The following is a 57017-nucleotide window of genomic DNA, read 5'->3' on the forward strand; positions in this document are numbered from 1 at the left end:
CAGCAGCTTGGCCTCCAGCAAAGTGCCGTCGGAAAGCGTGATCGAAGTAGACTGGGGACCTGAAGAAAAACCCGAAACACTGAGGCCGTGTCGAATCTCGATACCGAGACGCTCACACAGCCCACGCAAGGCACCGACCATCGCGACATTCGGTATCATATGCGCGAAGGGCTTGCCCTCGTCCACCGCCCCATCAAACGTCAGAAAGATCGGGCGCACAGGATCAGCCGTTTTCGAATCGGTCACGATCATCTTGTGGATAGGCTGCGCCTCGGGCTCGATCTCGCTCCAAATGCCGAACACGTCGAGCATCCGCGTCGCCGCAGCGATAACGGCGGAAGCCCGCACATCTTTCTTCCACACATCCTCCGGCGCGGCTTCAACGACCTGCACGCCAAGATGCGGGGCCGCCTGCTTTATGGCAACAGCAGCGGAAAGTCCGACATATCCACCTCCGGCTACAACCACATCAAGCATAGCGCCTCTCCTCAAATCCTTGTGCACACATCATCGGCGCACTATAGACCATGTGACGTCTTCCTACAGCCGGAGCAGGCCGAAAAAATGTCGCATCCCTCGCAAGTGTCAGATCCAATGGAAAACCTGATCGCCACGCTCGACTTGGAGAAGCTGGAAGAAAACCTTTTCCGGGGCGAAAGTCCCCAGATTGGCTGGCAGCGCGTTTTCGGCGGGCAGGTTATCGCGCAGGCGCTCATCGCCGCCCAAAGGACTGTAGAAGAAGACCGCTTCGTGCACTCGCTGCATGCGTATTTCATGCGGCCGGGCGATCCCCGAGTGCCGATCATCTATCAGGTCGAGCGCATCCGCGACGGCTCAAGCTTCTGGACCCGCCGCGTTGTCGCGGTACAGCACGGCAAGGCCATCTTTTCCATGTCGGCATCGTTCCAGATCTTTGAGGGCGGTTTCACACATCAGATAAGGATGCCCGACGTGGCACCACCGGAAAAACTGATGAGCGAGGAGCAGATGCAGACGGCTTTTCTAGCAAAGGCACCTGACTCCATTCGCAAATACTGGGCAAACAAGCGCCCCATCGAGATAAGGCCAGTTTCCCTGACGCATTATATCTCGAAAGAGAAGCTGGAACCGCAGCAGGATATATGGGTCCGCGCCGTCGGCAAGGTGCCGGACAACCCGCATTTCCAGTCGGCCATTCTTGCATATCTGTCTGATATGACCCTGCTCGACACGTCGCTTTATGCCCACGGAACGACGATCTTCGACCCCTCCATCCAGGTCGCCAGCCTCGACCACGCCATGTGGTTCCATCGCCCGTCAAAACTGGACGACTGGCTGCTTTACACACAGGACAGCCCCAGTGCATCCGGAGCACGAGGCCTCACCCGTGGCAGTATTTTCACCCGAACGGGTGAACTGATCGCGTCGGTCGCCCAGGAAGGGCTGATCCGCAAAAGGGCAAATGATTAAATTGTGCGCTTTTTTGAAAAAAAGCACATTTAATAGACGCAAAACGCGGCATCAAATGCCGCTTTTTCAGACGCCCGTCATATAATTTTTATATTTCAATAACTTAACAACACCACTAAAACTGGCACGCCCTTTGAATGTATGTCGTTAGTCGCTGTTACTGATCTGCCAGCGGCAAGGAGAGTCGGCTCCGTGCCGAGGACAAACAAAGGATGGGAAACCAGATGAAAATTGTGATGGCCATTATCAAGCCGTTCAAGCTGGACGAGGTGCGCGAAGCCCTTACCGCTGTCGGCATCCAGGGCCTGACCGTGACCGAAGTAAAGGGTTACGGACGCCAGAAGGGGCATACCGAAATTTATCGCGGCACGGAATATGCGGTGAGCTTTCTACCCAAACTGAAGATCGAGATCGCAGTCGCCTCGGACGTCGTGGACAAGGCTGTCGAAGCCATCGCATCCGCTGCCAAGACCGGCCAGATCGGTGACGGCAAGATTTTTGTCTACTCTATCGAACAGGCCGTGCGCATCCGTACCGGCGAAACCAACACAGAAGCGCTTTAAGCACGGCTGACAGGGGAGTCTTCCAACCATGCAATTCAACAAATTTTCCACGCTCGGCCGTTCGGGCGCCAGTGCGGCAGCCTTTCTGGCGCCAGCCATCGCCTTCGCGCAGGAGACCGCACCAGCGGCAGCAGCAGCAGCCCCGGTCCCTGAAAAGGCCGATACGGCCTTCATGTTCCTCGCGACCATTCTCGTCCTGTTCATGATCCTTCCCGGTCTGGCGCTGTTTTATGGCGGCCTCGTCCGCACCAAAAACATGCTTTCCGTGCTGATGCAGTGCACCGTCGTCACAGCCGTCATGATGCTCGTATGGGTTATCTACGGTTATTCCTTTGCCTTCGGTGGCGGCACGGGCCCTTACTTCGGCGGCTTCGGCAAACTGTTCCTCTCCGGCGTTTCGCTCGACAGCACGTCGGCAACCTTCTCTGAAGGTGTCGTCATCTACGAATACGCCTTCATCGCCTTCCAGATGACCTTCGCGGCGATCACGCCTGCGTTGATCGTCGGTGCCTTCGCGGAACGCATCAAGTTCTCTGCTGTCATCCTTTTCACCGTTCTGTGGGCCACCTTTGTTTACTTCCCGGTCGCACACATGGTCTGGGATGCAAACGGCCTGATCTTCGGCATGGGCGCTCTCGACTTCGCTGGCGGCACGGTCGTTCACATCAACGCCGGTGTTGCTGGCCTCATCGGTGCAATCATGGTCGGTAAGCGTACCGGTTACGGCAAAGACATGATGGCGCCGCACTCCATGACACTGACGCTGGTCGGTGCAGCAATGCTGTGGTTCGGCTGGTTCGGCTTCAACGCCGGTTCCAACCTCGAAGCGTCCGGCGGTGCAGTTCTCGCAACCATGAACACCTTCCTCGCAACGGCCGCAGCTGTCGTTTCCTGGTCCGTGGTTGAAAGCTTCACCCGTGGCAAGGCGTCCATGCTGGGTGCTGCTTCGGGCATGATCGCAGGTCTCGTTGCCGTCACTCCAGCAGCAGGCTCCGTTGGCCCGATGGGCGCGATCGTTCTCGGCCTGATCGTTTCGCCGGTCTGCTACTTCTTCGTCTCCGTCGTGAAGAATAAATTCGGCTATGACGATACCGCGGACGTCTTCGGCGTTCACGGCATTGGCGGCATCATCGGCGCACTCGGTACAGGTATCTTCACCTCGCCGCTGCTCGGCGGCACGGGCAAGGAAGACTTCTCGATCGCTTCGCAGGTCTGGACGCAGTTCGTTGCCGTCGCGATCACCATCGTATGGTGCGCCATCGTCTCCGCCATCCTCTACAAGATCGTTGACGTGATCGTCGGTCTGCGCGTTCCGGTCGAAGCCGAACGCGAAGGCCTCGACCTCGCAACGCATGGCGAAGCCGCATACCACTCCTAAGACTTCGGAAAGGTCCGATCGGACCCCACTCCAACTGGAAAGGCCCGTCTAGACGGGCCTTTTTCTTTTGCTTGGATGGCCCGGCCGTAGCTGCGATTTGTCGAAAACATGCATGGTTAACATCGTATTAACCAGCAAGCGGTTAGTTTTCCCTGTCAATCCGGGATTCGGCGCTCTGTCGAATCTTGCCAAAACCAGAAAAGCAACGGGTTCAGGACATGGGCAGAGCCAATTCTCCGACATTCGATGGTCGTCACAACCGGTTTGTGCTGACGGCCTTTTTCATGCGGCAGATCATGGCCCTTGGCGGTTTCACGCTTCTTGCGCTGATCGCGCTCGGTATCGCAGCGCTCGCCACCTGGAACGTCGCCGATCCAAGCCTCTCATACGCCACGGCAAACCAGCCAACCAATCTTCTGGGTCACGGCGGCGCGATTTTTGCCGACATCATGATGCAGTTCTTCGGGCTGTCGTCGATCCTTTCCATGCTGCCTGTTCTGGCATGGGCCATCATTCTGATCGCCGGACGCAGGTTCAACCGGGTTCCGGCCCGCCTTGTCGCATGGATTGCCGGAACATTCGTCGGCGCGGCCTCGCTTGGCTGTTTTCCTGCCCCCGTGACATGGCCCCTTCCAAACGGAATTGGCGGCGTCATCGGGGATATGATCCTTCGCTTCCCCGCCCTGTTTATCGGCTCATACCCGACGGGTACCGTTGCAACGGTGCTTGGCGCCCTGTTTGCCCTCCCCGCCACGTGGCTTATGTTGTTTGCGGCAGGTGTCGTGGGAACGCCAGACGAAGAAGATTACATTGAGCAGGCTGCCCCCGTCACGCAAAGCAAAGCGCGTTCCGTACAGCAGGTGGACGATGACGAGGAAGATGACGGCGAAGGTTTCCTTGCGCGCCTGTTGCCTCTGGGTGCGCTCGCTCACTACTGGTACATCACCCAGGCGCGGTTCCGCCGACTTTTCGGCCTCAAGTCGAAGTCCCTGCAAGACGAATTCGAGCAGCCATACGACTTCAACGAATATGAATTCGGGACGCTCAACGAACCGTCGCGCCTCAAGACAGCAATAAATCGACTGGATCAGCGCGCAGAACCCTCGTTCGAAGAACGGGCGGCATCGCGCCGTCAGATGTCACCTCCGCCGATCTCGCTCGATCACGGCGACGATTATGGTGACGATCCGCACTTCAATAGGGACGAACGGCGACTTCCGGATGGTATCCTCTCGGCCGGCGACGAGTTCGACGATGCCAATGCGCAGTTCACCAACAGGCAACCGGCTGGACGCGGGCAGCCTCGCATCACGGCTCCCTCCGCTCGCCCGAAACCCAGCGAACGCGTCGTACGCGAAGCGCAGGCATCCTTCATCGCGCCGGATGGTTTTCAGCTGCCCACCGTCCATCTTCTGGCCGAACCGAAGAACGTGGTCCGCGACAATACGCTGAGCGAGGAAGTGCTGGAGCAGAACGCCCGCCTTCTCGAAGGGGTTCTCGAGGATTTCGGCGTCAAGGGTGAGATCATCCATGTACGCCCCGGCCCGGTCGTTACCCTTTATGAACTGGAGCCAGCTCCAGGTATCAAATCATCACGCGTCATTGGCCTTGCAGATGACATTGCGCGCTCCATGAGTGCCATTGCAGCCCGCGTCGCCGTCGTGCCCGGCCGCAACGCAATCGGCATCGAATTGCCCAACCAGACGCGCGAAACCGTTTTCCTGCGTGAACTGATCGGCAGCCGCGATTTTGAAAACAGCAAGGCCAAGCTCGCCATGGCGCTAGGCAAGACGATCGGCGGAGAGCCCGTGATTGCCGACCTCGCCAAGATGCCGCACCTGCTCGTTGCGGGTACAACCGGTTCGGGCAAGTCGGTGGCAATCAACACCATGATCCTGTCGCTCCTCTACCGCATGTCCCCGGAGCAGTGCCGACTTATCATGATCGACCCCAAAATGCTGGAACTGTCGATCTATGACGGCATCCCGCATCTGCTCTCTCCCGTTGTCACGGATCCCAAGAAAGCGGTCGTTGCGCTGAAATGGACCGTGCGCGAGATGGAAGAGCGCTACAAAAAAATGTCGAAGATCGGTGTGCGTAACATCGACGGCTTCAACAGCCGCGTCCAGCAGGCGCTCGACAAGGGTGAAATCCTCACCCGTACCGTGCAGACCGGCTTTGATCGCCAGACCGGCGAAGCGATGTACGAGACTGAAGAATTCGACCTGAAGCCCTTGCCCTACATCGTCGTCATCATCGACGAGATGGCCGACCTGATGATGGTTGCCGGCAAGGATATCGAAGGCGCCGTCCAGCGTCTTGCGCAGATGGCGCGTGCCGCCGGCATCCACGTCATCATGGCGACGCAGCGCCCTTCCGTCGACGTCATCACCGGCACCATCAAGGCGAACTTCCCGACCCGCATTTCCTTCCAGGTCACCTCGAAGATCGACAGCCGCACCATCCTTGGCGAACAGGGCGCGGAACAGCTGCTCGGCATGGGTGATATGCTCTATATGGCTGGCGGCGGGCGCATCCAGCGCGTTCACGGACCCTTCGTTTCCGACAACGAGGTGGAGGAAATCGTCGCCTATCTCAAGACGCAAGGGGCGCCGGAATATCTCGAGGCGATCACCGAGGAAGACGACGATGAAGATGGCGGCGGCCCGGCCGGCACCGGCAATCTATCGGAATCCGACGACCCATACGATCAGGCGGTCGCCGTGGTCCTGCGCGATGGAAAGGCATCCACCTCCTATGTTCAGCGCCGTCTTGGCATCGGATACAATCGCGCTGCCTCGCTGATCGAGCGCATGGAGCAGGAAGGTATCATCGGACCGGCAAATCACGCGGGGAAGCGCGAAATACTCGTTCCGACGGAAGCAGACATCATCGAACGGTAACGCATTGGATTGAAAGTCTCATCGGGTTTTCGGGTCGCCCGGAATTCAACCCAGTCCGGGTAGCGGCAAAAGCGTCTGTAATTTTTCTTTTCGCCGCTCCCAACACCGCAACCAGACGCGGCATGACAGCGTTATTAAACGCTTGTGGCGTCATGAAGCCGCCGCGTTTATGCGGAAAAACGACGCGATGAAGGAGAATAGAATGAACGATCTCACGACCGGCGAAACCGTACCGGCAACATCATCGCGAAATGGCATGTCACGGCGCGGCGTACTGACGGTATTTTCGCTGGCCGCAGCGATGGCTGGTCTGTCTCCGCTCCATGCCTTGGCGCAGTCTGCAGGCGAAAATGCAACCGCGCAGAAAATAGCCAACCACTTCTCATCGGTTAAAACCATGATGGGCGAATTCGTGCAGTTCGGCCCGCGCGGCGAACAGACAGGTGGCAAGTTCTACATCGAACGGCCCGGCAAGCTGCGCTTCAATTATGAAGACCCCTCACCCATGCGTGTCATCGCTGACGGCAAGAACGTCGTGATCGGCAACGCTAAGCTCAAGACATGGGATCTTTACCCGCTTTCGAAGACGCCGCTCAGCCTGCTGCTCTCGAACAAGATCGATCTGAGCAATCAGAAGGTCCGCGATGTGAAGGAAGAATCCGACCTCACCACCATCGTGCTTGGCGACAAGAGCATTTTTGGTGATTCCACCATTACGCTTATGTTCGACCCCAAGACCTTCGATCTGCGCCAGTGGACGACCACCGACGCCCAGAACAAGGATACGACGGTGATGATCTTCAACGTTCAGACAGGCGTGAGCTTCGACGAGCGTGTCTTCAACATCAACTACGAAGAAGTGCGCAAGCGCGGCTGAAGAGACGTCTGCTTGTCATCAAGAACAAATGGAAAAGGCGACCATGGGTCGCCTTTTCCATTTTACCGCGAAAACACGTTCCCGTTTTCGTTGCGATGTTATAAGCCTTCGGCTCTGCGGCAAAGTGGCGGTAATAGCGGAGCATATCTACATGGCATTTTCGATAACCACCTGGAACATCAATTCCGTTCGGCTTCGCATGCCGCTCGTTGAGCAGTTCCTGGTACGCTACAAACCGGATATTCTCTGCCTTCAGGAAACGAAGTGCCCGAATGGCGAATTCCCGATGAAGCCGCTGAGAGCGCTCGGTTATGAGCATGTCGTCATCCATGGACAGAAAGGCTATCACGGCGTCGCAATCGTCTCGAAAGTGCCACTCGCCGAAGATCATCGCCAGGACTACTGCGGGATCGGTGATGCCCGGCATATCTCCGCAATGTTCGAAGTGGGATCGCGACGCATCCGCCTCCATAATTTTTATGTTCCTGCCGGTGGCGACGAACCCGATCGTTCGATCAATCCGAAATTCGGCCACAAGCTCGATTTTATCGAGGAAATGAAGGCACTGCGCGCCAATGGCGTACCCGGAACGTCATCGATACTGGTGGGCGACCTCAATATCGCACCGCTCGAGAACGACGTCTGGTCGCACAAGCAGCTTCTGAAAATCGTCAGCCATACACCGGTTGAGACGGAAGGCCTGCTGGACATCATGAAAAAGGGGGACTGGCTCGATCTGATGCGCCTGAACGTGCCCGACAGCGAGAAGATCTACACCTGGTGGAGCTACCGCGCCAAGGACTGGGAAGCCGCAGACCGGGGACGACGCCTCGACCACATCTGGTCGTCGCAAGATCTTGGCGCATCGTTGGAAAAGATCGACATTCTGCGCGAAGCACGCGGCTGGAACCGACCATCCGATCACGTTCCGGTCACGGCCCACTTCAGCTTTTGAGCCAACGTGTCAGGCGAAACGGTTTTGCAGGCGCGATGCGCCTGCCGCCAGCGAGGCAATATTATCCCGGATACGCGCGGTAACGATATCCGCAACTTCGGGAAACTCTTCCACTAGCCGGTGAAAGAGAATGCGCGTGATACGAATGACTTCGGAATCCTCGGCTGCGACAGCCGTGAACTTGCGTTCGCAAAGTGTAAAAAGTGCCAGTTCAGATAACAGGACGCCCTTGCCGGGTGTGGCCTGAAGAACGGGCTTTCCATCACGACCCGCAGTGAAAAGCTCGAAGCGGCCCGTTGTAACGGCGAAAGCGCATTCGGCCGGCGAGTGTTCGCGAAACAATGTCTGGCCGGACGATACGCGACGACGCTCCGCGCCAAAAGCAATAAGGCGCAACTGATCGTCGCTGAAGCCCGCAAACAACGGAACTTGCCCCAGCAACATGATGTCGTCTGTTAAGGCCATCGTGATCCCAGCTCCAGAAAACCGCCCGTTTCATCATAGAGCGGTTTTCCGCCATCGGCGCGTGGAAAACAAGGCGCGAGATACTGAAACAACGGCTTGTTCAGGGAACGATTTTATAACCGCCATTTTCCGTCACGAGAATTTCCGCATTGGAGGGATCTCGTTCGATCTTCTGACGCAGACGGTAGACGTGTGTTTCCAGTGTATGCGTCGTCACACCAGAATTGTAGCCCCAGACCTCTTCCAGCAGAACGTCACGCGTTACGACCGCACTGCCAGCACGATAGAGATAGCGGATGATGGCCGCTTCCTTCTCCGTCAGGCGTATTTTCTTGCCGTCTTCGGTGGTCAGCAGCTTCTGGCTCGGCTTGAACTGGTACGGGCCGACGGTAAACACCGCATCCTCACTCTGTTCGTATTGCCTGAGCTGCGCACGGATGCGCGCCAGGAGAACCGCAAAACGGAACGGCTTTGTGACGTAGTCGTTGGCACCAGCCTCAAGGCCGAGGATGGTGTCGGAATCCGTATCATGCCCTGTCAACATGATGATCGGAGCCTTGAAACCACCCTTGCGCAAGAGCTTTACGGCCTCTCGGCCATCCATGTCGGGAAGGCCGACATCCATGATGAGAAGATCGACTTGGGACGATTTGGCGATCTGGGTCGCCTGCGCCGCGTTCGCGCCGCTCAGGATCGAGAACTCCTCATAGGGAGAGAGTTGCTCGGTCAGCGTCTCCCGAAGATCGTCATCATCGTCTACGAGGAGTATGGTGCGGGCCGTCATTCGGATTCCCAGCCTTTCTTTAATATTGCTTACATCGCTTTAATCGTAAGCCAATTCAGCGGTTTGCGGGCAAAACGTCAACCCATTGCCATCATATAACGACGTGCTATGACTTCACGTTGAATAACCTTCAAAGCAAAATCTCGTGAAACCTATAGCGACACAGCCTGTTAAACAACGTAAACGCGCATCAACGCTGGTGGTTCGGCAAGCACCGTCGAAAATCAGCCGCGCCATCGTTCAGCTGGGGTATCTGACTTTTCCGGCCGCGATAGGCCGCAACGGGCGAACCGCATTGAAACATGAAGGCGATGGAAAATCACCCATTTCTACAATGCGCGTCCTGCATGGTTTTTATCGCGGTGACCGCGCCGGTAAAACCGCTACCGCTCTACCCATGACACGTATACGCAAATCGATGTTGTGGTGCGATGCGCCAGGTGATCCGAACTACAACAGGCTCGTCAAGGCACCCTTCTCACCAAGCCATGAAGAAATGGCCCGCACCGATGGACTTTACGATGTGTGCCTGGTTCTGGATTGGAACGTGAGGTCGCGCCGCCGCAATCGCGGTTCGGCAATCTTTATGCATCTCATCCGCCCCGGCTTCGAGCCGACCGCAGGCTGTGTTGCCGTGCGCCCGCGCGACATGCGCCGCATCCTCACACACCTGAAGAACGACAGCCGAATTCGCATTCTTTGATAAAAACAAAAAAGCCCGCCTTTCGGCGGGCTTTTTTAAATAGAACAGCCGTGAATTATGCGGCTTCGTCCTGAGAGTCGTCTTCGTCGACAGCCTTGCCGCGCTTGGGACCCTTTGCGAGGTTCGTTTCGACAAGACGGACCGCCTCGGTTTCGGACATCTTGTTGACGGCTGCGATTTCGCGAGCCATGCGATCGAGTGCAGCTTCATAAAGCTGACGCTCGGAATAGGACTGCTCCGGCTGGTTTTCTGCACGATAGAGATCGCGCACCACTTCCGCGATGGCGATCAGGTCGCCGGAATTGATCTTCGCATCGTATTCCTGGGCGCGACGCGACCACATGGTACGCTTCACACGCGCCTTGCCCTGAACGACTTTCAGTGCACGCTCAACGAAATCTCCTTCGGAAAGCTTACGCATGCCGATGCTGACAGCCTTGGCTACAGGAACCTTGAGGCGCATCTTGTCTTTTTCAAAATCGATGACAAAAAGCTCAAGCTTCATGCCAGCAACTTCTTGTTCCTCGATTGCAGAAATGGTACCGACACCATGAGCGGGATACACGATCGCTTCACCGGTCTTGAAACCGTGACGTGCTGGAGATTTCTTCTGCTGGGTCGTCATTCGTTCTAAAAACTCCCTGTTACATACCCGTTGTACCGGGTTGGGTCGGTCAGGCCCTGATGAGACGGGGGAAACCGTCAGGTGACTCCGCACTGGTCCAGCTGTGCGCGCAAAAACGTCCCTTCTCGCAACTCGTGTGTCGAGAGCGTAAACGCTCGATATGTCACGGGAACCGCGTGCAAAAGAAGAGTTGCTTTCGTGGTGTTTTTGGGCACACAAATGCCGCGCTGTGGATCAGTGTTGGTGGTGTATCACAAAAATAGGCGCGAATCAATGATTTGCTTCCATCGCGACATAGCAACACGCAACGGCCCGCGAACCGCATTGGAAATCGGCCCCCAAGATACTGCTGTTTTGCTTTAACTGCTCGACAAAATCGACAAAAGCAATAAATTTTCGCCGTAGAGCCGCATAAGCATAAAAGCCTCTTAAACTCTTCGCATTTACACGCCAATATCCGATTCGACTGAGAAGGCAAAACCGCGAAATTCCGGGTGCCTTTTCACAGTAAAGTGTGATTTTTGGAGGAATCCGCGCAAAATGGGCTACCGAAACAATCCAAAACGCGAAAAACACATCGAGAAAGCTCGACAACTCGCGACTGCCGAAAAAACGCCGTTTCTTGATCCAGGGATCCTCTACGGGCGCGCAAGCCCCGATGACATAGAAAATTATTCCGCAGAAATGCTGGCGACCAGTGCCGCCCATACATTTGAGGCGCTCTCCCGCTGGAAAGGCGACAAACCCCATATCGGCATTTCTGCCGTTGAAGGTGTGACGCCCAAGGATATCCCCGTCACGGTTCTGACGATCATCGGACGGAACATGCCGTTCCTGTACGATTCCGTGATGGGTGAAGTCACCAGCAGCTACCGTGGTCTTTACCTTGCCGTGCATCCCATTCTTGTACGCGATACCAAGGCCGAAGCAGGTTATCGCCTCGCGGATGCGGATGATGATCCGACAGAGAACATCAGCCTTATCCAGCTCCATATCGCCCCTTTGACGCCGCAGGCCGCTGCCACGCTGGAAGAGAGGCTGCGTTTCGTTCTTGCTCAGGTTCATTCGGCCTACAGCGACTGGAAACCCATGCTCGCGAAGCTGGACGAGGCGCTCGGCGAACTAGAGGAGCGCGGATCGGCCCGACGAAAGAGCGAGCGCTCAGAAGCGGTGGAATTCCTGAACTGGCTGCGCAGCGATAATTTCACTTTCCTCGGCATGCGCGACTACACCTATTCCGGCACCGGAAAGAACGCGCGGATCGAGCGCGGCGACGGCGTAGGTCTGGGCATTCTCAGCGATCCCGACGTACGGGTGCTGCGCCTCGGCAAGGATGCAGTCACGACCACGCCGGAAATTCTGGCGTTTCTGGACGGCCCCGATTTCCTGATCGTTACGAAAGCCAACGTGAAATCCATCGTGCACCGACGTGCCTACATGGATTACATCGGCATCAAGCGCTTTGACCAAGACGGCAAAGTCATCGGCGAACTGCGCATTGTCGGCTTGTTCACGGCGACCGCCTACACACGCCCCGTCAGACAGATTCCATTGCTGCGGGCGAAGGTTGCGGAAGTCGAGCGGCATTTCGGCTTCGATCCGAACAGCCATTCCGGCCGCATTCTGCACAACACGCTGGAAGCCTATCCACGCGACGATCTCTTCCAGATCGAAGAAGACCTGCTGATCCGCTTTGTCGAGCAGATCATGGAACTGAGCGATCGCCCACGTGTGCGTGTGCTCGCCCGCATCGACCGTTTTGACCGTTTCGTATCCGTCATCATCTTCGTGCCGCGTGAGGAATACAATTCCTACGTTCGCGAGAAGATCGGCGATTATCTGAGCAAGGTCTATGACGGCCATATTTCGGCCTATTACCCCGCTTTCCCGGAAGGCGCTGTTGCCCGCGTTCACTTCATTGTCGGTCGCACGGACGGAAAAACGCCGCGTATTGCCCAGGACAAGCTGGAGGATGCCGTCAGCGACATCGCCGCCCGCTGGATCGACCACTTCATGACACTTTCCGAACCGGGAGCACCGCTTCTGGATGTGGATCAGGCCTATCAGGAAGCCTTTACGCCGGAAGAAGCTGTCGGCGACATGCGCGATATCATCGCAACGGCAAAAGGCGAAGCGGTGCGTATCGAGTTCTATCGGCAGGACGAACAGGCTGCCGACAGGCTATCTCTGAAGATTTTCCATCGCGATGGCCATCTGCCGCTCTCGCGACGCGTACCGCTGCTGGAAAACCTCGGCTTCAATGTCATCAGCGAGCGCACATTCGATATCGGCGTTGTGTGGGAGGGAAACCGCCAGAATATCGTCCTGCACGACATGGAGCTGGCAATTGCGACAGGCGGCACGCTGGATCTCGGCGTATACGGACCAAGACTGGAAGACGCATTCCTCGCAGCCTTCACCGGCAAGGTGGACAACGACAATTTCAACCGCCTGATCCTTGCTGCAGGACTGACGGTACGGGAAACCTCGGTCTTGCGCGCCTATGCACGCTATCTGCGGCAGACCGGAATTGTCTATTCGCAGGAGCATATCTCCGAAACACTGTTCAAGTATCCGGCGATCACCCGCAAGCTGTTCGATCTTTTCACCACGGACTTCGATCCGGCGATTGCCGAGAAGACCCGCATCAGAAAACTTTCCGAACTCCACAAGGCAATCGAAACTGCGCTTGGCAGCGTTCCCAATCTCGATGAGGACCGCACGCTACGGCGTTACGTCAACGCCATCGACGCCACGTTGCGCACCAACTACTTCCAGAAGAACGAAGACGGCACGCCGCGCGAAATGCTTGCCTTCAAGTTCGACCCGAAACATCTGGACGGCCTGCCTGATCCGCGCCCGTTCCGCGAAATCTTCGTCTACGGCACCGAGGTCGAAGGCGTGCACCTGCGCTTCGGCAAGGTCGCGCGCGGTGGCCTGCGCTGGTCGGACCGCGGTCAGGACTACCGCACCGAAGTGCTTGGCCTGGTCAAGGCACAGCAGGTCAAGAACGCGGTGATCGTGCCGGTCGGCGCCAAGGGCGGCTTTTTCCCCAAGGCTCTACCCGCCGGCGGCACGCGCGACGAAATATTCAATGCCGGCCGCGAGGCCTACAAGACCTATATCCGCACCCTCCTTTCGATCACCGACAACATCATCGGTGATGAGATCGTTGCGCCCCCGGATACCTTGCGGCTGGACGGAGACGACCCCTATTTCGTGGTTGCCGCCGACAAGGGAACGGCAACATTCTCCGATACGGCGAACGAACTTGCCCGCGAGGCGAACTTCTGGCTGGACGATGCCTTCGCGTCCGGTGGTTCGGCAGGGTATGACCACAAAAAAATGGGCATCACCGCCCGCGGCGCATGGGAAACCGTAAAGCGTCACTTCCGTGAAATGGACACGAACATCCAGACCACGCCGTTCACTGTCGCGGGCGTCGGCGATATGTCCGGCGACGTTTTCGGCAATGGCATGCTGCTGTCGGAAAAGATCCGGCTGGTTGCGGCCTTCGATCACCGCGACATCTTCATCGATCCGGATCCTGACACCGACAAATCCTTCGCAGAACGCAAGCGCATCTTCGAACTCCCCCGCTCGAGCTGGCAGGACTATGATCGCTCTGTGCTTTCGAACGGCGCGATGATTATTTCCCGTGCGGAGAAATCCGTAACGCTGACGCCCGAAGCGGCAGCAGTCATCGGTATCGACAAGACCATTGCGACGCCTTTCGAGATCATGACCGCCATCCTGAAATCGCCTGTCGATCTTCTGTGGTTCGGCGGTATCGGCACCTACATCAAGGCAGCGGTGGAAACCAACGCCGAAGTGGGTGACAGGGCCAACGACCCTATCCGTATCAATGCCACGGAAGTCCGGGCGAAGGTGATCGGCGAAGGTGCCAACCTTGGCATCACCCAGAAGGGGCGTATCGCCTACTCACTCGTAGGCGGACGATGCAACTCCGACGCCATCGACAACTCGGCTGGCGTCAACTCATCGGACGTCGAGGTCAACTTCAAGATTGCACTGGCATCTGCGGTGAACGGCGGCCGCCTGACGATGCCGAAGCGCAATCAGTTGCTCGCTTCCATGACGCCGGATGTGGCAAAGCTGGTATTGCGTAACAACTACCTGCAATCGCTGGCAATCTCGCTGACAGAACGTCGAGGCACCGGCAACCGGGAAGAACTTGGCCGGTTGATGGGCGCACTCGAAGCCGCAGGGCAACTGAACCGCAAGGTCGAAACCTTGCCGAACGATGCCGAGTTTGCTGAACGCTACGCCAGCGGAAAGCCACTCACGCGTCCGGAAATCGGCGTTCTGCTGTCCTACGCGAAGCTGACGCTGTTTGACGCATTGGTCGCAAGCACGCTGCCGGACGAACCGTATCTTCAGCACATGCTGATGGATTACTTCCCCGTCAAGATGCAAAAGACCTATGCCGACGACATCAGGAACCATCGCCTGCATCGCGAAATCGTTGCAACGGCTCTCGCCAATACGGTCGTCAACCGGGGTGGACCAGGCTTCGTGCAGAAGCTTGCCGACGCCAGCGGTCTTCTGCCAGCCGATGTCGTCAAGGCGGTCATGATCGTTGAGGACGGCTTCGGCCTCAAGCGCCTCTGGGCCGAGGTCGATGCACTTGACGGGAAGGTCAGCGGCGAAATCCAGAACGGCCTTTATGAGCGGATTACCCGCATCTTCTCCGAGGTGAGCAGGCTGTATCTGCAGGCCCGTGGCGGGGGTGCAGGCGCAAACGCCATGGCGGACGAAATCGACCGTCTTAAGAGCGCCATAAAAACGCTGTCTCCGGTCGCGGCGAAATATCGTCAGGGACAGGGAGTCATTGAACTCGAGGGCGTTCCTTCGGGGCTGATTCAGGAACTCGATACCCTGTCGCTCCTGGTCTACGTTCCGGAGATCATGCTCATCGCGGACAGCGCCTCGACAACGCTGGCGCGTGCAGCCGACAGCTATGCCACGGTTTCGTCAACGTTCCGCGTGGCGAAGCTGCTGGAGGCAAGCCAGCGCATTTCACCCGCCGACCACTATGAGAGCCTCGCACTTCTTCGCAACCAGGATCAGATTTCCTCGGCAAGACGAAAGATCGTCGTATCGGCGCTGACGGAATATGCGAAGGAGAAGGATCCGGTACAGGCCTGGTATGCGGCAGATCGCGTACGCGTCAATCGCATCGTGTCCGAGCTTGCCGCCTTGAGCGACAGCGGTGAAATCAACCTTGCCCGGTTGACCGTCGCTGCAGGACTTCTGGCGGATATCGTACAGGCGCGCTGACCGGCATCAAGAAACCATCCGGGCGGATCTGCCCGGATGGTCAACCGGAAAAGGCGGCTTTTAACGTCAGAGCCCGCCTTCCATCACAGGAAAACGCATGACCGCTTCTTCCCCAGCCAGCGAAATGCCGACCGCAAAACGGGGTATCTGGGGCTGGGTCATGTTCGACTGGGCGGCACAGCCTTTCTTCACCGTCGTTACCACATTCATCTTCGGCCCCTACTTCGTGTCGCGCCTCACGGAAGATCCCGTGTCCGCGCAGACGACATGGAGCAACATGGCGACGATCTCATCCATCGTCATCGCCATTTTCTCACCCATCCTCGGCTCGATTGCCGACCAGTCTGGTTCGCGCAAACCGTGGATTGCCTTTTTTGCCATCATCAAGATCGTCAGCCTGTCGCTTCTGTGGTTCGCAGCCCCCGGCTCCCCCATCATCGTGCCGGTTGTCTGCATGATCCTGGCCTCGATTGCCGCTGAGTTTTCCATCGTCTTCAACGATTCCATGATGCCGCGGCTGACCAATCCCCAAAATGTCGGCCGTATCTCCAATCTTGCATGGGGGTTGGGTTATCTCGGCGGCATGGTGGTACTAATCGCCGTCGTCACCCTGCTTGCCGCCAACCCGCAGACCGGAAAAACCATAGCCGGCATTGCACCGCTCTTTGGTTTGGACCAGGCGACCGGAGAAGATGCCAGAATAACCGGACCGATCGCCGCGATCTGGTATCTTATCTTCATCATGCCGATGTTCCTCTTCACGCCGGATGCGCAGAAGGGTTTGCCGTTCAGGACCGCCATACGCACGGGACTGACGGAACTTACCGCAACCCTGCGCGAGCTTCGCACCCGCCCAGCCCTGCTTCGCTTCCTTATCGCCCGGATGCTCTATCAGGATGGTGTCAATGGTGTTCTCATCCTCGGCGGAGCCTTTGCTGCCGGTATGTTTGGCTGGGCCACCATGGAGATCGGACTTTTCGGCATTCTTCTGAACGTCGTCGCCATTGCCGGCTGTTTTGTCGCTGGCCGCATTGACCAAAAGGTCGGCTCCCGAACGACGATCCTCATCAGCCTTGTCATTCTGCTGATAGCGACCCTCGGCATCGTATCGACAGAGCGCAGCTCTACCCTCTTCGGATGGGTGCAATTATCGACCACGGACAACGGCGGAATCTTCACCACCGGCGCGGAAAAAGCCTATCTTCTTTACGGTGTATTGATCGGTATCGCGTTCGGTCCCGTACAGGCTTCGTCACGTTCCTATTTGGCGCGCAACATCACTGTTGCCGAGGCTGGCCGTTATTTCGGCATTTACGCGCTTTCGGGCCGCGCCACCAGTTTCTTGGCAACGCTGAGTTTCTCTATAGCAACGTCTCTCAGCGGCTCCGCCCATGTTGGCATGGCAACGCTGATCGTGTTTCTGGGAGCCGGATTTCTGCTTCTGCTGCGCGTCCCCGAACGCGCGGCACATTAGGCCAGAAATCGAAAGACAGGCGAACCGGCATCAGCCGGTTGCAGCCGACTTTCAAAGTTGGTCGAGTTTTTGCTGCAATGCGCGCAACTGCTCTTTCAACTCGTCGATTTCGGAAGCATTCGGTTTGCGCGGTTCCTTTGGCGCCTGCGGCATCGCAAAAGGCGCAAACCCCTGCATGGCTTGGCGGAACAGTTCCGTATTGCGACGGATTTGTTCCTCCATCAACTGAAGCGGCGCCTGAAAATTCCGGGCAAGTGAACCGTCCCCGAATGCCTTGGCCATATGCTCCTGCATCTGGCTCTGCTGATCGGAAAACGTCTTCATGGAGTGTTCGAGAAAGGTCGGCACAACCATCTGCATCTGGTCGCCATAATAGGAAATCAGCTGTCTCAGAAATGCCGTTGGCAACAACGTATTACCGGTCTTTGCTTCCTGCTCGACAATGATCTGCGTCAGCACCGCGTGGGTGATGTCTTCCGACGTCTTGGCGTCCTGAACCTTGAAGTCCTCACCGCGCTTGACCATCTGCGCCAGATCGTCAAGCGTGACATAGGTGCTCGTACCCGTATTGTAGAGCCGTCGGTTCGCGTATTTTTTGATGATTGTTTCGCCGTCGTGCTTTGCCATCCTCGCCTCCTCGCGATGCTGGTATTTTTTTGTTTTTTGGTGTTATTGCTCTTCCCGAGGCGAAGTGTAAGCGGAAAACCGGCTCCGTGACAAATGTTTTGTGCAATGCAACAGTTTGTTTTTTGCGCAGCAATTTCCGGCGCGATATCCCATTGCTTTGACACCGTCTTCAAGCGCCCTCCTCACCGTTTGACTTGAACGGAAACCTTTGCCAGTCTCCCGCTCAAAATTGAGGAGGAAACCGATGCCTTTGCCTTCAGTCGTGATTGCCAGTGCCGCCCGTACTGCCGTTGGTTCGTTCAATGGCAGCTTCGCCAATATCCCTGCCCATGAACTTGGAGCGGCAGTCATCCGCGCCGTCCTGGACCGCTCAGGCGTTGAGGCAGGCGAGATCGATGAAGTGCTTCTCGGACAGGTCCTGACTGCAGGCGAAGGCCAGAACCCCGCACGCCAGGCAGCGATGAAGGCTGGCATTCCTCAGGAGGCAACCGCTTTCGGCATCAACCAGCTCTGCGGTTCCGGATTGCGCGCCGTCGCCCTTGGCATGCAACAGATCGCGACCGGCGACGCGGCTATCGTCGTGGCGGGGGGCCAGGAATCCATGTCCATGGCGCCCCATTGCGCGCACCTGCGCGGCGGCGTGAAGATGGGCGACTTCAAGATGGTCGACACCATGCTGAAAGATGGGCTTACGGACGCCTTCTACGGCTATCATATGGGCATAACGGCGGAGAACATCGCCCGTCAGTGGCAGCTAAGTCGTGACGATCAGGACCAGTTCGCCGTCGCTTCGCAGAACAAGGCCGAAGCGGCACAAACTGCAGGACGCTTCGCCGACGAGATCGTGCCCTTCACCGTGAAGGGCCGCAAAGCCGACATTATCGTTGATGCCGACGAGCATATCCGCGCCGGTTCCTCGATTGAAACGATGGCGAAACTCCGCCCTGCCTTCGACAAGGAAGGCACCGTAACCGCCGGTAACGCATCCGGCCTGAACGACGGCGCTGCCGCCACATTGCTGATGACGGAGCAGGAAGCGTCCCGGCGCGGCATAAAGCCCCTGGCACGCATCGCGTCCTGGGCAACTGCCGGCGTCGATCCGCAGATCATGGGAACCGGTCCCATCCCCGCCTCCCGCAAGGCACTGGCCAAGGCAGGCTGGTCCATCGGCGACATCGGCCTGGTGGAGGCAAACGAGGCTTTTGCCGCGCAGTCATGTGCGGTGGTTCGCGATCTCGGTCTTGATCCGGCGATCGTCAACGTCAACGGTGGGGCAATCGCGATCGGCCACCCCATAGGCGCCTCGGGCGCACGCGTGCTCAACACGCTTCTTTTTGAGATGCAGCGCCGCAATGTTTCCAAGGGGCTGGCAACACTCTGCATTGGCGGCGGCATGGGCGTTGCCATGTGTGTTGAGGCGCTCTGAAAAGCATTCCGGTTTCAGATCCGATGCTGTAGAAGCAACCTCCCATTGGCCGTATTTCTGTGGCCGTTGAATACCATCTTTGACAGGTCATGGAGGCCAGTATGAGCCGGGTTGCGTTGATTTCAGGCGGAACGAGCGGGATCGGGGCGGCGATCGCCCGCACCTTGCAGGCTGCTGGCTACAGGGTCGCCGCCAACTACGCCTTCACGACAGACCGTGCGGCCGCCTTTCAGAAAGAAACCGGGATACCGACGTTCCAGTGGGATGTTCGTGACTACGATGCCTGTGCCGCAGGCATCGCCCGGATTGAAGACACCCTCGGCCCCGTCGAGATTCTGGTGAACAACGCCGGAATTACCCGGGATGCCATGTTTCACAAGATGTCGCCCCAGCAATGGCGCGACGTGATCGACACCAATCTCACCGGCGTCTTCAATATGACCCATCCCGTCTGGCCAGGCATGCGCGAACGTGGCTTCGGACGGATCGTCAACATTTCCTCGATCAATGGCCAGAAAGGGCAGGCGGGGCAGGCAAACTATTCCGCCTCCAAGGCTGGCGACATCGGTTTTACCAAAGCGCTGGCGCAGGAAGGTGCAAGCCGTAACATCACCGTCAACGCCATCTGCCCGGGCTACATCGGCACGGAAATGGTCAGGGCCATACCCGAGAACATCCTCTCCGAACGCATCATACCCCAGATACCCGTCGGGCGCCTTGGAGAACCCGAGGAGATCGCCCGTTGCGTCCTGTTCCTCGTCTCAGACGAGGCCGGATTTATCACCGGATCCACGCTGACCGCCAATGGCGGACAATATTTCGCCTGACAAGAGTTTCCCCGCACGCGGCGACCCTCGATTTCTGGTAAACTTTTCGTGATAAGAGCACGCGAACCCACCTCGCCACGAAAACTTGAGAAGAAAAACCCTCAATAGGTAATCTCGCTAACCGAATGAAAACACGATAATTTTCGTATAGTTTAGAAAGACTCTAAATTCTCTGAGCCCGTCGCAAATCATGTTTTTCTTGACATTTACTATCCTGTTTTGGTTTAAGAGTGAAAACAACGTGTTGCGTCATACAGGCAGTTAGTCATGCTGGTTTGCAGCTGCAATTACATTACCGACCACGAAATTCGCGACGTCATAAACGAGTTGCTGGACGAGGACTGTTGGCAGCTGATCGTCCCCGCGAAGGTCTATCATGCCATGGCAAAACGTGGCCGCTGCTGCGGCTGTTTTCCGACCGTAGTCGACCTCATCATCAAAACCACCGAGGAATATCACGCCCGTCACCACTCGACGGAAGCCGAGGTTTTTGATTTTATGTCCCGCCTGAAGCGATTCCACGAAGAAAACAGGAGAGCGGACATTGAAAGGCGACAAAAAAGTCATCGAGCAGCTTAACGAGGCGCTGTTCCTCGAGCTCGGTGCAGTCAACCAGTATTGGCTTCACTACCGGCTGTTGAACGATTGGGGCTTCACCAAGCTTGCCAAGAAAGAGCGTGCGGAATCCATCGAAGAGATGCAGCACGCCGACAAGATCATCGACCGCATCATCTTTCTTGAAGGCCATCCGAACCTTCAGACCGTCGCGCCGCTGCGCATCGGCCAGAACGTCAAGGAAGTCCTCGAGGCCGACCTCGCTGGCGAATATGACGCACGCACGGCCTACAAGAAATCCCGTGACATCTGTCATGAGGCTGGCGACTACGTGTCGATGAAGCTGTTCGAAACGCTGCTCATCGACGAAGAAGGCCACATCGACTTCCTCGAGACTCAGCTCGACCTTCTCAACAAGATCGGCGAAAGCAAGTACGGCCAGCTCAACGCTGACTCTGCCGACGCGGCTGAAGCCGAATAAGCGGATTGCGACTGACATGAAGAAGGCGGCCAGTGGCCGCCTTTTTTGTGCAGTCTATTTTCCGGCCAGATGCCGGAACTCGGCAACCACCTGCTCATAGACGGATCGCTTGAAGGGTACGATCAGGTCGGGAAGACTTTCCATCGGCTTCCAGTCCCATGCGTCGAACTCGGGCTCATGGCCTGTCGGGGGAGGGTTGATCTGAATTTCACTTTCATCGCCATCGAAACGGAAAGCAAACCAGCGCTGCGCCTGCCCGCGATATCTGCCTCTCAGGCCGATACCGATCAGTTCCGGTGGCAGGTCGTAGTGAATCCAGTCACTTGCCTCTGCAAGCAGCGTGACGGTCTTCATACCCGTCTCTTCGAAAAGCTCGCGAACGGCGGCCGCAAGCGGCTGCTCGCCGTCATCGATTCCGCCCTGCGGCATCTGCCAAAGATGCGGAGACCCATCATACTCGGAGTTTCCCTCCTTGATACGCCGCCCGGCCCAGACGAGGCCATTGCTGTTCAGCACCATGATTCCGGCGCAAGGGCGGTAGGGCAAATCTTCTGCTTTGATCGTCATTGAAAACCCGCTGGCTTTTACGCGCCCAAGACGGCGCAAGGAAAGGACCAGCCGATGGTTTACTGTCCCGCCTGCCCGGAAACAAGCGCAGAAACGCCGACGATCTCTATGCCGCGTGCTGCAGCTTCTGGAGACCACCTGGCAATGGCGGCAATGCTTTCATCAAAAGCCGAGGCCACACCGATCGCCTGACCGTTGCGACGCGCGATCCGCTCGAGTTCGTCAAGCTTGCGAAGAATGGCATCTTCATTGACTTCATTATCCAGCTGGATATCCGCAAACGCATGTGGCGCCGATATCGCCTTGGCGATATTGCCGCTCAGGGATTGCGCGGACGAGCCATCATCAAGGAACAGAAGCCCCCGCTTGCCGATATCGCGCATCATCGGCTCCATCACCTTTTGCTCGGCAAGGAAGCGGCCACCGAGATAATTCATGATGCCGGTATAATTGGTTATTTTCGCCATGGAACGGTGCAGCCGGTCCATGTTGACCTTTGTCGGATCACCTGCCAGCAGCGTATCCGGCCCAGGATTGGTTCCCGGATATCCAAACGGCTCCAGCGGTATCTGCAGCAGGATTTCATGGCCTTCGCGGCGGGCCTCCTGCATCCATCGCTGCAGACTGTTGCCGCTTGCCGCGAAACCAAGCGTGATTTCTCCCGGAAGATCACGAATGGCCTTTTGCGAGCCTGTCTGGCTCAAACCAAGACCGCCAACCACGATAGCGACGCGTGTACCGCGTGCACCGGACCACGGCCGCGCATATTGCTCCGCGGGCCGCAGCCCGTCCGATCCGACGATGGGTAGCCGCCCGAATGCCGTCTCTTCCAGCAGCGCGTCATTGGGCCGCGTCGCCATGCGCGGATCCTGACCATAGGTCTGGCCCGTCATCAGAACCGGGCCTTCAGTCTCGCGCGCGCGAGGCGAATAGACGGAGACGACATTGCCGTCCGGCATGGTCGACCGATTGATGTTTGCGCCGGAGCGACCGCTTTCGAGCTGCAGACCGGCAACTTCCGGCGTATTCTCCGGAGACGCAACCGCTTCCGAAGCTTTGGACGGAGGAGGAACGTTCGACCCCGGGCCTGTGGCAGTTTTCTGAAGATTACCAGGAGAAAAGGCAGTATAGACAGACAAACTGCCAATCACGACCACCACGAAAATGGAAAGCGCTATAAGCGCCGAAAAGCGCCGGTTGATACCGACGCTTTTTTTATTGCGGCCCATAAGCGGTTTTCGCAGGTCCGAAGGCAATGGGGGATCCGTTCAACTGATGGAGCACACGGAAAAAGCGCCGCATGAGCGACGCCTTCCATCTTACTGCTTGTTGACCACAGCCTTTTCCGGGTTCGGCGGGAACGCCGGATCGGTCTTGCCGCCGCGAAGAAGATCCAGCGCGTAGTTCAGCTGGATATCGTCCTTGGCTTCCGGCGGAACGTAAGCGGAAGAACCGGAGCCTTCTTCGGTTTCGCTCTGTCCCTTGATGTGGCCGGTCAGACCCGATTCACCTTCCGTGGTGACCTTGCCTTGCAGCTCCGCAGGCAGCGGCTGCTCAACCTTGATGTCAGGCTGGATACCCGTGCCCTGGATCGACTTGCCGGACGGCGTGTAATAGAGCGCCGTCGTCAAGCGCAGGGCCCCAGCTTCACCGAGCGGAATGATCGTCTGAACGGAACCCTTGCCGAAGGACCGTGTGCCGAGAACCGTAGCACGACGCAGGTCCTGAAGAGCGCCAGCAACGATTTCAGAAGCCGATGCAGAGCCACCGTTGACGAGAACGATAACCGGCTTGCCGTCGGTCAGATCGCCTGCGGTTGCATTGAAGCGGCGGGTTTCATCCGGATTGCGGCCACGGGTCGAAACAACTTCACCGCGCTCGAGGAACGCGTCGGAAACATTGATCGCCTGATCGAGCAGACCACCGGGATTGAGGCGCAGGTCGAGCACATAGCCCTTGAGCTTGTCGGCCGGAACGTCCGCCTTGATCTTCTTGATCGCCTTTTCGAGGTCGTCATAGGTCTTTTCGGTGAAAGAAATCACCCGAAGATAACCGACATTATCGCCTTCGACGCGCGACTTCACGGCCCGCACCGCGATGATGTCACGAACAACCGTCACTTCGATCGGCTTGTCGGCGCCCTGGCGGATGATCGTCAGCTTGATCGGCGTCTTGACCGCGCCGCGCATCTTCTCGACCGCCTGCTCAAGCTTCAGCCCGCGAACCGGCGTTCCATCAATTTCCGAAATGAAGTCGCCAGCGAGGATACCAGCCTTGGCAGCCGGGGTATCGTCCATTGGCGAGATGACCTTCACCAGCTCGTTTTCCATGGTCACTTCGATGCCAAGACCGCCAAACTCACCCTTGGTCTGGGTGCGCATGTCATTGGCGTCCTGCGCATTCATGAAGCTCGAATGCGGATCGAGCGAGCTGAGCATGCCATTGATGGCGTTTTCAACCAGCTTCTCATCATCCGGCGGCGTCACATACTGCGCACGCACCCGCTCGAACACGTCGCCAAAGATCGACAGTTCCTTGTAGGTCGAAGGTCCGGCGGCCTGCGCCGGCATGCTCGCCGAATAAATCACGCTCATCGCGGTGGCGCCCATAAGCCCACCAATAAGGAGAAGCGAAACCTTACGAATCATTGTGCGCCCTTCCGGTATTTTTCGCGGTCCACCACGGTTGAGAATCAACCGGCACGCCGTCTTTCCTGAATTCAATGTAAAGCGTTGGCCTGTCGGTTTCCAGCGCCAATGCTGCTGCACTTGCTACTCTTTTTGCGCCCATCGAAGCGATGGGCTCGCCAGAGAATACAAACATCCCCTGCCGTGTCCTCACATTGTCCATGCCTGTCAGAACCACATGATAACCGTCGCCGGTATTGAGAATGATCATGCGGCCGTAACTGCGGAAATCTCCCGCAAACACGACAAATCCATCTGCGGGGGCCGTCACTAACGCTTCAGGCCCCGTCGCAACAACAAGACCTCTGGAAAAGTGACCCGTCCCATCGGCATCGCCGAAACGCCTCAACACGTCACCCGATACCGGCATCTCCAGCTTTCCCTTCAAACTTGCGAAGGGATATGCGGGCGCAATGCGGTTTTTATCAGGCGTTCCAGAGTCGGCGCCGGCTCTCTCTTTTTCACGTTCAGCCTCGGAAAGACGCGCCAGACGCTCTTCTTCCACCCGCGCCTTTTCCATGGCTTCACGCACCGAACTTATCTCGCTTTCAAGAGAACTCACCAGTCCTTCGAGACTGGTCGCCTTGCTCGCAAGCTCTTCGGAACGCTTGCGCTCCGTTTCCAGCTCGGTCGCCGTCTGGGTATTACGGCGATCATTCTCCTTCAGCAGAAGGTCGAGGCGCTTTTCCTCTTCCAGACTGGCTGTCATCATACCCGTAAGATCGCTCTTTTCGCGAGCGATTGCCTGCTGCAGATCGGTCAATTCTTTGAGAGCGACCACAAGCTTGTCAGCTTCAGCTCGGATACCCGGAACGACCGCGCCCAGCAGAATGGCGCTGCGCACCGAAGCAAGCGCGTCTTCCGGTGAAACGAGAAGAGCAGGGGGTGGATTTCGTCCCATGCGCTGAAGTGCTGCGAGAACCTCCGCCAGCACACCGCGCCGTTCTCTTAGCGACGCCTTGACGCCGTCTTCCCGCACACCGAGCTTGGCAAGGCGGTCCTCGCCATCACTGATCTTACTTTCTAAATCCTTGCGCCTTGCGGCGGAATCGATCAGTTCCTGCCGGATACGGCTACTGTCTTGATCGAGCGCGGCAATGCTGTTCTCCAACTGCCGCGTCTTGTCTTCGGAAAGACCGATGCTGTCGACCAGCTCTTCGAGATCCTGCCGGTTCTGGTCACGGCGCTGTTCAAGAGCCTGCAGTTCTTCCGGCGCCGCATTGCCACTGTCTGCCGCCGTGGCTCCGGCATCGTCACGCGCAACTGAAAAGCCAGCCGGAAGAAGACCACAAGCCACGGCAGCGATCATCGCTCCCGCCAAGGCCATTTGCCCCTTTTTCTGCTGCCTTTTGTTCATTGAAACTTTCTTTGATGCCAAAGCGTGGTGAACGACATTACGCTGCTTCGCCGCAATTCACCAAGAGGCAAGCGCCAAAGCCGATCCCTGCTTCATCGTGTTGAGAAGTTTTCGTGTTGAAATTGAGACATCTTCTCAAGGCCGGCGCGGGCTTCAGACGCGGTGATAAGGGTGCCCTGAGAGAATGGTGACTGCACGATAAAGCTGCTCGGCAATCAGAATGCGCACGAGCTGGTGCGGCCAGGTCAACTTGCCGAGATTGAGAACCGCCACCGCCTTGTCGTAAAGGGAAGGATCAAGACCATCGGCGCCACCGATGGCGATTACCACATCGCGCTTGCCGCTATCGCGCAGATTGCCGAAAAACTCCGCAAATGCCGGGCTGTCGAGCGCCTTGCCGCGCTCATCGAGCAGCACCAGGGCAGCGCCATCTGCCAGATGTTTTTCCAACATCGCAGCCTCTTCGCGCTTGCGCGTTTCTGAGTTAGAGGCACGGCTCTCAGCAACCTCGATGATGCGTGCAAATTCGAGACCGATCGCCGGACCGGTTTTTGCCAGACGTTCGATGTAACGGGCCGCAAGATCTTTTTCGGGGCCGGATTTCAGCCGTCCCACCGCAAAAATCGAAATCCGCATTCAAAACCGTCCTGTCGCAACCCAATCGGGTTACGCTCATAACAGCATACTTCGCGGATTCCTATGCAGCCCGCCTTAAAGCCGACTTCAGAACCGCCTCAATGCAGCGTTTCTTCCGGCATGTCCGGTGTCGCCCACATCTTTTCGATGTTATAGAACTCACGGATTTCCGGCCGGAATACGTGAACGATGATATCGCCCGTATCTATCAGCACCCAGTCGCCAGTCTCGAGACCTTCGACGCGTGCACTGCCGAACCCTTCATCCTTCATGTCTTTGAGAAGATGCTCGCAGATCGCTGAAACATGCCTGTTCGATCGCCCGGAGACCACGACCATGTAGTCCGCAAGCGCCGATTTCCCGGCAATGTTGAGAGATACGATATCTTCGGCCTTTGAGTCCTCGAGGCTCGCGAGGACGGTTTCGAGGGCGTGTCCGGCGGCATCGGCGCCACTGTCCTGGCCCTTCGGGATAGCAACATGCGCTCTTCCCTTGGCGTGAACTGTTGTCAGAGGTTTTCCTTTCCAAGAATGACAAAACAGGCACTGCGCGACGCGATTCTCTGCGTCACACAATGAAGGTGGCACCAAAGCGTTAACTTTTCAAGATATGGCCCTCGACGGCCGACATCATACATCATTTGTGACCGTTACGCAGAGCCGTGGAACTGAGCGTCGAGCGCGGACCATGAATGAACACCCATGCCGGAGCGCGCTTCTTCCACAACACACCCGCATCATCCTCATCGACCCGAGCATTGCTGAACGCCTGCGCCATGGTCGAGGAAAGATAGGAGAGTGTGGAACCCGGCCGGTCGATCACCGCAATCGGGAACGTTTCCGCAATCGCCCGCCATTTCTGCCAGCGATGGAAACTTTTCAGATTGTCGGCCCCCATGACCCAGATGAAGCGCACATGCGGGTTTTTCGCCTTCACCCTGGCAAGCGTATTGGCTGTGTAGCTGACACCCAGCGATTTCTCGAAGGCCGTGACCTTGATGCGCGGATCGCTGACCAGCCTCTCGCATGCCGCGATGCGATCTTCGAGCGGCGCAAGCTCCGCCCGGCTTTTCAGCGGATTTCCGGGTGTCACCATCCACCAGAGCTGGTCTAGTCCCAGCCTGCGAAGTGCGATTTCCGCAACCAGTGCATGGCCCGCATGCGGTGGGTTGAAGGATCCGCCGAAAAGGCCGACGACCATGCCGCGCTCCGTATGCGGCATGGTGAGATAACGCCTGTCGATCCTTGCTTCGGCAGCCAAATATCAGGTCCGCGTCTGGCCGGTGCCATGCACCCGGTACTTGAAGGAGGTGAGTTGTTCGACACCAACCGGACCGCGGGCATGCATCTTGCCGGTAGCGATGCCGATCTCGGCGCCCATGCCGAATTCGCCACCATCGGCAAACTGCGTCGAGGCATTGTGCAGCAGAATGGCCGAATCGATCTCGTTGAAGAAACGCTCGACGACCGCCGCATCCTCGGCAATCACAGCCTCGGTATGGTTGGACGAATAGGTACCTATATGATCGATCGCACCGGAAATACCGTCCACGACCGTCACAGAAATGATCGCATCGAGATATTCGGTACGCCAGTCTTCCTCGGTTGCGGGCTGCACGTTGGCAACGATATCACGCACCGCCCGCGAGCCGCGAACCTCGCATCCGGCTTCAACAAGCACATTCACCAGAGGCGCGAGGTGCGTCGAGGCAACAGCGCTGTCGACCAGCAGCGTTTCGGCTGCACCGCAGATGCCGGTACGGCGCATCTTGGCATTCACCACGATTTTCTTCGCCATCTCCAGATTTGCCGAACTGTCGACGTAGATGTGGCAAAGACCCTCCAGATGCGCAAAAACCGGCACGCGCGCTTCCGACTGAACGCGGGCCACAAGGCTCTTGCCGCCACGCGGCACAATAACGTCAACGGTGCCGTTCAACCCGCCGAGCAGTGCGCCGACGGCCGCACGATCCGTGACGGGCACCAGTTGAATAGCATGCTCTGGAAGACCGGCAATCTTCAGACCTTCGACAAGGCACTCATGGATAGCACGCGATGAATACTGCGAATCCGAGCCCCCACGCAGAATGACGGCATTGCCCGCTTTGAGGCACAAAGCGCCCGCATCGGCTGTCACATTGGGGCGGCTTTCATAGATCACGCCGATAACGCCGAGCGGCGTCCGAACGCGCTCGATATGCAATCCGTTCGGCCGATCCCACGCCGCGATGACCTCACCAACCGGATCGGCGAGAGCCGCAATCGAACGGATACCCTCGGCAATGCCATCGATCCGGGCATCGCTCAACGTCAGCCTGTCGATAAACGACGCGGCGATGCCGGAACCTTTGGCGGCAGCCAGATCCTTGGCGTTAGCGACAAGGATCTTCTCTTTCGACGCCTCGATGGCAGACGCCATGGCAAGTAGGGCGCGGTTCTTCTGCTCGGTTGAAGCAATGGACAACGGTCGCGCAGCAGCTTTCGCCTGTGTTCCGATGGCTGTCATCAGCGCATCGATATCATGGCTCTGCTTCACGGCCTGTTCAGGCATCGACTTCATCCTTCTTCGTGGTTTTTACTTTGACGGCAGAGCCGGTCATGACCAGATCGTCGCGGTGGATCATCGCCGCCCGTCCGACATAACCGAGGATCGCCTCGATCTCGTTTGACTTGTGTCCATTGATCTGGCGCGCTTCATCCGCATCATAACCGGCAAGCCCACGCGCAATCTCGCGGCCTTCGGATCCGATGATGGCAACGGCATCACCGCGGCCGAAATTCCCCTTCACCAGTTTCACACCGGCAGGAAGCAGGCTCTTGCCCGCATGCAGTGCCTTCTCGGCACCCGCATCCACATGGACTTCGCCAGCGGGCTGCAACTGCCCGGCAATCCATGTCTTGCGCGCCGTGACAGGCGTACCGGATGGCGCAAACCACGAGGAACGCGCACCGTTTTCGATCGCTTTCAACGGGTTCAACGTCTTGCCCGAAGCGATAATCATGCCGCACCCGGCCGCGGTTGCGATCTTGCCTGCATCGATCTTGGTGCGCATGCCGCCACGCGACAGTTCCGAAGCAGCTCCGCCCGCCATGGCCTCGATATCGGGCGTGATTTCGGCAATCGTCTCGAGAAATTTCGCATCCGGATCGAGATGCGGCGGCGCGGTGTAAAGCCCGTCGATGTCCGAAAGCAGAACCAGAAGATCCGCACCCGTCATCGTTGCGACGCGGGCCGCCAGACGATCGTTGTCGCCATAACGGATTTCGGTGGTCGCCACCGTATCGTTTTCATTGATGATCGGGATCGCACCGATCTTCAGAAGCTGGTTGATCGTTGCACGTGCATTGAGATAACGGCGACGTTCTTCGGTATCGGAAAGCGTCAGGAGAATCTGGCCAGCCACAATGTCGTGGCGGGACAGGCTCTCGGACCATGCCCGCGCCAGCGCGATCTGGCCGACAGCCGCCGCCCCCTGGCTCTCCTCAAGCTTCAGCGCGCCTGAGGGCAGACCCAGCACCGTGCGGCCAAGCGCGATAGCACCGGAGGATACCACCTGAACATCTGCGCCGTTCTTCTTGAGCGCCGCGATATCCTCACAGATGGCGTCGAGCCAGTCATTCTTCAGCCCCGTCTTACGATCGACCAGCAACGCCGAACCGATCTTGATGACGATACGGTGATGGCTACCGAGAGGTTTTCGAGCCAATGTCATAGCCGGTCGTCTCCGTCCTCCAGCTCCTCGTCAACCGGCATTGAGCGATCAGGCATCGCGGTTTCGCCGCCACGGCTGGCATCGACGATAATGTCACGAAGCTCACGAAGCGCTTCGGTCATGCCGATATGGGCGGCAGCGGACAACAGCAGGGGAGGACGCCCGCATGCCTTTTCCAGTTCCTTGGCCTTCTTTTTCAGTTCTTTCTCGTCCAGCACATCGATCTGCGACAGAGCGACGATTTCCGGCTTGTCGGTCAGACCGCCACCATAGGCATCCAGCTCGGCCTTGACGGTTTTATACGCCTTGCCGACCTTTTCTTCCTGCGCGGAAACGAGATGCAGCAGAACGCGGGTCCGCTCCACATGGCCGAGGAACCGGTCCCCGATACCGACGCCTTCATGCGCGCCTTCGATCAGACCGGGAATATCGGCCAGCACGAACTCGCGTCCATCAATGGTGGCAACACCCAGATTGGGGTGCAGCGTGGTGAAGGGATAGTTGGCGATCTTCGGCCGTGCCCGTGTAACGGTCGCCAGGAACGTCGACTTCCCTGCATTCGGAAGACCGACAAGACCAGCATCCGCAATCAGTTTCAACCGCAGCCAGATAGTCTTTTCCTCGCCGGGCAGACCGGGATTGGCATGCGTTGGCGCCTGATTGGTCGATGACTTGAAATAGGCGTTGCCGAAACCGCCATTACCGCCAGCGGCAATACGGAAACGTTGGCCTTCCTTCGTCAGGTCAACGATCAGCGTTTCGTTGTCTTCTTCAAAAATCTGCGTGCCGACAGGCACTCTCAGCGTCACATCGGCGCCCTTGGCGCCGGTACGGGTCTTGCCCATGCCGTGCTGCCCGATGGATGCCTTGAAGTGCTGCTGAAAACGGAAATCGATCAGCGTGTTGAGGCCGTTGACGACCTCGATCCAGACATCACCGCCGCGGCCGCCATCACCACCGTCCGGCCCACCGAACTCGATGAATTTTTCACGTCTGAACGATACGGCACCCGCACCGCCATCACCGGACTTGATATAGACTTTTGCTTCATCGAGAAATTTCATCGGACTGCCGTTCTGTCAGCTCAGTTGCACGTGCGGCAAAGCCGTACTGCATCAAAAAAAGGTTCTGCCGCTTCGAATACAGGCGCTTACCCGGAACGTCAAAGACTATCATGGCAAAGCGCCTGGGCGACAAGGCCGGTTTGCGGCAAAACCGGCCTTGTTTCTTTCAGTGTCGTGGCTTCGGAGGAACGAGATCCTCCTCCGTCAACACGGTATCGATATGCGCGACCATGGCAGCCCGCGCCGTCGCATAGACCTGGTGGCACCCCGTGATGCGGAAGCCGAGTTTTTCCTGCACCTTGAGCGAGGCAGGATTATCGGCAAACACGCCCGAATGCAAAATCGCGCCGGGCATGCGGCGGAAAAAACGCTCGGTCACGGCAGCCACCGCCTCGGTCATGTAGCCCTTGCCCCAGTAGAAGCGATTGAGCCAGTAACCCAGATGCCACTCGCCATGCCGCAATTCCACGGAGACGACACCGATCAGCGTATCGTCTCCATCGGTAATGGCGAAATCCCAGTCTGGTAAAGTGCCGGACGTGCGAAGGATCAGCCATTCCAGCGCATCCTGACGGTGATAGGGCGCCGGAACGCGCGCAAGCATGCGCGTCACCTCGAAATCGCTCAAGGATTCCGCGATGCTGCCGGCATCCGACAGGCGCTGCGGACGCAACACCAGCCGGCGCGTTTCAATCGTAGGGCAGGGGCCGGGTGGCGACATCGTATCCGCATGCCGGCGACGGGTCAGCTCCAGAACACTCATCCCATATCCCCCCAGCTTTTCAACGAAACCCAGGTCTTGCGATCCAGCCTGTACCATTCGACCGGCACCATGCCGCCCAAAGCCAGCGAGCCGACCATGCCGGAACTCTGGAACTGGAACCCGCACTTCTGGATAACCCGCCGCGAGGCGATGTTGGTGACCCGGCACCGCGCGTCGATCTGATCGATCTCACGGGTGCGGAACGCCATGTCGATCAGCGCATGGGCTGCCTCGGTCATGTAACCCCGGTTCCAGTAGGGTTCGCCCAGCCAGTAGCCGATTTCCAGCGTCTTCTCGTCGTCCTGAGGCTCGAGGCCGCAGCATCCCATGAATTCGCCGTTGTCCATGCGGGTAATCGCATAGACGCACTTGCCGATCTCGCCAGCTTTGGTGCGTCGCACGAAGTCCGCGGCGTCTTTGGCCGTATACGGGTGCGGCATACGCGACACCATGGTCGCGATATTGGCGTTGTTGGCAAGATGGGCAAGGGCGTCGATGTCTTCTTCGTGAGGCTTGCGCAAAACCAGCCTCTGCGACAGTAAAACGGGGCAATCGCTCCTTGACCGATCGGGCCTAGGCCGATCCTGGGGTGACCGTGATTGGTCTACCCTTAACAATTCAGCTTGCATGGTTCAGTCCCTCCATGAGGTTAAAGAAAAAGGGGAGTTGGGTGGTGCCCCAACTCCCCTTTTCATGACTGAACCTGATGCGTCTCAGCCGGGTCGTTGGGACACCGGCTGCATATGACGCTGCCGGCTTATTCTGCGGCTTCGGCTTTCGGCGCTACGGATACGAACACGCGGCCGTTAGCCTTCGTGCGGAAGTTCACGTTGCCTGCCGTCAGCGCAAAAAGCGTGTGGTCTTTGCCCATGCCAACGTTGGCGTCGGGATGCCACTGCGTACCGCGCTGACGAACGATAATGTTGCCCGGAATGACGGCTTCGCCGCCGAACTTCTTCACGCCAAGGCGCTTGGAGTTGGAATCGCGACCGTTACGCGAAGAACCGCCAGCTTTTTTGTGTGCCATTGGATTGCTCCTTTAAACCTAGTTTCCCGTGTCGCGCCGATCAGGCAGCAACGATGTCCGTGATACGGACGACAGTGTGATGCTGACGATGGCCGCGCGAACGCTTGGAGTTCTGACGACGACGCTTCTTGAAGGCGATAACCTTCTTGCCGCGATTGTGCTCGACGACTTCAGCCTTAACCGTTGCGCCTGCAACGAAAGGAGCGCCGAACTTTGCGTCAGCGCCAACGCCGATCACGAGAACTTCGGTGAATTCTACAGTTGCGCCAGCTTCTGCTTCCAGCTTTTCGATGGTCAGCACGTCGTTGGCCGCTACGCGGTACTGCTTACCGCCGGTCTTGATGACTGCGAACATTTTTTATCCTTTCATGTTCGTTCCGGCTCTGCCCGCGAATGCGTGCTGGCCGTCTTTTTGTCAGTCGGATGAGCTGAATTTCGTCCGGGTTGAACACCCTTTAAAACCCTGCCGGTGAAACCGCGCCATCACGGCGCGATGTAAACGGAAGGCGCAATACGCCATCAATTTGGGTGCGGATTACGCGAGACTCTGATCTGTGTCAAGACGATGAAGCCTTGAAAAGTAACCGTAACGCCAAGAATTTCAGGCGATTTCAGCTCTTCTTGCACTCAGCTCTCGAAATTTGCGTCGCGAGTGTATATATGGCCGGTAAATAAGGAGCAGAAATGGCCCGCATTGACCAGACCGACGATTGGCGGGACCGCCACGCGCCGACAATTTCAGCATTTGAATCGCTGGCCATTGAGGCCTATGGCCACCTGCCGGAAGAATTCCGTGCGCTGACCAAAGACCTCATCATCGAGATCGCCGACTTTCCGACAGACGAGGTCTTCGAGGACATGGCGCTCGAAACCCCGTTCGATCTGCTTGGCCTTTTTGAAGGTCGCGGCATTTCCGAGCGCTTCACGATGGAAACCGGCGAGATGCCGAACCGCATCACGCTCTATCGCCGCCCGATCCTCGATTACTGGGCCGAGAACGAAGAAACGCTCGGCGACATCATTACCCATGTCCTCATTCACGAAATCGGCCATCATTTCGGCCTGTCGGATGACGACATGGAGCGTATCGAGGAAAGCGCCGAAGCTGCGGTGGACCGGTAAACCGATCCACCGGCGCGCAACCGGTCACTGCTCGCCGAGCTTAATATCCGGATGATATTCCTTACCCTCGACCGTCTTGGTCACGGCCTGACCACAATGCATGATGCCGGCCGCCGCGTTGAACGCGTAGGTCGGCGAACCCGCCAGCTCCCAGCCCTTGTTCAACGCCTCGGTAACGCGATGGCAAAACTTGGAATCATCCGGGCCGGTGATGAAACGATAAACTCTCACTTGGTCTTTTCCTTTCTTGCAGCAATGGTATCGGCCATGGCGACAAGCCTTTCGGCCTGTTCGACATGCAACCGCTCGATCATGTGCCCGTCTTTGTTGATGACGTTCAATCCCACGGATTCCGGCAGGGCGAAAGCGGCGATGATATCCCGCGCTTCGGCAATGGCGTCCGCATCCGGAGCAAAATGGCGGTTGGCCGCTTCGATCTGGGCGGGGTGGATCAGCATCTTGCCATCAAAGCCCATGGCGCGCCCCTGTTCGCACTCGCGACCGAAACTTTCGAGATCGCGGAAGTCGTTCGAAACGCTGTCGATGACGTCCAGCCCATAGGCACGGGCAGCGAGCACCACCTGCATCAACCAGGGCACGAGATAGGAGCGGCCGGGCAAAGCTGGCACCCGCGTTTCCTTGCGCAGGTCATTCAGCCCGACGACGAAAGCGGACAGTCGGGCATCTGCCGTGTGTGCGGCCTCGGCGATCGCCGCGGCGTTCAAGACTCCGCGGGGCGTCTCGATCATCGCCCAGATCTTCAAATCCGTTGGCGCATCGTTGTCGGAGAGAAAATCGGCAATCTGGTGAATATCGGAAGGCGCGTCGACTTTGGGAAGAAGAACGGCATCGGGGCGGCAAGAAAGAACCAGTTCCAGATCCGCCTTCCCCTCCGGTGTCTCGAAGGGGTTGATGCGGATGATCGCCTCACACCCGGAAAGAGGGGTATCGCGAAAAACTGCGGCCAGATTTTCACGCGCCTCTTCTTTCATCTCCGGCGCGACGGAATCTTCCAGATCGAAGATCACGCCATCACAATCAAGGCCATGAATCTTGGCCAGCGCCCGCGTATTGATTGCCGGCACAGACAGCAACGAACGGCGTGGCCTGACGATGTTGTGATGCAAAAAATTAGCCATGCCGCACTTGTGTCAAGCTTTTATGACATCTGCAAGCTGACAACCCCCTGAATCCTCTTGCAAGCCGGATGAAGAAGGCCCACATTTATCTCGAAAGAAAGGTTTGGATCATGCAAGGCATCCGTTCGTTTTTCATCGCCGCATCCGGCATCGCAATTCTGGCCATGGCCGCTCTCTTCACCGCTTCGTTGACGGTGGCGTTTGTGGGCGTTCTCGCTGTTCTCAGCGTTGCTCGCCTCGTTTCCGCCCGCCTCAAACCGGCCCCCATTCCGGTGAAGACCCGCGGTCGTCAGCAGCGTGACATGCGCGTATGGAACGACGGCAAGGGTACCATCATCGACCTCTAATTCCGGCTTGGCGGGATAAAACGCCGTCGGTACGCTCGAAAGCGTACCGAAAGTTACGTGTTTGTGCTTCAAAACAGATGGATTTTGCAGTATTTCCTGCAACGAACCTGAGACAGGCCGTACCTGCTCTGTTTTGTTCAAGAGAATTCCGGAGCGACAGATGGAAAAGTTCACCAAGCTGACGGGCGTGGCTGCCCCTATGCCGGTCGTCAACATAGACACCGACATGATTATCCCGAAGGACTACCTGAAGACCATCAAGCGCACGGGTCTTGGGAAGGGTCTGTTCGCGGAGTCGCGTTACCTTGAAGACGGTACGCCGAATCCTGATTTCGTGCTGAACAAGCCGGCGTACCAGAACGCCCAGATTCTCGTTGCTGGCGACAATTTTGGCTGCGGTTCCTCGCGCGAACACGCGCCATGGGCGCTTCTCGATTTTGGCATCCGCTGCGTGATTTCCACCAGCTTCGCCGACATCTTCTACAACAACTGTTTCAAGAACGGCATTCTGCCGATCGTCGTCAGCCCGGAAAACCTGGAAAAGCTTCTGGATGATGCGTCGCGCGGCTCGAACGCCGTTCTGTCCGTTGATCTGGAGCTGCAGGAAATCAGCGGCCCGGACGGCGGTACGATCTCGTTCGAGATCGATGAGTTCAAGCGTCATTGCATGCTGAACGGCCTCGACGACATCGGCCTGACGCTGGAGCATTCCGGCGCGATCGATACCTTCGAAAAGACGAATGCCTCTGTCCGTCCCTGGGCGTAAACAGTCTTTGCACCTTATGAAAGCCGGTCATGGAACGCAAAAGCGTACCGGATCGGCTTTTGCTTTGCTTGAAAAGCCCCTCCACCAGCGATAAGAAGCCCCACCCCGTCCAGACCGCCCATGTTTCGGCAGAAGCGGAGCAGGACGGCAAAAGAGTTTCATGTCGCGTCCACCGTTGACGAAAACCTCGTCTGACGTTTTCCGGTGCGCCGCCCAAGGAGGGTTTCCATGACTGTTCGCACGCTTTTCCTGCTGCCCGGAGACGGTATCGGCCCCGAAGCCATGGCCGAAGTCCGCAAGCTGATCGCCTATATGAATGACGAGAAGAATGCCGGGTTCAAGGTCGAGGAAGGTCTGGTCGGCGGCTCCGCCTATGACGCCCATGGCGTTGCGATTTCCGATGCCGACATGGAGAAGGCTCTGGCCGCAGATGCGATCCTGTTCGGCGCGGTCGGCGGTCCCAAGTGGGACGGCGTGCCTTACGAACATCGCCCGGAAGCGGGTCTGCTGCGCCTCCGCAAGGATCTCGAGCTGTTCGCCAACCTGCGCCCCGCCATCTGCTACCCCGCGCTCGCTGCCGCTTCCTCGCTGAAGCCGGAGCTGGTCGAAGGCCTCGACATCCTGATCGTCCGAGAACTGACGGGCGGCGTGTACTTCGGTGAGCCGAAGCAGATCATCGATCTCGGCAACGGCCAGAAACGTGGCATTGACACGCAGATCTACGACACATTCGAGATCGAGCGCATCGCAAGCGTCGCTTTCGAGCTGGCCCGCACGCGCGACAACCGCGTCTGCTCGATGGAGAAGCGCAACGTCATGAAGTCCGGCGTTCTGTGGAACCAGGTTGTCACCGAAACCCATGCGGCAAAGTACAAGGACGTCCAGCTTGAACACATGCTGGCCGATGCTGGCGGCATGCAGCTGGTGCGCAAGCCCAAGCAGTTCGACGTCATCGTCACGGACAACCTCTTCGGCGATATGCTCTCCGACGTAGCCGCGATGCTGACCGGGTCGCTCGGCATGCTGCCGTCTGCGTCACTTGGCGCACCGGACGCGAAGACCGGCAAACGCAAGGCCATGTACGAGCCGGTTCATGGCTCCGCGCCGGATATCGCCGGCAAGGGCATTGCCAATCCGATCGCCATGATCGCATCTTTCGCCATGTGCCTGCGTTATTCGTTCAACATGGTCGATGAGGCAACGACATTGGAAACAGCAATCGCCAACGTACTCGACAAGGGTATTCGCACCTCCGACATCATGGCGGAAGGTTCCCGTCAGGTCAGCACTTCGGAAATGGGTGACGCGGTTCTCGCCGAGTTCAAGGCCCTTTCGGCGTAACGGAAGACGATACAGCCCGGGCGGGCACTATTTCCGCCTGCCCGGGCTCTTTCGGCAGAAGATGTTCATACCGCCTGTCGGTCAGCGTCTCCAGGAACGCAACAACGGCGTCCACCCGTTTGTCGTCCAGCGCCGGTGCCGAGGTGAGTTCCTCCATGGCGATGTTTTCCGGCACTTCCGGCACATCCCACTTTTCGCCGGTTTCCGGGTTGATCTGACGGCTCGTCTTCTTGCTTTTGTACTTCACGTAAAACAGCACCACGGTGCGCAAATCCTTGAAGACCCCGTTGTGCATATAGGGGCCGGTCACCGCGACGTTGCGTAATGTCGGCACCTTGAATTTCCCGCGGGTTGACGGATCCCCCCCCACAGCAGGGTTCTGTGCAAGACCGAGATCGACCGTATCCGCCTTCGAACCGTTCACGGCGCGAACGGGCCCGTTGGCGGGAACACCGATATTGAAGTATTTGTGGTTGGTGAAAAGCCCGTCTTCCAGTCCCTTTGAACCACGAATTTCATGGCAGAGATTGCAGTTGGTGAACTGCGTCGACGACATCAGCACCCGCCCCAGCTCTTCCTGATCGGTCAGTTTTTCCTCACCACGCAGGAACCGGTCGTATTTCGAATCGAAGGTGGAAAATTCGTCGGACCGCTCAAAACTCGCCAGCGCCTTCGTCATTGCGGCGTAGGCGTCGTCATCCGAGTTGAACACATTAGCCCCGAACCGGCTGCCGAAGGCCGCCACATAGTCCGGATTTTCCTTCAGTCGCTTCACGACCGAAGATTTGTCCGGCATTCCCATCTCGACCGGGTTGAGGGGTGGCCCTTCAGCCTGAGCCTCCAGCGAGCTGGCGCGCCCGTCCCAGAACTGTCCACCCACGTAGTCTCCCGCTTCATTCTTGCCGAAAGGCGGTGAAAATTTCGCGTAGGCCGCAGTTGGCGCATTCCGGTCGCCCAACGACACCCCATCGTCGCCCAAAGAAACATCCCGACCAACCTTTCCCGCCTCTCGCGCATCCGAAAAACCCGCAGCCTGCATATGGCAGGTGGAGCAGGCCATGGTGCGGTTCATGGAGAGGTTGGCATCATCGAACAGCGCTGCGCCGAGTTTTTCAAGCGTCGCGTAATCCTCGCCACCATGCGCGCGCAGGCTTTCCAACCCGGCCCTGACCGGCGCCATGGCAAAGATGGAAGCAAGGACGATAGAAGCGAGATATCCGGATCTGGTCATCGGTATGGCACGCTGCGGGAAAAATACGCGATCAACGCACGCCTTATAACACTTCGCCTTTTCCGCGCCCACAAACTTTCACGATAGAGTCCAGTTTGTCGCAGGCTGGAGTTCCGCTCGATAAGCGAACAAGAAAGTCTCACGCGCCTTTTGCGATGGCGTGGAAGAAACTGCCGGAAACAAGCCCGCGCCTGCCGCCCGATGCACCGATCGGGCGCCCCTGCCCATCGGCGAGCTCCGCAAAAGGCTCATCCCGACCCGAATCCGTCACACGTGCATAGTGGAATTCGTGACCACGCAAAACCTCATCGGCCTTGCCAAGCGGTCCATCCGTGATGATCCTGACCTGCCGATAACCGAGGTTCATCTTGCGCTTGGCAAAACTGGTCGAGTGCGAAAGCAGCCCCGTCATGGCGTGCGTGACGCCATCGGCATCTTCCAGCATCTCGCCAAGCACCATGTAGCCCCCACACTCCCCATGGACCGGCTTTTCCGCGGAAAACCGGGCAAGACCAGCCTTGAAATTCAGCGCGTTTGCAAGCGCCCCAGCGTGCAGTTCCGGGTAGCCGCCCGGCAGCCAGCAGATGTCGCAAGCATCATCCGGCGCCTCATCGGCAAGCGGCGAGAAGGGAATGATTTCCGCTCCGACCGCACGCCAATGGTTCTTGAGATGCGGGTAAAGAAATGTGAAAGCCGCGTCATCCGCCAACGCGATCCTTTGACCGGGCGGCGCGATTGCCGCACCCGTGAGACCAGCGGGTACATCGACAGGCACGGCGAGGGAAAGAAGCGCATCAAGATCGATGGCTTTCTCCATCGCGTCCGCCAGCCTTTCGATATGCGCGTCTATCTCCGGATGCTCACTGGCCTGCACCAGCCCAAGATGCCGCTCCGGCAGAACAAGCGATGGGTCGCGCATCACGCATCCCAGCACCGCAAGACCGCCCTTTTCAATGGCCTCTGAGCAGAGTGTGCGGTGCCTTTCGCTTCCCGCACGATTGAGCACCACCGCCGCCATTTTGACTGACGGATCGTAATGCGCAAAACCGTGAGCAATCGCCGCCGCCGTCTGCGACTGGCCGGAAACATCGAGAACCAGAAGCACCGGAATACCGAACAGGCGTGCCAGATCGGCGGCCGAACCGCTACGGTTTTCAGCAACCGGAATTCCATCGAACAGGCCCATGGCACTTTCGATGATGATGAGGTCCGCGCCATCGGCCTGTTCGAGCAGAAGATGCCGCAAAAGATCGGGCTGCATGGCCCAGCTGTCGAGATTGAGGCCCGGCGAACCGGTGGCGAAGGCATGAAAGCCGGGGTCGATATAGTCAGGCCCGGTCTTGATGCCGCGGACCTTCACGCCACGTCGGGCGAAAGCGCGCAACAGGCCGATGGTGACGCTGGTCTTGCCGGATCCGGAACGCGGCGCCCCGATGATAATCGCGCGTGCCGTCATGAACCGGAAACCCCAAGGCGATCGCGCGCGGAAACGATATCGCCGATCACGATCAGGGCAGGGGCTACAAAATTTTCCCGCTTTGCATCGTCGGCTATGTTTTTCAGCGTGCCGATAAAAATTCGCTCCTGCGCCGTCGTCGCGGACATGATGACGGCAACTGGCGTCTCGCCGGAACGCCCACCCGCCATCAACAGTCCGGAAATCGTCGCAATGTTTTTCAGCCCCATATAAACGACGATCGGCTCTTTGGTTTTCGCAAGCGCCAGCCAGTCCAGGTCATCGTCGGTACCCGCAGCATGGCCAGTGGCAAGCGTGATCGCCCGGCTGATGCCCCGCATGGTCGCCGGGATGCCGGCAGCAGCAAGTGCGGTGAAGGAGGATGTCATACCCGGCAGCACACGGAAGGGGATGCCCGCTTCGCAGAGCGCCTCGACTTCTTCGCCACCGCGTCCGAAAATGAAGGGGTCGCCGCCCTTGAGCCGCAGCACCTTCTTTCCCTGTCGCGCAAAATCGATCAGCGAGGCGGTGATATCGTCCTGAGTTGCAGATGGCTTGCCGCCGCGCTTGCCCGCAAAAACGATTTCTGCCTGTGCGCCAAGCGCAAGAACCTCGTCGCTGACCAGAGCATCGCGCACAATCACATCCGCCTGCCCGATAGCCAGGGCGACGTCCAGCGTGAGATAACGCACGTCCCCCGGTCCCGCTCCTGCAAGCCAGACGTGACCGGCTTCGAAGACCGGGCCTTTTTGGGCGATGTTTTCCAGAACTTGCGATATCGACATTCTTGCTGCTTGCTCTTTACCGATGACGGCGAAACCGGTCCCGGCTATAGGAATTCATATGGAAACGGATGGAAAGACCCTTCGCCGCGGCTGGACCACGGGCACTTGCGCGGCAGCCGCCACGAAAGCGGCGTGCGTTGCCCTTCTCACCGGCGAGTTTCCTTACCCTGTCGAGGTCGAACTTCCAAGCGGTGCGCGACCGGCATTTGCGCTCGCCACGCAGGAAAAGGGCGAAAATTTCGCCATGGCGGGCGTCGTCAAGGATGCAGGCGACGATCCAGACGTCACCCATGGCGCATTGATCGAAAGCACCGTCCGGCCGGGAAAGCCCGGAAGCGGCATCGTTTTCAGGGCTGGAAACGGGGTTGGCACGATCACGCGCCCGGGCCTGCCCCTGCCGCCCGGCGAACCGGCCATCAATCCCGTTCCACGAAAGATGATCGAAACCGCCATTCACGAAGTCGCGGGCGAGGGTGCAGATTTCGAGGTGGAAATCTCCGTCCGGGACGGAGAAAAACTGGCGGAAAAGACGTTGAACGGGCGCCTTGGCATCGTCGGCGGCATTTCCATTCTCGGCACCACCGGCGTCGTCATACCATTCTCCTGCTCGGCGTGGATTCACTCCATCTGGCGCGGCATTGATGTTGCCCGCGCAACCGGCCTGACCCATCTCCTCGGCGCAACCGGCGATACCTCCGAAAAGGCGGGACAGGCGCTCTACAGTCTGCCGGAAACCGCCCTCATCGACATGGGCGATTTCATCGGCGGCATGCTGAAATATCTCCGCAGCCACCCGGTCGAAAGGGTGACGATTGCCGGCGGTGTCGCCAAGATGACAAAGCTCGCGCAGGGCATGCTCGACGTTCATTCGAAGCGCGGACTTGCCGATCTAGAAGCACTCGCCGAACTGGCGATCAGTGCCGGTGCGGACGATCGGCTTGCAAACGAAATCCGTCAGGCAAACATGGTGGCCCACGCTTTCGAACTGGCGGAGGATGCAGGAATAAACCTCGGCAATATCGTTGCTGAAAAGGCCTGGATCACAGCCGCTGCGGCGTTGAAAGAGCCAGGAATCGCCCTCGATATTCTGGTGTTTGACAGGCAGGGCAACCTCAAAGGCCGCACGGCCCCCACGCCATCCGATCACCCCTCGGCATTTTCTTTTGGCGACCGGAACCGGCGAACGTAATCGGCGCTATAGAGCGCGCTTTCGCGGAAATCCTCCGAAGCCAGCCCGCGCCCGACGAAAATCATCGCCGTCCGCTCCACCGGTTCGGCCGCAAGCCTGCCTTCGATATCGAAGAGCGTGCCACGAATGACCCGTTCCTCCGGCCAGGAGGCACGCACGACGATGGCGACCGGGCAATCCGCGCCATAGAGCGGCGTGAGGTCTTCCACCACCTTGCCGATGGCGTGAATGGCAAGGTGAATGGCGAGCGTCGCTCCCGTTGCACCGAAAGCTTTCAGGGTTTCCGTCTCTGGCATCTTCGAGGCGCGGCCGGAAACGCGGGTCAGCACAAGGCTCTGCGCCACTTCGGGAACCGTCAGTTCCCGCTTCAGCGTCGCCGCTGCGGCGGCGAAGGAGGGAACGCCAGGCGTCACACTATAATCCAGTCCCAACCGCTCCAGACGGCGGATCTGTTCGCCCATGGCGCTCCAGACGGAAAGATCGCCGGAGTGCAGTCGCGCGACATCCTTGCCTTCACTGGCAGCCCTGACGAATTCCGCTTCTATCTCGTCCAGCGAGAGCGCTGATGTATCGATGATACGTGCGCCCGGCGGGCAATAGTCGATAAGCGCCTTCGGCACGAGCGATCCCGCATAAAGGCAGACCGGGCAGACCGCGATCAGATCGCGCCCGCGCACCGTGATGAGATCGGCAGCCCCCGGACCCGCACCGATGAAATGAACCGTCATTCTTCGTCTCCTGAAGTGGCCAAGGCCACCGTAATATCGCCAATCACGGCCCGCGGGGCGATCAGCCTTGAACTCGTTCCCAGTGCCGCAAGCGCCGAAGCTTCGCTGAGACAGGGGGAACTGGAATGTTTCACACTTACCTCCGATCGGGTAACTGTGCGATTGCCTGCCTGTTCGAAATCGGCCTGCGCCACCACGACGAAGGCCATGTTGAGAATGGTCGCAGCCTCCAGCAAACCCGGCTCGTCGGCCTTTACAGGCGCCGTCGCGATGAAATCGATCTTGACCTGATGCGCCTCGGAAATCTTGCCCAATGCAGCCATGATCGCTTCTGCGCTGACACCCCTCCGGCAACCTATGCCCGCGACGATCATCCTTTTTTATCCAACGGTTTCGTCCAGTTCCATTGCGTCACAGGCATGGCGGGTTTCCAGCCGGTCATCGAACCGACCGCCGATGCGCGCGACACATCCAGCCGGATCAGCGATCCGCCAAGCCGTGCCTGCGCCGCCAGCAGGATTGCCTCCATTTCCAGCGTCACGGCATTCGCAACCAACCGCCCACCGGGCTTCAAGGCCGTGATGGCGCCGTCAAGGACTCCGGTTTCGCTGCCGCCACCACCGATAAAGATAGCATCAGGCTCTGGCAGACCTTCGAAAGCATCGGGTGCGGCACCGATCAGGATCTCAAGCCCTGGAACACCGAAGGCTTCCGCATTACGTGCAATGCGCTCGGCGCGCTGGCTGTGCTGTTCGATGGCAATGGCTTTCAGTGACGGGTGTGACAGCATCCATTCGATACCGATGGAGCCGGAACCCGCGCCGATGTCCCACAGGAGTTCGCCGTGCCGCGGCGCAAGCGACGACAGCGTAACGGCGCGAATTTCGCGCTTGGTGATCTGCCCGTCATGCTCGAACAAGGCGTCATCCAGTCCGCTGACATAAGACAGGACACGCGCATTCTCATCCGCAACGACCTCGATCGCCACGACATTCAGCGGATCGACAGCCTCGAAGCTGAAATCCGCTGCCTTGGTGCGCCGCAACTGTTCGCGCTTGCCGCCGAGCGCTTCCAGGACAACAAACGCCGAGCGCCCGAAACCACACTCCGAAAACAGCCCCGCAATAAGAGCAGGGGCCTTCGCGTCCGATGTCAGCGCAATGATTCTGGCGCCGGGATGGAGATGCGGCCGGATCAGATCGATGGAACGACCATGCAGCGACACGCATGTCACAGATTGCAACGCCCAGCCAAGGCGGGATGCCGCCAGCGAAAAGGCGGACGGAGAGGGATAGGATACGGTTTCTTCCGCCGCGATCTTTCGCAAAATCGTGACGCCGGCGCCATAAAGGAAAGGATCGCCGGAGGCGAGAATGCAGACTTTTTGACCGCGAAGCGCGACAACATCGGCCACATCCACATCGAAGGGTATGGGCCACGCCCTTGCTTCACCCTTGATCGACGCCGACGCAAGTTCCAGATGCCGCTTGCCGCCGAACACGACAGCCGCTTCTTCGATGGCGCTGCGGGCGTTATCCCCAAGGCCGGAAAGCCCGTCTTCGCCAATCCCGACAATCGAAAGCCAGGGCAATTTTGCCTTTTCAGTGGAAGCCCTGTCCGTTCCGGCATATTCAGAGGTCATGACACGCTCCATCCTGATCCTCGGTGGCACAACGGATGCCCGTCTTCTGGCCGGAAAGCTGGCAGAAGACTCCCGCTACTATATTCTTTTGTCGATGGCCGGCCGCACCCGCACGCCGGTAAAGCAGCCGGTGCCAACCCGGACCGGCGGCTTTGGCGGCCCTGCCGGACTTGCGGATTTCATCAGGGCCGAAAAATTCGACATTCTGGTAGATGCGACCCACCCTTACGCCGCGCGCATATCGCGCAACGCGGCGCAAGCCGCAGCTCTGGCTGAAGTGCCGCTGGTCGCGCTGGATCGTCCGGCATGGCAAAAGCAGCCGGGGGACATGTGGCAAAGCGTGCTTTATACGGACGAGGCAGTCTCCATGCTCGGTACCGCCCCCAGACACATCTTCCTCGCGCTTGGACGCCAGGAGTTGCTGCCCTTCGAAGCAGCCCCGCAACATCATTACCTGATACGCAGCGTTGATCCGGTGGAGCCGCCGCTGCACTTGCCGAACACGCGCTATATCACGGCACGCGGACCCTTTGCTCTGGATGACGAAATGGCCATGCTGAGGGACAACGGAATTGAGGCCGTGGTGTCGAAGAACTCCGGCGGCGATGCATCCTATGGAAAGATCGAGGCTGCGCGACGCCTTGGCATTCCCGTCATGATGATCGAGCGGCCGGAACGCCCCGACGTCCCCACGGTACCGGATATCGAGGCTGCGCTGGCCGCCATCCGTCATCAGCTTTCCCTTGCGGAAAAACGCGGCGAATAAACCAGCGACGGCTGGCCTTCACGGACAATCAGCCGGGTTTCGACAGAACCGACGATGATGCAGGTGGCCATGTCCGCCATGTCGCTGTGCGCTTCCGACAAGGGAACCACGCGCATCCGCTCATCCGGACGGCCCGCGGCACGACCGAAAATCACCGGCACGCTTCCCGGCAGATGAGCGCGCAGGATGTCGAACGCAGTGGTTAGTTGATGCGGTCGCGCCTTGCTGACGGGATTGTAAAACGCCATCACGAATCCGGCTTCCGCCGCCGCAATCAGACGCTTTTCAATGATGCCCCAGGGCTTGAGATTGTCGGAGAGCGAGACAGCGCAAAAATCGTGACCGAGGGGTGCGCCCGCGCGTGCGGCGACAGCCAGCATGGCCGTGACACCGGGCACGACGGAAAATTCGATATTGCGCCATTCGGCAGGACCGCCTTCCATCGCCTCGCACACGGCGGCCGCCATGGCAAAAACACCCGGATCGCCGCCGGAAACGACACAGACGTTGCCACCGGATGCGGCAAGTCTCAGCGCCTGCCCGGCGCGCGAGATTTCCTCGCGATTGTCGGATGCGTGGCGACGCTGATCTGCACGAAGCGACAGGCGGTCGAGGTAGGGAATATAACCGAAGAAGTCCTCTGCCGCTTCGACAGCAGCCAATGCCTCCGGCGTGATCTGCTCCAGATTGCCGGGACCAAGGCCAACGACCGTAAGCCTGCCTGTCATGGCGCGTCCTCGGACAAGGGACGGTCTTTCCAGCCTGGAACGAGCACCAGAGAGAAATAGGGCGCGGGCGAGCCGTCCCGCTCGATAAGCCGCAGCGCCTGACCGTTCTCCATGGTGCCGCGCTCGACATACAGCGCGCCTTCCAGTTTTCCCGCCTTTTCAAGCGCCCGGCGAATTTTCGGCAGGTTGCGCCCGACTTTCATGATGACCGCGCCATCCGTCCCGGAAAGACGCGTGGTCAACGTCTCCTCATCGAGCGTGCCGGGAAGGACACTGAGGATATCATCACCCTGAACGAGCGGCAGTCCGGCCATGGACCAGCAGCCGGACATGGCGGTGATGCCCGCCACGACTTCCGCCGGATAGGACGGAGCAAGACGCAGGTGCAGATGCATGTAGGAGCCGTAAAACAGCGGATCGCCTTCCGACAGCACCGCCACGTTGCGCCCGGCATCGAGGTGCGCGGCAATATCCTTCGCCGACTGATCAAAAAAGGCCGCAATGGCCCCGCGATAGTCGTCTCCGTTCTTGTCGCTCTCAACGGTAACGGGATAGACGAGCGGCATTTCCAGCGTGCCGGGTCGAATGAAGGCTTCGACGATGCGGCGTCCGTTACCCGTGCTGCCCTTCTTGCAGAAGAATGCGACGACATCGGCCGTGTCGATGGCCCGCACCGCTTTCAGGGTCAGCAGTTCAGGATCGCCCGGACCGGTGCCGACGCCAACCAGTTTGCCTTTCAGCGCCTTCTGCGGCGTCGGCTCCAAAAGTGCTGCACTCATAGACCGGCCCTCGCAATGGCATTGACGGCAGCAGCCGTCATGGCTGAACCGCCCATACGACCCTTGACGATGGCGTAGGGAATGCGGAGACCGCTTTCCTCGAGCGCATCCTTGGATTCCATGGCGCCAACGAAACCGACCGGCATACCAATGATGGCGGCAGGACGGGGCGCTCCCTTCTCCAGCATCTCCAGAAGATAGAAAAGTGCGGTCGGCGCGTTACCGATGGCAACGAGCGCACCTTCCATCTTGTCGGCCCACAGATCGAGAGCGGCCGCAGAACGGGTATTGCCAATTGCCTTCGCAAGCTCCGGGGTGCGCGGATCGCGCAAGGTGCAGATCACCTCGTTTCCGGCTGGTAGACGGGCTCGGGTAACGCCGTGTGACACCATCTCGGCGTCGCATAGAATGGGTTTCCCCCCCGCAAGCGCGCCACGCGCCGCCGACACGAAATCCGGAGAAAAGCGGAAATGCCGTGTCGCTTCCACCTGTCCGCACGCGTGGATCATACGGATGGCGATATCCGCCTGCTCTGGCGTGAAAGCCGAAAGATCGGCTTCTTCGCGGATGATGGCGAAGGAGCGCTCATAGATCGCATCGCCGTTGCGGATATAGTCGTATTCGGTCATCGGTCATCCTGTCGGAGCGCCGCGCCAACCTTTTCCCTGCCCAGACGGACAAACAGGCTGCGGGCATTTTCCCCGGGCTTATGTTCTTTTTCGTAAAGTCGGGCAAGCCGCGAAAGCGCAGCCTGTAGGTCATGAAGCGGCAAAACAACGTCCGGCGCATCGGAAACACGGCCCGACAGCGAAAAAGACAGTCCTTCGGGCGAGCCGGAAAAGGCAAGAAGCGAGGCGGCAGGGTGGGCGCATCCCTTGCCGCAACCGGACAAATGCAGCGTCAGCGACCCATCCAGCAGCGATGCGCATTCCCTTGCTGCAAAGGCCGCGAGTTCATGGGTTGGAATAAAGGCCGAGGCGCACGCAGGCGAACCGGAGCAGACTGCAATGGAAGATCGCGGATCGTTATCCGAAACGATGAAACCGGACACTTCGGCGTGGGCCATCAGAGCCTCGCATTGCTCCCGATCACCGAAGAAAAACAAGCCATGCGCCGGACCTGGCCTGATCGCACTGATACCGGCAATCGATGCGTATCGGCAAAACGCCGAAAGGGAATCGGCTGCGAGCTGTCCGAAAGCCGGTGCGACGCCAACAGCAAAACGATCACCACCCACATCCATCAGGCCATAAGGCGATTGTGGCGCGCCGGATGGCGCGTCGATCGACGGCTCAAGCAGCACGTCGCCACAAATGGAGCGCACGGTATTGCCATCCAGATCGCGCCCCCGCGCAAGTGTTCCGCCTGCAGCAAGATGAGACAGAAGCGCGATAGCGGCGTCGACAGCATGTTCGGGAAGAAGCCGTCCGACCCTCAATGCCTTGCCTTCCGATCCACCCAACATCAGATGCCAGAATATCTGTCCATCGATCCGCTCAGCCTTGAGACGGATATCGGCAAGAAGATCACCCATCCCGACATGCCCGCCACCATCGACGATAACGGACATTTTTGCGGCAACCCGCCCATGCAGACGTAACGCCGATGATCGTTCACGAATCAGGCTCACAAGTGGAACCGGATCAGCCACTTCCAGAGCATCCCGACCGCCAAGCGGCGACGATTCAACTGCCAGTCCTTCCCGAACGGGCAAACCGAGTGCCATGACGTCGTTTTCGAGCACGCAAGCACTTGCGGCTGTCAAACCACGAAACTGCAGCCCGCCGCGCGCGGTAACATCAATCAAACCATTGCCGTGGCGGGTGGTCAGCTCGCAGAGATCGATCAGGTCCTGCGGCGAGATGTCGTCGGTGAAAGCTACACGGGACAGCAGTCCGTCGCCGGTCTGCATTGGCGCAGACAAGGCCGGGCAGAGGCCGCGACGGGAAAACGGCTGAACGGGATCGACACGTGCCGCTCTCATGCCCTCACCCTCTCCCCACGCGGAACGATCAGCATTTCCAGCTCGGCATCCACCGCATTGCGACGGCTGTGCCACAGGTTACGGCGACGGGCAGACAGAAAACGCTGCGCCATGACTTCGGCCGCCTGCGGATTTTCCCGCAGGATGAAATCACGCACCGCCTCGTCACCAAAATAGGCATCGTACAATGCTTCGATCAGTGAAGAAGAAACGGCATGCGTGGTTTCGGCAAAGCCGATCAACCGGTCCACGGTTTCGGCAAACTCTGCCGCACCACGCGGACCATGCCGCATCTGGCCAGCGATGAAACGCGGATTGATGGCGCGGGCACGAACCACACGCGTGATCGCCTGCGCGATTGAGCGCGCACGAGGACGGGCAGGATCGGTGGTATCCAGCGCCACGATATCGGCCGCCTGCCCAAGCAACGCCTTGGCGGCGGCAAATCCACCGATGAAAGCCACGTCCGACGATCCGTCCAGCAGATCGCGCCCAGGATCGTCGCCCGTATGGACCAGCAATTCGGCCTTTTCGACCTGTGAAGCAAAACCGGCATCTTCGGAAACATCGAGGCCGTCCGCGCCACCGAAGGCATGGCTGGCGGCCTCCAGATAGGTGCGGCCGAGGCCCTCGCGCTCATCCCAATTGCCGCTTGCGAGTTTTTCCTCGATTCCGGCGCCATAGGTGCCCGGCGCGGAGCCGAAAATACGAGCCGGAATGGACCCAAGCGCCGCAGCCTCTTCCGCCAGCGGATTGTCGCCCGGCGCCTCTTCCCGTCGCGCAATCACTTTCGCAGCAGCGTCCAGCAGGGCAATCAGCGCCGGAAACATGTCACGGAACAAGCCGGAAATACGGAAGGTCACATCGACGCGCGGACGCCCGAGCGCCGCCGGTGGCAGAACCTCGATGCCTGTCACGCGGCCTGTCCCCGGATCATAGGTGGGACGCGCGCCCATCAGATGCAGCGCCTGAGCGACGTCTTCACCGCCATTACGCAGCGAAGCCGAGCCCCAGAGATCGAACACCAGATGTTTCGGCCAGTCGCCATGACTTTGCAGATAGTGGCGAAGCACTTCCTCCCCCGCCATGCGGCCCAGCTCAAACGCCGTCGGCGTCGGCATGGTACGGGGATCGGCAGCATAAAGGTTACGACCCGTCGGCAGCACATCGAGACGGCCACGCGCAGGAGCACCGGAAGGGCCGGGCTTTATATGCTGGCCATCAAGCGCCGCAAGCAACGCCGACTTTTCACCGGCAGCACTTTGCAGTCGCAGCGGATCGGTTTCACCCAACGCACTGCGGCCAAAAATATGCTGGCCGTCCTTGATGGCAAAATCCTTCAGGTCACAGAGAAAAGCATCGATACGGGAAAGCGCCGTATCCGCATCGTCCTGCGTGTCGACCCCTGCATCGGCCGCAAGCCCTGTATCGCGAGCCTTTTCGACAATCAGTTTCGCCAGCCGGTCACGACGGCGACGGTCCAGTCCGTCCGCCTGCGCATATTCGTCTACGAGCTGTTCAAGCGCCGCGTGATCCGAAGAAAGACCGGCATCAACGAGCAGGGGCGGGACATGACCGATGGTAACCGCAGCAATGCGGCGTTTGGCGACCGCTGCCTCACCTGGATTCGAAACGATGAAGGGATAGATGACCGGCAAAGCGCCTGCGACGATTTCTGGAAAGCAGCTGCCGGAAACCGCAACGGTCTTGCCCGGCAGCCATTCCAGCGTGCCGTGCGCGCCGACATGCACGATGGCATGGGCATCCAGTTCCCTCTGCATCCACGCGCCGAACGCCGTGAGCGCGTGACGGGGCGGAAGGGCCGGGTCGTGATAATCGACCCGCCGATCTTCGTTTCGGCCGCGATCCGGCGCAAGAGCGACTATGACCGAGCCGAAGTTGGCGGCACGAAACCGAAATGCTCCGTCAACAACGGCCTCGTCCTGCCCAGAACCGCCCCACGTGGCTTCGAGCGCAGAATTCGCGTCGTCCGGCAATGTCGCGCGAAACGCCTCATAGGTGGAAAGGTCGATCCGCGCCCGCTCCTGCTCCACCCGGTCAAGCAAGGCACGCGCCGTCTCTGGAATATCCGACACGGAATATCCCGCAGCCTTCAGGTCGCGCAGCATTTCCAGAACGCTTTGCGGAACGTCCAGCCCGACGGCATAGCCCGTTCGCCCCGGCGCAGCCCCAGGATAATCCGGCATCAGGATTACGATACGGCGATCTTTGCGCAGCGTCTGTTTCAGCCGCAGGAAAGCGGCAATGCGGTTCGCGACCTGCTCGACACGATCCGGCTCCGGCACGTTGACAGGCGCCGAACCGCCCTGCGCACCGGGCCGCTTGAACGACAGAACTCCTGCCAGTATCCGGCCATCCAGCTCAGGCAGGACCACATGCATGGCAAGGTCGGAAGGATTGAGGCCACGCGCGTTTTCTGCCCAACCATCGCGCCGGGTCGTCGCCATGATGACCTGAAAAACAGGCGCACCAAGCCGGTCGAACAGGGTTTTGCCTTCTCCATCCACTTGGCTGGCAAAGGCAGTCGCCGCAATGATCGCCGCTGGCTTAACTCTCGGGAGCACCGTCTCCAGAAAACGGATCGCATCGGCATCCTTCAGACCGCTCACAAAGATCGGCAGCGGTGCGAATCCGCGATCACGCAGAGCTTTAAACAACGCGTCGACAGGCGCCACATCCAATGCCAGTAGCATGGAACGGTAAAACAGGATCGGCAGCACCGGAGCATCTGGCTCAAACCCTTCAAGGGCTAGGTCTTCACCGACAAAGCCTTCATCCGGCCGGTAAAACCCGGCTCTGGGCAACGGTTGAGGTGCAACCTGCGGCCAATCACCGCCTTCTGCCAGAACCGCAAGCCCACCTGCGAGACGATGCATGTTTTCACTCCCTCCTTCACGAAAGAAGGAAAGGATGCCGGCAAGGGTTTGACCATCAACGGTCGACGCCGCTTCAAGCTTGTCGTCGCGCTCGCTGCACTCACCCGGCAGAAGCGCGAGCTTTATTCCGCGCCTCCGGGCCATCTGAGCCAGCTGATCCACACCGTAACGCCAGCGATCGGCGCCACCGAGAATCCGGATAAGAATAAGCTTTGCATACTCAGCCGTTTTTTCGATCCACAGATCGACCGACATCGGATGCCGAAGCTCGGAAAGATTGGCAGTCACAAGACTGGGCGGCTTTGCCCCATCTTTCAGCCATGCCCTTTCCAGCCCGGCAAGATCGCTGGCCGAAAAGGACAGAACCACGACATCCGCCTGGCGCTGGTTGAGATCAACCGGCTCGATCAGGTCGTCCAAAGACGAGGATGTCGTGGCAAGGATATGCATGGTTACGCGGCCAGCATCTGTTCGATTTTCTCGCGGTTCAATCCCTTTTCACCGATGACCACCAGACGGCTGCGGCGTGTCTCACCGGGCGCCCACGGGCGGTCGTAATAATGGTTGACGCGGCTGCCGACCGCCTGCACCTGAAGGCGCATCGGCTTGGCGGAAACCTCGATGAAACCCTTGATGCGAAGCACGTTTTCCGCAGCAGCCGTTTCCGCGATCCGTACGGCCAGCGCTTCCGGATCCGCGACTGCCGGCAGGTCGATGACGAAGCTGTCGAAATCATCATGGTCGTGATCGTGCTCTTCGTCGTGATGGGTGTGCCGGTTTTGGATGTCTTCCTCCACCGCAAGCCCCAGACCGATCAGCACGGCGGGGTCGATAGCGCCGTTCGACGCCACGACGATCTTTGCCGCCTTCGGCAGATGTTCGCCAATATGTGCCTTCGCACGCTCCAGCCCGGCCGCATCCAGCAGATCGCCCTTGGTCAGAACGATGAGATCGGCGCAGGCGATCTGATCCTCAAAAACCTCTTCGACCGGATCATCATGGTCAAGTGCCTCGTCCTTTGCGCGTTGTTCCGCAAGTGCTTCCAGATCATGCGACACCATGCCTTCAGCCAGCGCTGCGCCATCGGCAACGGCGACCACCGCATCGACCGTGACCCGGCTCTTGATTGCCGGCCACTGGAAGGCCTGTACGAGCGGCTTCGGCAAGGCGAGGCCGGAGGTTTCGATCAGGATGTGCTCCACCTTTGGCTGGCGGCTGAGAATCTGTTCGATGGCAGGCTGGAAATCGTCCGCCACCGTGCAGCAGATGCAGCCGTTGGCCAGCTCGACGATGTTTTCTTCCGGGCAGCTTTCAATGCCGCAGCCCTTGAGGATTTCGCCGTCGATACCGACATCGCCGAATTCGTTGACAATGATGGCGAGACGCTTGCCATCGAGTTTTTCGAGAAGACCGCGCAGAAGCGTGGTTTTGCCCGCGCCAAGAAAGCCGGTGACGATGGTGCAGGGAACGCGGTCCAGATGGGTGCTCATTTTATCTCCTCGGTAAAATCGAATGGGGGAATGCGCGCAATCATACCGCGCTTCAGACTGTCGGGACGCCCGCGCCAGGGCATCAGCCCATCGGGAGCGGAGGCAAGCAGGCGCGCGCCGGTCAAAAGATCCTCGGCATTGTCGGGTGTCAGCCCGCCGAACACATAGGACCAGCCATCGACGCCGCGCAGAACGGCGCTCAGGCCACGTTTGCAATTGGCGAGGCAGTTGACACTGCGGACCTCTATGCCCGCGCCACGTGCCTTTTCCGCCGCATGCTCTGCGAGAATGGAACCGGGACGCGGCTCGATATTCAGGTCATTGGCATCGCGGCAGCTTCGGCACACGAATACGACCACGCCGGAAGCCGCAAGGTCTTCCGCTTTATCGTTCTGCCTTGACGACGTGACTGCACTATCCAAACCGTTTTCGCTTTCCGCGCCTTCAAATGTTTTGGGGGTGCGCACATCGAAAACGGCACGCAGATCATGCGCAACCGCTTATCCGATTTCGGCGACTGGCCGGAGCACCCCGCCCGGCAGACGTTTTTTGCATGAGCGGCAGGTCTCCTGGCTCGCGGCTCTCTACCCGTTTGACACCGCCTTCCCGAACAGCTCTGTCCAGTGGCTTCACGGTGCGGGCTTACCGCTTACAGTTGCGGGGGCAGCCACGGATTGCCCCATATGGGATTGAACCGTGTTCCCTCTTAGCTTTTCCCGTTGCCGGGAAAAGACCGTCAGCCCGATACACTTAGGCTGAACGCTGCCTGCGGTCAATGCTGCGCCGTTCCGGCTGGCGGATTGCCGGGTGCGGCAAATTGGGTATAGTCGCCGCTTCGAAAAGGGCTGACCGGTCCTGTCCACTGCCCAAAAAACAGGAAAATGCATCATGACCCGCGAAATCAGCGACACCGACGCCGAACGTCACCGGCAGAAGATGGTGAACCGCAAAGCGGTGCAGGATGCCGAGGTTGCCGAAAAGACCGTCGAAAAGGGTCTGCTGATGGTCAATACCGGCCCCGGCAAAGGCAAATCCACGGCGGCCTTCGGCCTTGCCCTGCGCATGCTTGGCAATGGCAGACGCGTCGGCGTGGTGCAGTTCATCAAGGGTGCATGGTCCACCGGAGAACAACAGGCGCTCAGCCTCTTTGGCGACAAGGTTGAATGGCGCACCATGGGCGAAGGTTTCACGTGGGACACGCAGGATCTGAAACGTGACGTCGCGGCGGCAACCAAGGCTTGGGAAGAGGCGAAGACCCTGATGGCGGACGAAAGCATAGGCCTTCTGATCCTTGACGAACTGAATATCGCGCTGCGTTACGACTATCTGCCCTCGGAGGAAGTCGTTGCGACGCTTCAGAACCGCCGCCCCGATCTGCATGTCATCGTCACCGGCCGCAACGCCAAGCAGCCACTGATCGATGCTGCCGATATGGTCACGGAGATGAGCCTCGTCAAACATCACTTCAAGGCAGGCGTGAAGGCGCAGGCGGGAATAGAGTTCTGATCGGATGACTGCACGCGCCATCATGTTTCAGGGAACCGGCTCCGACGTCGGCAAATCGCTGATGGTGGCGGGGCTGGCACGCGCCTTCGTGCGGCGTGGCCTGACCGTCATGCCCTTCAAGCCACAGAACATGTCGAACAACGCGGCAGTTACCGCAGATGGCGGCGAGATCGGCCGTGCACAGGCGCTCCAGGCACGCGCCGCGGGCGTTCCCCTGTCGGTTCACATGAACCCGGTGCTGCTGAAGCCGCAGAGCGAAACTGGCGCACAGGTCATCGTGCAAGGCAAGATCGCTGGAAATGCAAAGGCAGCGGATTACCAGCGCCTGAAGGCCGGGTTGATGCCGCATGTTCTCGACAGCTTCGAACTGCTGAAAGAAAAGGCCGATATCGTCCTGGTGGAAGGCGCAGGCAGCGCATCTGAGGTCAACTTACGCGCCAACGACATCGCCAATATGGGGTTTGCGCGCGCTGCAGACGTGCCGGTGATCGTGATCGGCGATATCGACCGCGGTGGCGTCATAGCAAGCCTCGTCGGCACCGGTGCCGTGCTCGATGATGCAGACGCAACGATGATAAAGGGCTTCATCGTCAATCGATTCCGCGGCGATCCGACCCTGTTTGATGAGGGTATGCGGATCATAGCAGACAAAACCGGCTGGCGTTCCGTCGGCCTTCTTCCGCATTTTCCTGATGCCGCACAGCTTCCCGCCGAAGACGCTCTTGGTCTTGCGGGCGCCCAGCCCAAAAAATCAGGTGCAAAAATCCGCATCGCCGTTCCGATCCTGCCGCATATTTCCAACTTCGACGATCTCGATCCGCTGGAAATGGAGCCGGATATCGAACTGGTCCGCGTTCGACCGAGCGACGTCATCCCCGGCGATTGCGCGATGGTCCTGCTCTGCGGCTCGAAATCCACGATTGCCGATCTGAACGTACTGAAGACATCCGGCCTGGATATCGACATCAAGGCGCATCTGCGCCGGGGCGGCCACATAATCGGCCTGTGCGGCGGGTATCAGATGCTTGGAAAGACTGTTTCTGACCCAGCCGGTATTGAAGGCTCACCGGCAATGATCGACGGCCTTGGGCTTCTCGACGTGGACACCATTCTGACCGGCGACAAGCGGCTCGTCTCGGTTGCCGGAAAGAGTTTCGACGGTATTTCTTTCACTGGCTACGAGATGCATGTCGGGAAAACCACTGGCACCGACTGCGCACGGCCTTTTTCCACGATTGGCGGTCATGGCGAAGGCGCGACGTCATCAGATGGGCGGGTTTTCGGGACCTATATCCACGGTCTGTTTGCCGATGACACCCAGCGAAGTGCCTGGTTGCAGCGGTTGGGTACGGAAAGCTCGCGTCTCGATTACGAAGCACGGATCGATGCGGTGCTGGACAGGCTGGCGGAACACATGGAAACGCATCTCGATCTCGACGCGCTGCTCGCTATAGCGCGATAATCAGCGCCAGAACGCCGAAAAGACCGATCAGCAAGGCATCGGCAATGCGCGCCAGTTTCAACGCCCGGCGAATATCCGCCGCCGCCAGATCCCGGCGTCCTCCCTCTCCCATGAAACGAGCTTCGATCATCTGTCCGCCATAGGAGCGTGGACCGGCAAGCGCAAATCCGAGCGCACCGGCAAGTGCCGCCTCCGGCCAGCCCGCATTGGGAGAACGATGATGGCGCGCGTCGCGGAAAATCGCGGCGACCGCCTGACGTGGCGACGCACCTTTCACAAAAAACGCGGCGATAACAAACAGCAGACCGGTCAGCCGCGAGGCGGGCAGATTGACGAGATCATCCAGCCGCGCCGCAGCCCAGCCGAAAGCCTCATGCCGAGGCGAACGATGCCCGACCATGCTGTCGGCCGTGTTGATCGCCTTGTAGCCCGCTCCACCCGGCAGGCCGAGAA

The 57017-nt window shown here is 58.8% G+C and carries 56 protein-coding genes and 1 riboswitch (2 of these 57 cut by a window edge); of the genes, 21 read left to right on the forward strand and 35 right to left on the reverse strand.

Going from position 1 to position 57017, the window contains the following annotated elements; genetic code table 11:
• A protein-coding gene (locus N7578_RS21950; protein ID WP_311112330.1) for a ubiquinone biosynthesis hydroxylase crosses the window boundary here: on the reverse strand, positions 1–477 show its start. Its footprint begins 738 nt before the window's first position; only the first 477 of its 1215 coding nucleotides appear in the window; its start codon is at positions 475–477; the stop codon falls past the left edge of the window.
• Positions 478–564: 87 nt separating this feature from the next.
• On the opposite strand from N7578_RS21950, the gene tesB reads away from it, so the two are divergent.
• From tesB to N7578_RS21980, 6 genes are all read left to right on the forward strand, one after another.
• Positions 565–1449, forward strand: coding sequence for an acyl-CoA thioesterase II (tesB, locus tag N7578_RS21955; RefSeq protein WP_311112331.1), 885 nt, complete (start codon positions 565–567; stop codon positions 1447–1449).
• A gap of 212 nt (positions 1450–1661) precedes the next feature.
• Positions 1662–2012, forward strand: coding sequence for a P-II family nitrogen regulator (locus N7578_RS21960; protein ID WP_178340600.1), 351 nt, complete (start codon positions 1662–1664; stop codon positions 2010–2012).
• 28 nt (positions 2013–2040) lie between these two features.
• Positions 2041–3390: an ammonium transporter gene (locus N7578_RS21965; RefSeq protein ID WP_311112332.1), complete on the forward strand. Its 1350-nt coding sequence runs from the start codon at positions 2041–2043 to the stop codon at positions 3388–3390.
• A gap of 218 nt (positions 3391–3608) precedes the next feature.
• The gene (locus N7578_RS21970; RefSeq protein WP_311112333.1) at positions 3609–6293 is read left to right on the forward strand and encodes a DNA translocase FtsK; all 2685 of its coding nucleotides are present in this window, start codon (positions 3609–3611) and stop codon (positions 6291–6293) included.
• 202 nt (positions 6294–6495) lie between these two features.
• Positions 6496–7170, forward strand: coding sequence for an outer membrane lipoprotein carrier protein LolA (locus N7578_RS21975; protein ID WP_311112334.1), 675 nt, complete (start codon positions 6496–6498; stop codon positions 7168–7170).
• A 151-nt stretch (positions 7171–7321) separates the two neighbouring features.
• Positions 7322–8125 carry an exodeoxyribonuclease III gene (locus N7578_RS21980; RefSeq protein ID WP_311112335.1) on the forward strand — a complete coding sequence of 268 codons (804 nt, stop codon included), beginning with the start codon at positions 7322–7324 and terminating at the stop codon, positions 8123–8125.
• A gap of 9 nt (positions 8126–8134) precedes the next feature.
• Here N7578_RS21980 and N7578_RS21985 read toward each other — a convergent pair whose 3' ends face one another.
• Entirely contained in the window at positions 8135–8590 is a 456-nt protein-coding gene (locus N7578_RS21985) for a Crp/Fnr family transcriptional regulator (protein WP_311112336.1), read from the reverse strand.
• A gap of 100 nt (positions 8591–8690) precedes the next feature.
• On the reverse strand, positions 8691–9374 hold the full coding sequence (locus N7578_RS21990; RefSeq protein WP_311112337.1) for a response regulator transcription factor: 684 nt from the start codon (positions 9372–9374) through the stop codon (positions 8691–8693).
• Positions 9375–9573: 199 nt separating this feature from the next.
• On the opposite strand from N7578_RS21990, the gene N7578_RS21995 reads away from it, so the two are divergent.
• Positions 9574–10077, forward strand: coding sequence for a L,D-transpeptidase family protein (locus N7578_RS21995; protein WP_311112338.1), 504 nt, complete (start codon positions 9574–9576; stop codon positions 10075–10077).
• A gap of 55 nt (positions 10078–10132) precedes the next feature.
• Here N7578_RS21995 and N7578_RS22000 read toward each other — a convergent pair whose 3' ends face one another.
• Entirely contained in the window at positions 10133–10702 is a 570-nt protein-coding gene (locus N7578_RS22000; RefSeq protein ID WP_311112339.1) for a CarD family transcriptional regulator, read from the reverse strand.
• Between the two features lie 540 nt (positions 10703–11242).
• Between N7578_RS22000 and N7578_RS22005 the strand changes: the two genes are divergently transcribed.
• Positions 11243–16003 carry an NAD-glutamate dehydrogenase gene (locus tag N7578_RS22005; protein ID WP_311112340.1) on the forward strand — a complete coding sequence of 1587 codons (4761 nt, stop codon included), beginning with the start codon at positions 11243–11245 and terminating at the stop codon, positions 16001–16003.
• Positions 16004–16100: 97 nt separating this feature from the next.
• Positions 16101–17477 carry an MFS transporter gene (locus N7578_RS22010; protein ID WP_311112341.1) on the forward strand — a complete coding sequence of 459 codons (1377 nt, stop codon included), beginning with the start codon at positions 16101–16103 and terminating at the stop codon, positions 17475–17477.
• A gap of 51 nt (positions 17478–17528) precedes the next feature.
• Here N7578_RS22010 and phaR read toward each other — a convergent pair whose 3' ends face one another.
• The gene (gene phaR / locus N7578_RS22015; protein ID WP_311112342.1) at positions 17529–18104 is read right to left on the reverse strand and encodes a polyhydroxyalkanoate synthesis repressor PhaR; all 576 of its coding nucleotides are present in this window, start codon (positions 18102–18104) and stop codon (positions 17529–17531) included.
• Positions 18105–18348: 244 nt separating this feature from the next.
• On the opposite strand from phaR, the gene N7578_RS22020 reads away from it, so the two are divergent.
• From N7578_RS22020 to bfr, 4 genes are all read left to right on the forward strand, one after another.
• Positions 18349–19530, forward strand: a complete 1182-nt coding sequence (locus tag N7578_RS22020; protein ID WP_311112343.1) for an acetyl-CoA C-acetyltransferase — start codon at positions 18349–18351, stop codon at positions 19528–19530.
• A gap of 101 nt (positions 19531–19631) precedes the next feature.
• Entirely contained in the window at positions 19632–20357 is a 726-nt protein-coding gene (phbB, locus tag N7578_RS22025) for an acetoacetyl-CoA reductase (RefSeq protein ID WP_311112344.1), read from the forward strand.
• A 267-nt stretch (positions 20358–20624) separates the two neighbouring features.
• The gene (locus N7578_RS22030) at positions 20625–20936 is read left to right on the forward strand and encodes a (2Fe-2S)-binding protein (protein WP_311112345.1); all 312 of its coding nucleotides are present in this window, start codon (positions 20625–20627) and stop codon (positions 20934–20936) included.
• Positions 20902–21393 carry a bacterioferritin gene (gene bfr, locus N7578_RS22035; protein WP_311112346.1) on the forward strand — a complete coding sequence of 164 codons (492 nt, stop codon included), beginning with the start codon at positions 20902–20904 and terminating at the stop codon, positions 21391–21393. Before N7578_RS22030 ends, bfr begins: the two co-directional genes overlap by 35 nt.
• A gap of 54 nt (positions 21394–21447) precedes the next feature.
• On the opposite strand, the gene N7578_RS22040 is transcribed toward bfr, so the two are convergent.
• The 14 genes from N7578_RS22040 to rplU form a co-directional block, all read right to left on the reverse strand.
• On the reverse strand, positions 21448–21960 hold the full coding sequence (locus N7578_RS22040) for an RNA pyrophosphohydrolase (protein WP_311112347.1): 513 nt from the start codon (positions 21958–21960) through the stop codon (positions 21448–21450).
• Between the two features lie 59 nt (positions 21961–22019).
• Positions 22020–23216 carry a divergent polysaccharide deacetylase family protein gene (locus N7578_RS22045; RefSeq protein ID WP_311112348.1) on the reverse strand — a complete coding sequence of 399 codons (1197 nt, stop codon included), beginning with the start codon at positions 23214–23216 and terminating at the stop codon, positions 22020–22022.
• A 63-nt stretch (positions 23217–23279) separates the two neighbouring features.
• On the reverse strand, positions 23280–24608 hold the full coding sequence (locus tag N7578_RS22050) for a S41 family peptidase (protein ID WP_311112349.1): 1329 nt from the start codon (positions 24606–24608) through the stop codon (positions 23280–23282).
• Positions 24598–26004 carry a murein hydrolase activator EnvC gene (locus N7578_RS22055; protein ID WP_311112350.1) on the reverse strand — a complete coding sequence of 469 codons (1407 nt, stop codon included), beginning with the start codon at positions 26002–26004 and terminating at the stop codon, positions 24598–24600. The genes N7578_RS22050 and N7578_RS22055 overlap by 11 nt, the downstream gene beginning before the upstream one ends.
• A gap of 153 nt (positions 26005–26157) precedes the next feature.
• Positions 26158–26640, reverse strand: a complete 483-nt coding sequence (rlmH, locus tag N7578_RS22060) for a 23S rRNA (pseudouridine(1915)-N(3))-methyltransferase RlmH (RefSeq protein ID WP_311112351.1) — start codon at positions 26638–26640, stop codon at positions 26158–26160.
• Positions 26641–26738: 98 nt separating this feature from the next.
• Positions 26739–27182 (reverse strand): ribosome silencing factor, encoded by a 444-nt coding sequence (gene rsfS, locus N7578_RS22065; protein WP_311112585.1) that lies wholly within the window; start codon positions 27180–27182, stop codon positions 26739–26741.
• A gap of 94 nt (positions 27183–27276) precedes the next feature.
• Positions 27277–27861, reverse strand: a complete 585-nt coding sequence (locus N7578_RS22070; RefSeq protein WP_311112586.1) for a nicotinate-nucleotide adenylyltransferase — start codon at positions 27859–27861, stop codon at positions 27277–27279.
• A 42-nt stretch (positions 27862–27903) separates the two neighbouring features.
• The gene (locus N7578_RS22075) at positions 27904–29190 is read right to left on the reverse strand and encodes a glutamate-5-semialdehyde dehydrogenase (protein WP_311112352.1); all 1287 of its coding nucleotides are present in this window, start codon (positions 29188–29190) and stop codon (positions 27904–27906) included.
• Positions 29183–30352 (reverse strand): glutamate 5-kinase, encoded by a 1170-nt coding sequence (gene proB / locus N7578_RS22080; protein WP_311112353.1) that lies wholly within the window; start codon positions 30350–30352, stop codon positions 29183–29185. The genes N7578_RS22075 and proB overlap by 8 nt, the downstream gene beginning before the upstream one ends.
• The gene (gene obgE, locus N7578_RS22085; RefSeq protein ID WP_311112354.1) at positions 30349–31416 is read right to left on the reverse strand and encodes a GTPase ObgE; all 1068 of its coding nucleotides are present in this window, start codon (positions 31414–31416) and stop codon (positions 30349–30351) included. Before obgE ends, proB begins: the two co-directional genes overlap by 4 nt.
• 166 nt (positions 31417–31582) lie before the next feature.
• On the reverse strand, positions 31583–32179 hold the full coding sequence (locus N7578_RS22090) for a GNAT family N-acetyltransferase (protein ID WP_311112355.1): 597 nt from the start codon (positions 32177–32179) through the stop codon (positions 31583–31585).
• The gene (locus tag N7578_RS22095; protein ID WP_311112356.1) at positions 32176–32808 is read right to left on the reverse strand and encodes a GNAT family protein; all 633 of its coding nucleotides are present in this window, start codon (positions 32806–32808) and stop codon (positions 32176–32178) included. The genes N7578_RS22090 and N7578_RS22095 overlap by 4 nt, the downstream gene beginning before the upstream one ends.
• A 128-nt stretch (positions 32809–32936) precedes the next feature.
• The gene (gene rpmA, locus N7578_RS22100) at positions 32937–33206 is read right to left on the reverse strand and encodes a 50S ribosomal protein L27 (protein WP_062424761.1); all 270 of its coding nucleotides are present in this window, start codon (positions 33204–33206) and stop codon (positions 32937–32939) included.
• A gap of 40 nt (positions 33207–33246) precedes the next feature.
• Positions 33247–33561: a 50S ribosomal protein L21 gene (gene rplU, locus N7578_RS22105; RefSeq protein WP_138795174.1), complete on the reverse strand. Its 315-nt coding sequence runs from the start codon at positions 33559–33561 to the stop codon at positions 33247–33249.
• A 329-nt stretch (positions 33562–33890) separates the two neighbouring features.
• Here rplU and N7578_RS22110 point away from each other — a divergent pair, with 329 nt between their 5' ends.
• A complete protein-coding gene (locus N7578_RS22110) occupies positions 33891–34328 on the forward strand; it encodes a metallopeptidase family protein (RefSeq protein ID WP_311112357.1) in 438 nt (145 codons plus the stop codon).
• 24 nt (positions 34329–34352) lie between these two features.
• On the opposite strand, the gene N7578_RS22115 is transcribed toward N7578_RS22110, so the two are convergent.
• Positions 34353–34559 carry a DUF1737 domain-containing protein gene (locus N7578_RS22115; RefSeq protein ID WP_311112358.1) on the reverse strand — a complete coding sequence of 69 codons (207 nt, stop codon included), beginning with the start codon at positions 34557–34559 and terminating at the stop codon, positions 34353–34355.
• Positions 34556–35467, reverse strand: a complete 912-nt coding sequence (locus N7578_RS22120; RefSeq protein WP_311112359.1) for a CoA ester lyase — start codon at positions 35465–35467, stop codon at positions 34556–34558. The genes N7578_RS22115 and N7578_RS22120 overlap by 4 nt, the downstream gene beginning before the upstream one ends.
• A gap of 110 nt (positions 35468–35577) precedes the next feature.
• Between N7578_RS22120 and N7578_RS22125 the strand changes: the two genes are divergently transcribed.
• The 3 genes from N7578_RS22125 to leuB all read left to right on the forward strand — a co-directional run bounded on the left by N7578_RS22125 (position 35578) and on the right by leuB (position 37921).
• A complete protein-coding gene (locus N7578_RS22125) occupies positions 35578–35814 on the forward strand; it encodes a hypothetical protein (protein WP_311112360.1) in 237 nt (78 codons plus the stop codon).
• A 160-nt stretch (positions 35815–35974) separates the two neighbouring features.
• A complete protein-coding gene (leuD, locus tag N7578_RS22130; protein ID WP_311112361.1) occupies positions 35975–36580 on the forward strand; it encodes a 3-isopropylmalate dehydratase small subunit in 606 nt (201 codons plus the stop codon).
• 228 nt (positions 36581–36808) lie between these two features.
• Positions 36809–37921 (forward strand): 3-isopropylmalate dehydrogenase, encoded by a 1113-nt coding sequence (leuB, locus tag N7578_RS22135; RefSeq protein WP_311112362.1) that lies wholly within the window; start codon positions 36809–36811, stop codon positions 37919–37921.
• Here the strand turns inward: leuB and N7578_RS22140 are convergent.
• From N7578_RS22140 to cobA, 3 genes are all read right to left on the reverse strand, one after another.
• The gene (locus N7578_RS22140; RefSeq protein ID WP_422646739.1) at positions 37902–39101 is read right to left on the reverse strand and encodes a cytochrome-c peroxidase; all 1200 of its coding nucleotides are present in this window, start codon (positions 39099–39101) and stop codon (positions 37902–37904) included. The two genes, leuB and N7578_RS22140, sit on opposite strands and share 20 nt — an antisense overlap.
• A gap of 190 nt (positions 39102–39291) precedes the next feature.
• On the reverse strand, positions 39292–40608 hold the full coding sequence (locus N7578_RS22145) for a cobyrinate a,c-diamide synthase (RefSeq protein WP_311112364.1): 1317 nt from the start codon (positions 40606–40608) through the stop codon (positions 39292–39294).
• Entirely contained in the window at positions 40605–41393 is a 789-nt protein-coding gene (gene cobA, locus N7578_RS22150) for a uroporphyrinogen-III C-methyltransferase (protein WP_311112365.1), read from the reverse strand. The genes N7578_RS22145 and cobA overlap by 4 nt, the downstream gene beginning before the upstream one ends.
• Before the next feature lie 58 nt (positions 41394–41451).
• On the opposite strand from cobA, the gene N7578_RS22155 reads away from it, so the two are divergent.
• Entirely contained in the window at positions 41452–42582 is a 1131-nt protein-coding gene (locus N7578_RS22155) for a cobalt-precorrin-5B (C(1))-methyltransferase (RefSeq protein WP_311112366.1), read from the forward strand.
• On the opposite strand, the gene cobM is transcribed toward N7578_RS22155, so the two are convergent.
• Genes cobM through cbiE form a run of 3 tightly spaced genes read right to left on the reverse strand, consistent with a single transcriptional unit; the run spans position 42537 to position 44952 of the window.
• Positions 42537–43310 (reverse strand): precorrin-4 C(11)-methyltransferase, encoded by a 774-nt coding sequence (gene cobM / locus N7578_RS22160; RefSeq protein ID WP_311112367.1) that lies wholly within the window; start codon positions 43308–43310, stop codon positions 42537–42539. The two genes, N7578_RS22155 and cobM, sit on opposite strands and share 46 nt — an antisense overlap.
• The gene (locus tag N7578_RS22165) at positions 43307–43684 is read right to left on the reverse strand and encodes a cobalamin biosynthesis protein (protein WP_311112368.1); all 378 of its coding nucleotides are present in this window, start codon (positions 43682–43684) and stop codon (positions 43307–43309) included. The genes cobM and N7578_RS22165 overlap by 4 nt, the downstream gene beginning before the upstream one ends.
• Positions 43681–44952, reverse strand: coding sequence for a precorrin-6y C5,15-methyltransferase (decarboxylating) subunit CbiE (gene cbiE / locus N7578_RS22170; RefSeq protein WP_311112369.1), 1272 nt, complete (start codon positions 44950–44952; stop codon positions 43681–43683). The genes N7578_RS22165 and cbiE overlap by 4 nt, the downstream gene beginning before the upstream one ends.
• Between cbiE and N7578_RS22175 the strand changes: the two genes are divergently transcribed.
• A complete protein-coding gene (locus N7578_RS22175; RefSeq protein ID WP_311112370.1) occupies positions 44951–45718 on the forward strand; it encodes a cobalt-precorrin-6A reductase in 768 nt (255 codons plus the stop codon). The genes cbiE and N7578_RS22175 overlap by 2 nt on opposite strands.
• On the opposite strand, the gene N7578_RS22180 is transcribed toward N7578_RS22175, so the two are convergent.
• The 7 genes from N7578_RS22180 to N7578_RS22210 are packed head-to-tail and all read right to left on the reverse strand — an operon-like array spanning position 45685 to position 54018.
• Positions 45685–46446 (reverse strand): precorrin-3B C(17)-methyltransferase, encoded by a 762-nt coding sequence (locus N7578_RS22180; RefSeq protein ID WP_311112371.1) that lies wholly within the window; start codon positions 46444–46446, stop codon positions 45685–45687. The genes N7578_RS22175 and N7578_RS22180 overlap by 34 nt on opposite strands.
• Complete coding sequence (locus N7578_RS22185; protein ID WP_311112372.1) at positions 46443–47225, reverse strand: precorrin-2 C(20)-methyltransferase; 783 nt, start codon at positions 47223–47225, stop codon at positions 46443–46445. Before N7578_RS22185 ends, N7578_RS22180 begins: the two co-directional genes overlap by 4 nt.
• On the reverse strand, positions 47222–47854 hold the full coding sequence (locus tag N7578_RS22190) for a precorrin-8X methylmutase (RefSeq protein WP_311112373.1): 633 nt from the start codon (positions 47852–47854) through the stop codon (positions 47222–47224). Before N7578_RS22190 ends, N7578_RS22185 begins: the two co-directional genes overlap by 4 nt.
• Positions 47851–49209: a precorrin-3B synthase gene (gene cobG, locus N7578_RS22195; protein WP_311112374.1), complete on the reverse strand. Its 1359-nt coding sequence runs from the start codon at positions 49207–49209 to the stop codon at positions 47851–47853. The genes N7578_RS22190 and cobG overlap by 4 nt, the downstream gene beginning before the upstream one ends.
• Positions 49206–52556: a cobaltochelatase subunit CobN gene (gene cobN / locus N7578_RS22200; RefSeq protein WP_311112375.1), complete on the reverse strand. Its 3351-nt coding sequence runs from the start codon at positions 52554–52556 to the stop codon at positions 49206–49208. Before cobN ends, cobG begins: the two co-directional genes overlap by 4 nt.
• A 2-nt stretch (positions 52557–52558) precedes the next feature.
• Positions 52559–53596 (reverse strand): cobalamin biosynthesis protein CobW, encoded by a 1038-nt coding sequence (gene cobW / locus N7578_RS22205; protein ID WP_311112376.1) that lies wholly within the window; start codon positions 53594–53596, stop codon positions 52559–52561.
• Positions 53593–54018 (reverse strand): DUF1636 family protein, encoded by a 426-nt coding sequence (locus N7578_RS22210; protein ID WP_311112377.1) that lies wholly within the window; start codon positions 54016–54018, stop codon positions 53593–53595. Before N7578_RS22210 ends, cobW begins: the two co-directional genes overlap by 4 nt.
• A gap of 119 nt (positions 54019–54137) precedes the next feature.
• Positions 54138–54349, reverse strand: a riboswitch (cobalamin riboswitch).
• A 135-nt stretch (positions 54350–54484) separates the two neighbouring features.
• On the opposite strand from N7578_RS22210, the gene cobO reads away from it, so the two are divergent.
• Both cobO and N7578_RS22220 read left to right on the forward strand, forming a co-directional pair.
• Positions 54485–55102, forward strand: a complete 618-nt coding sequence (gene cobO / locus N7578_RS22215; RefSeq protein WP_311112378.1) for a cob(I)yrinic acid a,c-diamide adenosyltransferase — start codon at positions 54485–54487, stop codon at positions 55100–55102.
• 4 nt (positions 55103–55106) lie between these two features.
• Positions 55107–56564 (forward strand): cobyric acid synthase, encoded by a 1458-nt coding sequence (locus N7578_RS22220; protein ID WP_311112379.1) that lies wholly within the window; start codon positions 55107–55109, stop codon positions 56562–56564.
• Here the strand turns inward: N7578_RS22220 and cbiB are convergent.
• On the reverse strand, positions 56551–57017 hold the end of the coding sequence (gene cbiB, locus N7578_RS22225) for an adenosylcobinamide-phosphate synthase CbiB (RefSeq protein WP_311112380.1). The gene runs 499 nt beyond the window's last position; 467 of the gene's 966 nt are visible here — the last part of the coding sequence; its start codon lies beyond the right edge, outside the window; its stop codon occupies positions 56551–56553. The two genes, N7578_RS22220 and cbiB, sit on opposite strands and share 14 nt — an antisense overlap.

Source organism: Agrobacterium tumefaciens, assembly GCF_031801495.1.
GTDB lineage: Bacteria > Pseudomonadota > Alphaproteobacteria > Rhizobiales > Rhizobiaceae > Agrobacterium > Agrobacterium tumefaciens_K.

Coding starts and splice junctions, on each gene's coding strand:
- N7578_RS22050 (WP_311112349.1), bottom strand. CDS start 24,608: ATGATTCGTAAGGTTTCGCTTCTCCTTATTGGTGGGCTTATGGGCGCC.
- N7578_RS22090 (WP_311112355.1), bottom strand. CDS start 32,179: ATGAGTGTTCTGGAGCTGACCCGTCGCCGGCATGCGGATACGATGTCG.
- cobM (WP_311112367.1), bottom strand. CDS start 43,310: ATGACGGTTCATTTCATCGGTGCGGGTCCGGGGGCTGCCGATCTCATC.
- N7578_RS21970 (WP_311112333.1), top strand. CDS start 3,609: ATGGGCAGAGCCAATTCTCCGACATTCGATGGTCGTCACAACCGGTTT.
- N7578_RS22030 (WP_311112345.1), top strand. CDS start 20,625: ATGCTGGTTTGCAGCTGCAATTACATTACCGACCACGAAATTCGCGAC.
- rpmA (WP_062424761.1), bottom strand. CDS start 33,206: ATGGCACACAAAAAAGCTGGCGGTTCTTCGCGTAACGGTCGCGATTCC.
- N7578_RS22110 (WP_311112357.1), top strand. CDS start 33,891: ATGGCCCGCATTGACCAGACCGACGATTGGCGGGACCGCCACGCGCCG.
- leuD (WP_311112361.1), top strand. CDS start 35,975: ATGGAAAAGTTCACCAAGCTGACGGGCGTGGCTGCCCCTATGCCGGTC.
- N7578_RS22185 (WP_311112372.1), bottom strand. CDS start 47,225: ATGAGTGCAGCACTTTTGGAGCCGACGCCGCAGAAGGCGCTGAAAGGC.
- N7578_RS21990 (WP_311112337.1), bottom strand. CDS start 9,374: ATGACGGCCCGCACCATACTCCTCGTAGACGATGATGACGATCTTCGG.
- cobG (WP_311112374.1), bottom strand. CDS start 49,209: ATGAGAGCGGCACGTGTCGATCCCGTTCAGCCGTTTTCCCGTCGCGGC.
- N7578_RS22145 (WP_311112364.1), bottom strand. CDS start 40,608: ATGACGGCACGCGCGATTATCATCGGGGCGCCGCGTTCCGGATCCGGC.
- N7578_RS22180 (WP_311112371.1), bottom strand. CDS start 46,446: ATGACAGGCAGGCTTACGGTCGTTGGCCTTGGTCCCGGCAATCTGGAG.
- proB (WP_311112353.1), bottom strand. CDS start 30,352: ATGACATTGGCTCGAAAACCTCTCGGTAGCCATCACCGTATCGTCATC.
- N7578_RS21960 (WP_178340600.1), top strand. CDS start 1,662: ATGGGAAACCAGATGAAAATTGTGATGGCCATTATCAAGCCGTTCAAG.
- rplU (WP_138795174.1), bottom strand. CDS start 33,561: ATGTTCGCAGTCATCAAGACCGGCGGTAAGCAGTACCGCGTAGCGGCC.
- N7578_RS22010 (WP_311112341.1), top strand. CDS start 16,101: ATGACCGCTTCTTCCCCAGCCAGCGAAATGCCGACCGCAAAACGGGGT.
- N7578_RS22005 (WP_311112340.1), top strand. CDS start 11,243: ATGGGCTACCGAAACAATCCAAAACGCGAAAAACACATCGAGAAAGCT.
- cobW (WP_311112376.1), bottom strand. CDS start 53,596: ATGAGCACCCATCTGGACCGCGTTCCCTGCACCATCGTCACCGGCTTT.
- N7578_RS22155 (WP_311112366.1), top strand. CDS start 41,452: ATGGAAACGGATGGAAAGACCCTTCGCCGCGGCTGGACCACGGGCACT.
- N7578_RS21965 (WP_311112332.1), top strand. CDS start 2,041: ATGCAATTCAACAAATTTTCCACGCTCGGCCGTTCGGGCGCCAGTGCG.
- N7578_RS22175 (WP_311112370.1), top strand. CDS start 44,951: ATGACACGCTCCATCCTGATCCTCGGTGGCACAACGGATGCCCGTCTT.
- cobO (WP_311112378.1), top strand. CDS start 54,485: ATGACCCGCGAAATCAGCGACACCGACGCCGAACGTCACCGGCAGAAG.
- cobN (WP_311112375.1), bottom strand. CDS start 52,556: ATGCATATCCTTGCCACGACATCCTCGTCTTTGGACGACCTGATCGAG.
- N7578_RS22125 (WP_311112360.1), top strand. CDS start 35,578: ATGCAAGGCATCCGTTCGTTTTTCATCGCCGCATCCGGCATCGCAATT.
- N7578_RS22140 (WP_422646739.1), bottom strand. CDS start 39,101: ATGGCGCCGGTCAGGGCCGGGTTGGAAAGCCTGCGCGCGCATGGTGGC.
- phbB (WP_311112344.1), top strand. CDS start 19,632: ATGAGCCGGGTTGCGTTGATTTCAGGCGGAACGAGCGGGATCGGGGCG.
- N7578_RS21975 (WP_311112334.1), top strand. CDS start 6,496: ATGAACGATCTCACGACCGGCGAAACCGTACCGGCAACATCATCGCGA.
- N7578_RS22220 (WP_311112379.1), top strand. CDS start 55,107: ATGACTGCACGCGCCATCATGTTTCAGGGAACCGGCTCCGACGTCGGC.
- N7578_RS21980 (WP_311112335.1), top strand. CDS start 7,322: ATGGCATTTTCGATAACCACCTGGAACATCAATTCCGTTCGGCTTCGC.
- obgE (WP_311112354.1), bottom strand. CDS start 31,416: ATGAAATTTCTCGATGAAGCAAAAGTCTATATCAAGTCCGGTGATGGC.
- cobA (WP_311112365.1), bottom strand. CDS start 41,393: ATGTCGATATCGCAAGTTCTGGAAAACATCGCCCAAAAAGGCCCGGTC.
- N7578_RS21985 (WP_311112336.1), bottom strand. CDS start 8,590: ATGGCCTTAACAGACGACATCATGTTGCTGGGGCAAGTTCCGTTGTTT.
- N7578_RS22070 (WP_311112586.1), bottom strand. CDS start 27,861: ATGCCGCATACGGAGCGCGGCATGGTCGTCGGCCTTTTCGGCGGATCC.
- rlmH (WP_311112351.1), bottom strand. CDS start 26,640: ATGCGGATTTCGATTTTTGCGGTGGGACGGCTGAAATCCGGCCCCGAA.
- N7578_RS22120 (WP_311112359.1), bottom strand. CDS start 35,467: ATGGCTAATTTTTTGCATCACAACATCGTCAGGCCACGCCGTTCGTTG.
- cbiE (WP_311112369.1), bottom strand. CDS start 44,952: ATGACCTCTGAATATGCCGGAACGGACAGGGCTTCCACTGAAAAGGCA.
- N7578_RS22055 (WP_311112350.1), bottom strand. CDS start 26,004: ATGAACAAAAGGCAGCAGAAAAAGGGGCAAATGGCCTTGGCGGGAGCG.
- N7578_RS22040 (WP_311112347.1), bottom strand. CDS start 21,960: ATGACGATCAAAGCAGAAGATTTGCCCTACCGCCCTTGCGCCGGAATC.
- N7578_RS22000 (WP_311112339.1), bottom strand. CDS start 10,702: ATGACGACCCAGCAGAAGAAATCTCCAGCACGTCACGGTTTCAAGACC.
- tesB (WP_311112331.1), top strand. CDS start 565: ATGTCGCATCCCTCGCAAGTGTCAGATCCAATGGAAAACCTGATCGCC.
- N7578_RS22075 (WP_311112352.1), bottom strand. CDS start 29,190: ATGCCTGAACAGGCCGTGAAGCAGAGCCATGATATCGATGCGCTGATG.
- N7578_RS22095 (WP_311112356.1), bottom strand. CDS start 32,808: ATGCAAGCTGAATTGTTAAGGGTAGACCAATCACGGTCACCCCAGGAT.
- N7578_RS22190 (WP_311112373.1), bottom strand. CDS start 47,854: ATGACCGAATACGACTATATCCGCAACGGCGATGCGATCTATGAGCGC.
- leuB (WP_311112362.1), top strand. CDS start 36,809: ATGACTGTTCGCACGCTTTTCCTGCTGCCCGGAGACGGTATCGGCCCC.
- N7578_RS22020 (WP_311112343.1), top strand. CDS start 18,349: ATGCCTTTGCCTTCAGTCGTGATTGCCAGTGCCGCCCGTACTGCCGTT.
- phaR (WP_311112342.1), bottom strand. CDS start 18,104: ATGGCAAAGCACGACGGCGAAACAATCATCAAAAAATACGCGAACCGA.
- N7578_RS22165 (WP_311112368.1), bottom strand. CDS start 43,684: ATGATCGTCGCGGGCATAGGTTGCCGGAGGGGTGTCAGCGCAGAAGCG.